The 57,671-nt window shown below is 52.4% G+C and carries 47 protein-coding genes and 1 tRNA gene (1 of these 48 running past the window's edge); 37 read left to right on the top strand and 11 right to left on the bottom strand.

All coding sequences use genetic code 11. The features are described 5' to 3' along the window. Window positions 1-544 precede the first annotated feature (544 nt). From MKZ15_RS13430 to MKZ15_RS13410, 5 genes are all read left to right on the top strand, one after another. A complete protein-coding gene (locus MKZ15_RS13430; protein WP_339816505.1) occupies window positions 545-2,002 on the top strand; it encodes an N-acetylmuramoyl-L-alanine amidase family protein in 1,458 nt (485 codons plus the stop codon). A gap of 25 nt (window positions 2,003-2,027) precedes the next feature. Continuing rightward, window positions 2,028-2,621 carry a GerMN domain-containing protein gene (locus MKZ15_RS13425; protein ID WP_155605277.1) on the top strand — a complete coding sequence of 198 codons (594 nt, stop codon included), beginning with the start codon at window positions 2,028-2,030 and terminating at the stop codon, window positions 2,619-2,621. Window positions 2,622-2,694: 73 nt separating this feature from the next. After that, on the top strand, window positions 2,695-5,421 hold the full coding sequence (locus MKZ15_RS13420; protein WP_339816504.1) for an S-layer homology domain-containing protein: 2,727 nt from the start codon (window positions 2,695-2,697) through the stop codon (window positions 5,419-5,421). A gap of 111 nt (window positions 5,422-5,532) precedes the next feature. Continuing rightward, complete coding sequence (gene nth / locus MKZ15_RS13415) at window positions 5,533-6,222, top strand: endonuclease III (RefSeq protein ID WP_339816503.1); 690 nt, start codon at window positions 5,533-5,535, stop codon at window positions 6,220-6,222. An 18-nt stretch (window positions 6,223-6,240) separates the two neighbouring features. After that, window positions 6,241-6,516, top strand: a complete 276-nt coding sequence (locus tag MKZ15_RS13410) for an NAD/NADP transhydrogenase alpha subunit (protein ID WP_155605274.1) — start codon at window positions 6,241-6,243, stop codon at window positions 6,514-6,516. Between the two features lie 122 nt (window positions 6,517-6,638). Here the strand turns inward: MKZ15_RS13410 and modB are convergent, their stop codons facing one another. After that, window positions 6,639-7,313: a molybdate ABC transporter permease subunit gene (gene modB, locus MKZ15_RS13405; protein WP_339816502.1), complete on the bottom strand. Its 675-nt coding sequence runs from the start codon at window positions 7,311-7,313 to the stop codon at window positions 6,639-6,641. 6 nt (window positions 7,314-7,319) lie between these two features. After that, window positions 7,320-8,189, bottom strand: coding sequence for a molybdate ABC transporter substrate-binding protein (modA, locus tag MKZ15_RS13400; protein WP_339816501.1), 870 nt, complete (start codon window positions 8,187-8,189; stop codon window positions 7,320-7,322). A gap of 158 nt (window positions 8,190-8,347) precedes the next feature. Between modA and MKZ15_RS13395 the strand changes: the two genes are divergently transcribed. The 11 genes from MKZ15_RS13395 to MKZ15_RS13345 all read left to right on the top strand — a co-directional run bounded on the left by MKZ15_RS13395 (window position 8,348) and on the right by MKZ15_RS13345 (window position 23,262). Beyond that, a complete protein-coding gene (locus tag MKZ15_RS13395) occupies window positions 8,348-9,337 on the top strand; it encodes a helix-turn-helix transcriptional regulator (RefSeq protein ID WP_213622875.1) in 990 nt (329 codons plus the stop codon). 171 nt (window positions 9,338-9,508) lie between these two features. Continuing rightward, entirely contained in the window at window positions 9,509-13,204 is a 3,696-nt protein-coding gene (locus MKZ15_RS13390; protein ID WP_339816500.1) for a dynamin family protein, read from the top strand. A gap of 252 nt (window positions 13,205-13,456) precedes the next feature. Further along, entirely contained in the window at window positions 13,457-15,226 is a 1,770-nt protein-coding gene (locus tag MKZ15_RS13385; RefSeq protein ID WP_155608503.1) for an ABC transporter ATP-binding protein, read from the top strand. Beyond that, window positions 15,223-17,076 carry an ABC transporter ATP-binding protein gene (locus tag MKZ15_RS13380; protein WP_155608502.1) on the top strand — a complete coding sequence of 618 codons (1,854 nt, stop codon included), beginning with the start codon at window positions 15,223-15,225 and terminating at the stop codon, window positions 17,074-17,076. Before MKZ15_RS13385 ends, MKZ15_RS13380 begins: the two co-directional genes overlap by 4 nt. A gap of 116 nt (window positions 17,077-17,192) precedes the next feature. Beyond that, entirely contained in the window at window positions 17,193-17,648 is a 456-nt protein-coding gene (locus MKZ15_RS13375; protein WP_193416050.1) for a GNAT family N-acetyltransferase, read from the top strand. A 302-nt stretch (window positions 17,649-17,950) separates the two neighbouring features. After that, on the top strand, window positions 17,951-19,165 hold the full coding sequence (locus MKZ15_RS13370; RefSeq protein ID WP_213622876.1) for a branched-chain amino acid ABC transporter substrate-binding protein: 1,215 nt from the start codon (window positions 17,951-17,953) through the stop codon (window positions 19,163-19,165). Between the two features lie 37 nt (window positions 19,166-19,202). Then, a complete protein-coding gene (locus tag MKZ15_RS13365) occupies window positions 19,203-20,186 on the top strand; it encodes a branched-chain amino acid ABC transporter permease (RefSeq protein ID WP_213622877.1) in 984 nt (327 codons plus the stop codon). 10 nt (window positions 20,187-20,196) lie between these two features. Continuing rightward, window positions 20,197-21,492, top strand: a complete 1,296-nt coding sequence (locus tag MKZ15_RS13360) for a branched-chain amino acid ABC transporter permease (RefSeq protein WP_213622878.1) — start codon at window positions 20,197-20,199, stop codon at window positions 21,490-21,492. Continuing rightward, complete coding sequence (locus tag MKZ15_RS13355; protein ID WP_213622879.1) at window positions 21,489-22,289, top strand: ABC transporter ATP-binding protein; 801 nt, start codon at window positions 21,489-21,491, stop codon at window positions 22,287-22,289. The genes MKZ15_RS13360 and MKZ15_RS13355 overlap by 4 nt, the downstream gene beginning before the upstream one ends. After that, window positions 22,286-22,990, top strand: a complete 705-nt coding sequence (locus MKZ15_RS13350) for an ABC transporter ATP-binding protein (RefSeq protein ID WP_155608498.1) — start codon at window positions 22,286-22,288, stop codon at window positions 22,988-22,990. The genes MKZ15_RS13355 and MKZ15_RS13350 overlap by 4 nt, the downstream gene beginning before the upstream one ends. A gap of 134 nt (window positions 22,991-23,124) precedes the next feature. Beyond that, window positions 23,125-23,262 carry a hypothetical protein gene (locus MKZ15_RS13345; protein WP_204801153.1) on the top strand — a complete coding sequence of 46 codons (138 nt, stop codon included), beginning with the start codon at window positions 23,125-23,127 and terminating at the stop codon, window positions 23,260-23,262. Between the two features lie 163 nt (window positions 23,263-23,425). On the opposite strand, the gene MKZ15_RS13340 is transcribed toward MKZ15_RS13345, so the two are convergent. Next, complete coding sequence (locus tag MKZ15_RS13340) at window positions 23,426-24,016, bottom strand: hypothetical protein (RefSeq protein ID WP_167521293.1); 591 nt, start codon at window positions 24,014-24,016, stop codon at window positions 23,426-23,428. Window positions 24,017-24,229: 213 nt separating this feature from the next. Here MKZ15_RS13340 and MKZ15_RS13335 point away from each other — a divergent pair, with 213 nt between their 5' ends. The 9 genes from MKZ15_RS13335 (at window position 24,230) to MKZ15_RS13295 (ending at window position 35,529) form a co-directional block, all read left to right on the top strand. Next, entirely contained in the window at window positions 24,230-25,894 is a 1,665-nt protein-coding gene (locus MKZ15_RS13335) for a response regulator (RefSeq protein WP_339816498.1), read from the top strand. Further along, window positions 25,891-27,681, top strand: coding sequence for a sensor histidine kinase (locus MKZ15_RS13330; protein WP_155608494.1), 1,791 nt, complete (start codon window positions 25,891-25,893; stop codon window positions 27,679-27,681). Before MKZ15_RS13335 ends, MKZ15_RS13330 begins: the two co-directional genes overlap by 4 nt. Beyond that, complete coding sequence (locus tag MKZ15_RS13325) at window positions 27,678-28,667, top strand: substrate-binding domain-containing protein (protein ID WP_193416056.1); 990 nt, start codon at window positions 27,678-27,680, stop codon at window positions 28,665-28,667. The genes MKZ15_RS13330 and MKZ15_RS13325 overlap by 4 nt, the downstream gene beginning before the upstream one ends. 268 nt (window positions 28,668-28,935) lie before the next feature. Next, entirely contained in the window at window positions 28,936-29,973 is a 1,038-nt protein-coding gene (locus MKZ15_RS13320; protein ID WP_155608492.1) for a galactose ABC transporter substrate-binding protein, read from the top strand. Between the two features lie 169 nt (window positions 29,974-30,142). Next, entirely contained in the window at window positions 30,143-31,648 is a 1,506-nt protein-coding gene (locus MKZ15_RS13315) for a sugar ABC transporter ATP-binding protein (RefSeq protein ID WP_193416057.1), read from the top strand. A gap of 23 nt (window positions 31,649-31,671) precedes the next feature. Beyond that, a complete protein-coding gene (gene mglC / locus MKZ15_RS13310; RefSeq protein ID WP_155608490.1) occupies window positions 31,672-32,682 on the top strand; it encodes a galactose/methyl galactoside ABC transporter permease MglC in 1,011 nt (336 codons plus the stop codon). 138 nt (window positions 32,683-32,820) lie between these two features. Next, window positions 32,821-33,357: a CAP domain-containing protein gene (locus MKZ15_RS13305; RefSeq protein WP_193416058.1), complete on the top strand. Its 537-nt coding sequence runs from the start codon at window positions 32,821-32,823 to the stop codon at window positions 33,355-33,357. Window positions 33,358-34,317: 960 nt separating this feature from the next. Further along, complete coding sequence (locus tag MKZ15_RS13300; RefSeq protein ID WP_155608488.1) at window positions 34,318-34,989, top strand: PspA/IM30 family protein; 672 nt, start codon at window positions 34,318-34,320, stop codon at window positions 34,987-34,989. Between the two features lie 33 nt (window positions 34,990-35,022). Then, window positions 35,023-35,529 (top strand): DUF4178 domain-containing protein, encoded by a 507-nt coding sequence (locus tag MKZ15_RS13295; protein ID WP_339816497.1) that lies wholly within the window; start codon window positions 35,023-35,025, stop codon window positions 35,527-35,529. A gap of 135 nt (window positions 35,530-35,664) precedes the next feature. Here MKZ15_RS13295 and MKZ15_RS13290 read toward each other — a convergent pair. Beyond that, window positions 35,665-35,737, bottom strand: a tRNA-Lys gene (locus MKZ15_RS13290). Between the two features lie 177 nt (window positions 35,738-35,914). Between MKZ15_RS13290 and MKZ15_RS13285 the strand changes: the two genes are divergently transcribed. From MKZ15_RS13285 to MKZ15_RS13255, 7 genes are all read left to right on the top strand, one after another. After that, window positions 35,915-36,718: a GDSL-type esterase/lipase family protein gene (locus tag MKZ15_RS13285; protein ID WP_339816496.1), complete on the top strand. Its 804-nt coding sequence runs from the start codon at window positions 35,915-35,917 to the stop codon at window positions 36,716-36,718. 42 nt (window positions 36,719-36,760) lie between these two features. Then, complete coding sequence (locus MKZ15_RS13280) at window positions 36,761-37,747, top strand: ABC transporter ATP-binding protein (protein WP_339816495.1); 987 nt, start codon at window positions 36,761-36,763, stop codon at window positions 37,745-37,747. Then, entirely contained in the window at window positions 37,740-38,729 is a 990-nt protein-coding gene (locus MKZ15_RS13275; RefSeq protein ID WP_213623017.1) for an ABC transporter permease, read from the top strand. The genes MKZ15_RS13280 and MKZ15_RS13275 overlap by 8 nt, the downstream gene beginning before the upstream one ends. A 74-nt stretch (window positions 38,730-38,803) precedes the next feature. Then, a complete protein-coding gene (gene parE, locus MKZ15_RS13270; protein ID WP_339816494.1) occupies window positions 38,804-40,789 on the top strand; it encodes a DNA topoisomerase IV subunit B in 1,986 nt (661 codons plus the stop codon). A 13-nt stretch (window positions 40,790-40,802) separates the two neighbouring features. Further along, window positions 40,803-43,250, top strand: a complete 2,448-nt coding sequence (parC, locus tag MKZ15_RS13265; protein WP_213622885.1) for a DNA topoisomerase IV subunit A — start codon at window positions 40,803-40,805, stop codon at window positions 43,248-43,250. A gap of 187 nt (window positions 43,251-43,437) precedes the next feature. Beyond that, window positions 43,438-43,887: a MarR family transcriptional regulator gene (locus tag MKZ15_RS13260; protein WP_155608484.1), complete on the top strand. Its 450-nt coding sequence runs from the start codon at window positions 43,438-43,440 to the stop codon at window positions 43,885-43,887. A gap of 53 nt (window positions 43,888-43,940) precedes the next feature. Continuing rightward, window positions 43,941-44,768: an NAD(P)H-binding protein gene (locus tag MKZ15_RS13255; RefSeq protein ID WP_339816493.1), complete on the top strand. Its 828-nt coding sequence runs from the start codon at window positions 43,941-43,943 to the stop codon at window positions 44,766-44,768. A gap of 11 nt (window positions 44,769-44,779) precedes the next feature. On the opposite strand, the gene MKZ15_RS13250 is transcribed toward MKZ15_RS13255, so the two are convergent. After that, entirely contained in the window at window positions 44,780-45,655 is an 876-nt protein-coding gene (locus MKZ15_RS13250; protein ID WP_213622888.1) for a LysR substrate-binding domain-containing protein, read from the bottom strand. A 156-nt stretch (window positions 45,656-45,811) separates the two neighbouring features. Between MKZ15_RS13250 and MKZ15_RS13245 the strand changes: the two genes are divergently transcribed. Continuing rightward, the gene (locus MKZ15_RS13245; protein WP_339816492.1) at window positions 45,812-46,879 is read left to right on the top strand and encodes a branched-chain amino acid aminotransferase; all 1,068 of its coding nucleotides are present in this window, start codon (window positions 45,812-45,814) and stop codon (window positions 46,877-46,879) included. 119 nt (window positions 46,880-46,998) lie between these two features. Then, complete coding sequence (locus MKZ15_RS13240) at window positions 46,999-47,409, top strand: MarR family transcriptional regulator (RefSeq protein ID WP_339816491.1); 411 nt, start codon at window positions 46,999-47,001, stop codon at window positions 47,407-47,409. Window positions 47,410-47,476: 67 nt separating this feature from the next. Here the strand turns inward: MKZ15_RS13240 and MKZ15_RS13235 are convergent, their stop codons facing one another. The 3 genes from MKZ15_RS13235 to MKZ15_RS13225 all read right to left on the bottom strand — a co-directional run bounded on the left by MKZ15_RS13235 (window position 47,477) and on the right by MKZ15_RS13225 (window position 50,094). After that, window positions 47,477-48,247, bottom strand: coding sequence for an RluA family pseudouridine synthase (locus tag MKZ15_RS13235; protein ID WP_339816490.1), 771 nt, complete (start codon window positions 48,245-48,247; stop codon window positions 47,477-47,479). Window positions 48,248-48,250: 3 nt separating this feature from the next. After that, a complete protein-coding gene (locus MKZ15_RS13230; RefSeq protein ID WP_155608478.1) occupies window positions 48,251-49,114 on the bottom strand; it encodes a class I SAM-dependent methyltransferase in 864 nt (287 codons plus the stop codon). Window positions 49,115-49,254: 140 nt separating this feature from the next. Next, window positions 49,255-50,094, bottom strand: coding sequence for a GNAT family N-acetyltransferase (locus tag MKZ15_RS13225; RefSeq protein ID WP_339816489.1), 840 nt, complete (start codon window positions 50,092-50,094; stop codon window positions 49,255-49,257). Window positions 50,095-50,242: 148 nt separating this feature from the next. Here MKZ15_RS13225 and MKZ15_RS13220 point away from each other — a divergent pair, with 148 nt between their 5' ends. Continuing rightward, on the top strand, window positions 50,243-51,019 hold the full coding sequence (locus MKZ15_RS13220) for an ABC transporter ATP-binding protein (RefSeq protein ID WP_155608476.1): 777 nt from the start codon (window positions 50,243-50,245) through the stop codon (window positions 51,017-51,019). 3 nt (window positions 51,020-51,022) lie between these two features. Here the strand turns inward: MKZ15_RS13220 and MKZ15_RS13215 are convergent, their stop codons facing one another. The 3 genes from MKZ15_RS13215 to MKZ15_RS13205 form a co-directional block, all read right to left on the bottom strand. Beyond that, on the bottom strand, window positions 51,023-52,150 hold the full coding sequence (locus MKZ15_RS13215) for an endospore germination permease (RefSeq protein WP_339816488.1): 1,128 nt from the start codon (window positions 52,148-52,150) through the stop codon (window positions 51,023-51,025). A 253-nt stretch (window positions 52,151-52,403) separates the two neighbouring features. Next, window positions 52,404-53,597 (bottom strand): Ger(x)C family spore germination protein, encoded by a 1,194-nt coding sequence (locus tag MKZ15_RS13210; RefSeq protein WP_339816487.1) that lies wholly within the window; start codon window positions 53,595-53,597, stop codon window positions 52,404-52,406. Beyond that, window positions 53,594-55,189 (bottom strand): spore germination protein, encoded by a 1,596-nt coding sequence (locus tag MKZ15_RS13205; RefSeq protein ID WP_339816486.1) that lies wholly within the window; start codon window positions 55,187-55,189, stop codon window positions 53,594-53,596. Before MKZ15_RS13205 ends, MKZ15_RS13210 begins: the two co-directional genes overlap by 4 nt. A 181-nt stretch (window positions 55,190-55,370) precedes the next feature. On the opposite strand from MKZ15_RS13205, the gene MKZ15_RS13200 reads away from it, so the two are divergent. After that, window positions 55,371-56,948, top strand: coding sequence for a spore germination protein (locus MKZ15_RS13200; RefSeq protein WP_339816485.1), 1,578 nt, complete (start codon window positions 55,371-55,373; stop codon window positions 56,946-56,948). Continuing rightward, on the top strand, window positions 56,945-57,671 hold the 5' portion of the coding sequence (locus tag MKZ15_RS13195; protein ID WP_213622895.1) for an endospore germination permease. 380 nt of this gene lie beyond the right edge of the window; 727 of the gene's 1,107 nt are visible here — the first part of the coding sequence; its start codon is at window positions 56,945-56,947; its stop codon lies beyond the right edge, outside the window. Before MKZ15_RS13200 ends, MKZ15_RS13195 begins: the two co-directional genes overlap by 4 nt.

The following is a 57,671-nucleotide window of genomic DNA, read 5'->3' as shown; positions in this document are numbered from 1 at the left end:
CTCTGGCTGCTACAGGCGGTATGGAGAGGAGCATAATCCCGTCAACTCGGTTGAACCTGAGTTAACGGGATAATGATCAAAGAGCGCGCAGCGGGAGTTTGTAACGGACCGGAGGGCCGTTATTCCGCCATTTCCCGAGGTTTTCCCAACGTAACGGACTCCAACGGCGCTATTTTGACCTTTTTGTACCTATCCGGTTTAGAATCCGGCTAATAAGGTCATCTCAGTCCGTTACATAATGAGTTAACCGAATTCATCGCAAATAACGGCCCTGGAGTCCGTTAGCCGACGAAATTAGCCCGATCGATCGAGAGTCAAGGATCTGTCGGGTTCTTTTGTGCGTGTGATCGAGGCCCACTTCCGCTTTTAGGAAAGTCAGGATTTTCGTAGGAAGCTCTGGCAAATGTTAAGCAGAAAAATGCCATTTTTTCGCAACTTTCCATGGCTTTTGGCGTCTAATATGTCGTCTGGTGATGTCGAAGCGCAATAAAGAAAACTCATCGGTCATCATGAGGCAAAAATTCTAGGATGGTAGGGGTGACGGATGAAGAAAAAAGGTTTGGCGGCGCTCGTGTTCGCCTGGATGCTGCTGATGGTGATGGCGCAGACAGGACAAGCAGCGCCTGGCAGTACGAGTATTTATCTGGATGGGAAAGCGCTCGCTTTACCCGAAAACGGACAAGTCCAAAATGTGAATGGAAATGTGATGATTCCAATTCGTGTCGTCGCGGAGGAGCTGGGTTTTGACGTCAACTATGAGAAAAAGACGAGCACGGTAACCATAAAGCAATCGGGTACAACGCTTATTCTCAACGTCAATAAAACAACCGCTTCCGTCAATGGAAGTGAAGTTAAGCTGCCTATCGCACCTAAGCTTGCCGGGGACACGACGCTCGTTCCGATGCGTTTTGTCGGAGAGCAGATGGGGCTGAAGGTGTCTTGGGACAACGCAGCTAAATCTGCTTACTTAACATCGTCAAGTTCCGGGAGCGGAAGCGGAAATGCCGGAAATGCTGGATCTGGCACCGACAGCGGTACAGGAACGGACGGACAGCAACCGGGCACGGTTGTGCCTCCGGTCGATCCCGCCGAGTTAGCGAAGGTTACGGGGATCGGGTTCAGCAACAATAGCCTGATGATTGCGGTTGATAAGAACGTGACGCCGAGCATTTTTACAATGAGCGGTCCGGAACGGTTAGTGATCGATCTTCCGCAAACGCAATTTGCTGAAACATTGGCTAATGGAGCGCCTCTTGACGTTAACAAAAGTGGAGCCATTGAAGTAACGGATTATCCCGATGTTTCCAAAGTCAGATACGCGCTGTTTAGCAGTAATCCATCGACCGTACGAATCGTACTGGATTTGAACCATAAGGTAAATTATGAATTGGTTAACGATAACGACGGATTGATCTTCGTTAACTTGAATATGGATCCTAGCCAAGGGGGAAACTCCGGCGGCGATGGGAAGAAGACGGTTGTGCTGGACGCCGGTCATGGAGGTAGCGATCCAGGGGCGATCAGCGTCACGAAGAAGAAGGAGAAGGACTTTAACCTTGCCGTGGTTCTGAAAGTGCAGAAGCTGCTGCAGAACGATCCTAACATCAACTTGGTGCTGACGCGCGAAAGCGATACTTATCCGACCTTGCCGGACCGGGTAAAAATTGCCGAAAACGTAGGTGCGGACATTTTTATATCCGTACACGCAAATTCGGGTTCCGCCTCGGCCAGCGGCGTAGAGACCTATTATACTCGGGCTGCAAGCCAGGATTTGGCTAAGGTTATGCATAAGCATCTGGTCCAAGCCTCCGGTTTGGCCGATCGCAAGGTCCGTACGCAAAGCTTGCATGTGACCCGGGAAACCACCATGCCGGCCGTGCTGCTCGAATGCGGGTACTTAAGTAACAAAAACGATGATGCGTTGCTAGCAACGGACGAATACCGCAGCAAAGTCGCCCAAGGCATCGCGGACGGCATCAAAGAATATCTCGGCCTTCAGTGATCGCCGGGCGAAGGAGGAAGTAACCATGATCAGAAAAAGTTACCTCATGGGAGTTTTGGTTCTTCTGCTCGCCTTGAGCAGCGGCTGTGGGCAAAAACCGCAATCGGCTCCTAACGCGGGAGCGGGAAACGCTGAGACAAACCAGGAGAACGTACAGGCTCCGAACACGGCTTCGCCGCAGAATACAGATTCGTCGCAAGGAGCAGGTGGGGCGAACCAGCCACAGCAGATCACGGAAAAGATCGAAACGTATTTTACCGATGATCAGATGCTGGAGTTAACCCAAGATAGCCGTGAAATCACCTATCAGGCAGAAGCTGATAAATATTTGGCGGCCCTCAAGGCGTTGCAAACCCCGAGCGATACCAAACAGTTCTCGCTGTGGGGAAAAGTCGAGTTTCATTCCGCCGATTTCAAAGACGGAACCGTAACCGTCGACTTGGCGCTGCCCGATGAAGCGCGCCTTGGTGCGGGCGGGGAGGCGCTGGCTCTCGATGCGTTAAAAAACACCTTGTTCCAATTCGATGAGGTTCAGGCGATCGATGTCCTGGTGGATGGAACTCCCGTCGATACGTTGATGGGACATGTCGAACTGACGCATCCGTTGTCAAGAAATTAAGGATTCGGGGAGGAACTCACTTGTCCGCCGTCGAATGGGTAGAGAGATCTTTTTTGTAGAAAGGAAGAATTTGATGGCATCCTATAAACGCACGTTTACACGCAGTACCCAAAGAGCAGTTTCCGCCATGCTGGTTACGGCCATGTGTTTGGGCGGAACTACGGCGGCATTTGCCGAAGAAACGACAACGGTCAACACCTCGCAAAACGTCGCTGCTGTATCTTTGTTTAGTGACGTACAGAACGGATTCTGGGCGGAGAAACATATATACAAACTGGCGTCTGAGGGCATTCTTCTCGGCGATGCCGGCAAATTCCGGCCAGGCGATAGCGTAACTCAACAGGAAGCCATTACGATGGCTGTCCGGTTCATGAACCTGGATTCTCAGTTAGGCAGCGGGTCTACCGCTCCGGCAGATCTTAAGGTCGGCAATTATTTTAAACCTTATTTGGAGCTGGCACTATCCAAGAAATTGATTGACAAAAATGAAGAGGTTGCTGTCACAAAAGAAGGCGAATCCTGGGGCGAGAAGAAAGCCTCGCGGGAATGGATTGCCAAAATTCTAGTACGTTCTCTGGGCAAAGATGCGGAAGCCAAAGCATCGGCTGCGATGTCAACCGGCTTCGCCGATCAATCGAGCATCTCCGCGAACGCGCGCGGCTATGTCAATGTTGCGGTTCAGTTGAATCTGACCAAAGGGGTGGAAGGCAACCGTTTTGATCCGCTCGGCAAAGTCACCCGCGCTCAGCTCGCTACCTTCTTCAGCCGTGGCGGCGAATACGTGAACCCGGGTTACGCTAACGTCTATGAGGGGATCGTAACCCAACTGACCGACAGCAAGCTGACTTTGTATACGAACGGTCAAATGAGAAGCTTTTCGCTGGACAACCGTTCTGTCTATTTTACGAAGGATTCCGAAGTGAGAACGACCCAAAGTGCTTTGAAGCTGTACACCAAATTGCTATTAGTAGATAAAGTGGGCTCGGCTGCTTATGTGGAAGTGACGGATGCGAACCAGCAGTTGGAGAGTGTCGAAGGAACTCTGCTTCGGGTGCTAACGAATAACCGTTTGCTTCTTTTGGTGAATAATGATTCGGTGACTTATACCTATGACGCAAATACCAGTTTCCTTGACCAAAACGGCAATGCCATCAAAGCAAGCGACCTGACGTCTGAGAGCACCGTAGTTGTACAGCGTGAAACGTTCACGGCAGAGAAGAAGCCGGTGATCGTTCAGGTGAAATCGGCGTTGGTGGATAAGACAAGCAGCGGTACGGTGTCGAAGGTGGATCTGACCGCGAAAACCGTAACGATCAAAGCCGCCAATGGGGCGGAAGAGACGTATAAATTTGATAACAATACGATTTTGCTGTACCAAAACCAAAGACTCAATACGATGGGCGAAGTGAATACAGGGGCATCCGTGACCTATACGGTGAAGGATAGTGTCTTGACATCCCTTGAAGTCACCCAGGCAACGGAACGTACGGTAACCGGTACCTTGCTGGATCTCGTAGGCGATACGCTGCTCAGCTATACGAATGCGGGAGGACGCGACGAAATTAAGCGGCTAGCGAAGAACGTTACCGTGCAAATTAACGGGATCGCGGATGCGGGCCTGGACGATCTCATTACCGACACAAAAGGCGGGGACAAAGTCGAAATGACCCTGAACCCGGATGACGAAGTCACGAAGATCGTTGTCACCGGACGGCAGTCCGAACAGCTGGCGAACGCTTCCGTCATCAACTATGATGCGAAAACGAAGGCGCTCACTGTGATGGATGCCGCGGAAAAACCGTATGTATTCGTAATCGATGACAAAACGAAATACACCTATAACACGACAACGCCAACCTTGTCCGGTCTGGAAGCATTGCTGTCCAAGGGTCGTAGAGTCGATCTGACGGTCGTTGGTTCGCGTGTGGTGAACGTGGAAGTGACGTACAAATACGAGGGCACTTACGTTTCGGCCAATACTTCGACGAAGAAGATCACGATCTTGCTGGGCAACGGAAAAACCGTGGAAATCCCTTATCAAGGAACAACGCCGTCGATCAGCATTTATGGCAAAGCAAGTGCAACGTTGGCCGATATCAAGGCTGGGGACCCAGTAACCGCGATGTTGACGGCAAACCAGGATGCCTTGCAAACCTTAGCAGTGAAGAGCTCTATTCAATTCGAAGTCGCTTCGATAAATACGGCGAACAGCCGCATTCGGGCAACGGCGAACGGGGTGACTAGCGAGTTCTATGTCGATCAGGCCGTATTGCTTGGCGAAAACGGCGGAGCGATCAAAGTCAGCGATCTGAAGGTAGGACAAACGATCAACGTTACGTTTAATGGACAAACGGCTGTCTCGCTGCAAGTCGTGAAGCTGACCTTAGGTAAGGTTCAAAGCGTCGATGGTTCGTCGTTAACGGTGAAGTCTTTTGCCGGCAACGTGGAGACCTACTCCCTGGCAAGCGGCGTGAAAGTTCAACGGGGTACCGAGATCAGCACGAGCACAACTTCGCTCACGACCAGCGATCATGTTGAAGTACGTAAGGACACGAATGGCGCGGTCGTGATCAAAGTATTAACCCCGCAGGAACGCAAGTTTTCCCGTTATGATGGGGTTGCCAAAGAAATTATCGTCTTGCGATCCAGTACGTCTGACAACAATTATCGTTTTGCCGTAACGGGAGACACCTATATTCACCAAGGCGACACGACAATATCCGTGCAATCCCTCCAGAATAATGATAAAATTGTTTTGTATTTCAACGGAGACAAGCTGGTTGAAATCGAAAAACAATAATCATTTTTCGTGAGATCAACCGTCTTGATGCGGGATGTTTCCCGGATCAAGGCGGTTTTTTCGCGGATTAATCCGAGCTGCCAGCCGGGCCTCCAGGAAAGGAGTGGAGACATGAACGCGGCTGACGTCCGCTATATTTTAGACACCATCGGTGCCATGTTTCCGGATGCGCGTTGCGAGTTGAACCACGAGAATGCCTTTGAACTTACGATTGCTGTGCTCCTGTCCGCGCAATGCACCGACGCAACCGTGAATAAAGTCACGGCCGATTTGTTTCAAAAGTATAAAACGCCCGAGGATTATGTTTCGGTTCCGTTAGAAGAGCTGGAACAGGATATCCGGAAAATCGGCTTGTTCCGCAGTAAAGCCAAGCATATTCAAAACCTGTGTCATATTTTGCTGGAGCGTTACGGCGGTGAGGTCCCGCGGGAACATGAACAATTGGTTGAGCTTCCTGGTGTGGGGCGAAAAACGGCAAACGTCGTCGTATCGAACGCCTTTGACGTTCCGGCCATTGCCGTAGATACGCATGTGGAGCGTGTCAGTAAACGACTAGGTTTGGCTGGATGGAACGACTCCGTTCTTGAAGTAGAGAAGAAACTGATGAAGCGTGTCCCGAGGGATGAATGGACATTAACCCACCATCGCTTGATCTTCTTCGGTAGGTACCACTGCAAGGCGCAGAACCCGAAATGTGAAGTCTGCCCGCTGCTTGACGTATGCCGGGAGGGCAAGAAACGTATGAAAACGCCGCAAAACAGAAAAAATAAGAAAAATGCGGCAAAAAAAGATAACCCATAGGTGAGGATGAGAGACCCCATGAGATGCATTTCTGTGTATACCGATAACTTTGAACAGTTCTCGGACGTGTTTGAGCAAGTGATCGATTTGAAGCTAGGCGAAAACGACGAGCGTGAGGTTGAAGGCTTGGTTGTCAGCGATTCCGGCGAGGTACCTGAGCATTATTTGGAACGGATGTCCGTTAAACCGGAAGTCGTTGTGATGAAGGATAAGACCAGAGGCATCACGATATTACAGCACGGCAAAGTCTTTGAAATCTTGCTTCCAACAGAAACGGCGGATGTCGTTAGTTAAATCGAGCGATGAAGTTGCTCGAAACGAAGAATAGATAAGAAATCCCCTCGGGAGGACGTGTTATGAACACGCCAGACCGCAGGGGATTTTTGTCGTTCTGCAACCAAGGAGCCTTGGCTCGTCTATTCGGTTTTAAGGCGGGAGGAGATCCATAGCAGGCCGAAGGACAACAGGATGGTGCAGCCCGTCAGGGCCCAAGCCAGCGACAGGTTTCCGCCGTCTACGGCAAAAAAGATCGCCGTTGGGATCGTTTGGGTTCGGCCGGGGATGTTGCCGGCAATCATCATCGTCGCCCCAAATTCGCCAAGCGCACGGGCGAACCCGAGAATAAACGCCGATTGCAGCGAACGGGAGGCAAGGGGCAATACAATATACACCAGCACGTGCCATTCTCCGGCTCCCTGCGAACGGGCAGCGTCCTTCAGCTCTTTATCCACAGCCTGGAAGCCGGACTTCAGCGTCTGATAGATCAGAGGGAAACTGACGACAGCTGCAGCGATCACCGCACCGAGCGGCTGGAACACGAAGCTCAGGTGCAATAGGGTTTCCGCGGCTTGCCCGATCCAACTGTTCTTGCCCAACATCACGAGCAATATAAAACCGACAACGCTAGGCGGCAGGACGAGCGGAAGAAGAAAGACGGTTTCCACCAGCGTTTTCCCGTAAAAGGAGGCGGAGGACATGCGCCATGCCATTAAAAGGCCAGTCAAAAAGGCGATGACCGTGGCAGCTATAGACACTTGCAATGATAATCCAACCGGCTCCAGGAAGGTTTCCGGAATCCCTATTGCGTTCATAGGCGATTACTCCGCTGGGGTAAACCCGTATGTGCTAAACACTTGCCGGGCGGGGTCGCTTAACAAGAAATCGTAAAGTTCTTTGGCTTCATCCGGATGAGCACTGCCCTTGAGGACACCGATCGGATATTCAATTGGGTCATGGCTTTCGGCTTCTGCGCTTAGCGCCACCTTCACCTTATCTGAAAGGGCAGCGTCGGTTTTGTAAACAAATCCGGCGTCGACGTTGCCGGTTTCCACATAGGATAAGACTTGTTTGACGTCCTTGGTCAACACTAGCTTGGATTGCAATGAATCCCAAAGTTTATGGTAATTAAGAGTCTGTTGCGCGTATTTCCCGGCCGGAACAGATTCAGGGGTGCCGATGGCGATATCGCCGAGTTTTGCTAGATCTTCCATTTTTTCAATTTGTACGGAGCCATCCTGAGGAATAACCAGCACAAGTTCATTGGTCAATAGGTTGGTTGTTAGACGGTCATCCATTAGGCCTTTTTCGATCAAAGCATTCATCTGCTTGGTCCCGGCGGACAGGAACAGATCAGCCGGGGCGCCTTGTTCGATTTGCTGTTGAAGCGTTCCGGAGGCGGCGTAGTTAAAAGTTAGCTTCACATGGCTGTGCTCGGCCTCGTATACACTCTTGAGTTCATCAAGGCTTTCGGTTAAGCTGGCAGCGGCAGAGACGAGCAGTTCGACCTGCTCAGCCGGTTCGGACTTGTCCTCAACCGATGTTGGTGAGTTGTTGGCCGCGTTGCTACCTTCGGCACTGACGGAAGGAGCCTTGTTGGGCGAAGCCGAATTGCTGCCGCATCCGGCGGATAGGAGCAGGATAAGGACGGTGAGTACGGCCAAAAAGGGCAGCTTCATCCATTTGTGCATAGGTATTCCCTCCTCGGTTATATCTAATTATAACTAGATTATACGAAACATAACGATCTGCATAGATCCATGGGGGAGTTTTCATTGAAAAAAAGGGGAATCCCCGGTAAGATGAGTCTAGTTGCAAGAACGATGGTGGAACAGATGAGGAGTAAGTTATGACTGAACCGATCTCGTATACAGCCGAAGAAATCGCCAAGCTGTTAAAGGTATCTAAGTTAACCGTATATGATTTGATCAAAAAAGGGGAGCTTCCCGCATACCGGGTCGGCAAACAGATGAGAGTGGACTCCACTGACTTGGAGGCGTATAAGCACAAAGCCAGAAGCGGGGCCGGGTCGTCCGCTGCCACCGCCATGCCGGTATTTCAGGTTCCCTATACCGTACCGACCCGACCGGATGCCGACGGCGGAGAAGTGCGGGATGGGGCAAGGACGTTGGTCATTACCGGGCAGGATCCGGGGCTCGACCTGCTGGCCAAAGCGTTGGAATCTAAAGTTCGCGCATACCGTCCGCTGCGTTCCTTTGCCAGCAGTATGGACAGCTTAGTGGCCATGTATAACGGTACGGCGGATATCGTCAGCACGCATCTGTACGATGGAGACACCGGGGAGTACAATTTGCCGTATATCCGCAAGCTGTTCATTTCCCTCCCTTATTTGGTATTGAATTTTGCGACGCGCCGGGCAGGTTTTTACGTCAAGCAAGGTAATCCGCTTAGGATCCAATCCTGGGAGGATTTAGCGCGGCCCGGGATTAAGCTGATTAACCGGGAGAAGGGTTCGGGAGCCCGGGTATTGCTGGATGAACAGCTGCGCAAGCATGGAATCGCTCCTGCGACCGTCACCGGCTACGCCCAGGAGGAATCTTCGCATATGGGGCTTGGGGGGCGGATTGCCCTTGGCCAGGCGGACGTTGGCGTCGGCAGCGAACGTCCGGCTCGGATCGCCGGACTTGATTTCATTCCGCTGACCCTTGAACGCGTCGACCTTGTTGTGCTGAATAAGCCGGAGAACCGCGAGTGGATCGCCAAGCTCCGCGAAGCGCTGGGTTCGACCGAGCTGCACGAGGTACTGTCGTCATTAGGGGATTACGATTTGTCGCTCACCGGACAGGTGCTGGCGGATCGAGAGGCTGGCTTATATTAGTTAATGCTGTAGTATAGACGGAACCGCCTCCTTGGGAGGCGGTTTTTTGGTATGAAGCGTTACGCGGACGAACATCCGCAAGCGAGCGTTTCCAAGCGAACAGGGAAATGTTAAAATATGAATAATTAAAATGAAACTTGATTTCGCAGCGTGGAAAACGGAGGAACTAGGATGGATGGAACGATGACGGATACGGAGCTATCATTGCGCGAGCGGCTGCATCGATTGCGAGACTTGGTGGACGGGGAAGGTGACCTAACCGCGGCGGCTGAACTGCGAGAGGTTGGCGACAAGCTGGGCCGGAGGGAGCTGGTCACGGCGTTTTGCGGCCATTTCTCGGCGGGGAAGTCGAGTTTAATTAACGCTTTATGCGGAAAAGTGGTTATGCCGGCTAGCCCGCTTCCCACCAGCGCCAATGTGGTACTCATTCGGGAAGGGGAGCCGCGTGCACTATTGACGCCGGCCGATTTGGCCAAAGCTAAGGTAGAAGTGCCGGTGGAGGAGGTAGCGGCGTATTGCCGCAACGGCGAAGAATACACTCGCGTAGAGCTCTGGGACCAGATTGAGCTACCACCTCACGGCGGTGTGTTGCTAGATACGCCTGGAGTCGACTCCAATGACGCCGGCCATGCGATGGCCACGCATTCTGCTCTGCACCTGGCGGATGTAGTGTTCTATGTGATGGATTATAACCACGTTTCTTCGGAGACCAATTTAAGCTTTGCCAAATCGCTAAGCGATTACGGTAAACCGGTATACATGGTCGTGAATCAAATCGATAAGCATCGGGAAGAGGAGCTCCCCTTCGAGGAGTATCAACAATCGGTCAGCCAGGCGTTCCGGGCATGGAATATCGCGGCGAAGGGAATTTTCTATATTTCATTAAAGAGGGAAGATGCTCCCGGGAATATGCTGCCGCAGTTGAAGGAAGCGATCCGCGCCTTGTTTGAGCGGGGAGGCGGTTTGCTGGAATACGGGGCTTACGCTTCGGCGGCTCAGTCGGTTGAAGGTTATTTAGCGCGCGTGGCTGAGTCGGAGCAATCTCGGCGTGAGCAGCTAGAAGAAGAGGCTGGCGGCGAAACGGACGTAACGGCAATGGGGGAAGAACTGCGTAGACTCGAGATCGTTGATCCTTCTGGGGAGAAAGCTTGGGAGCCGCGGAAACAGGAGTGGCTGCAACGTATCGGCAGCCTGCTGGATACCGCACAGTTGATGACACCGCAGTTGCGGGAGCTTGCGGGTCGCTATTTGGAAGGCCAGGCGCCGGGCTTTAAAGCGAAGGGCTGGTTCGCTGGCGGAAAGACGGAAGCGGAGAAGTTGAAGCGCCAAAGCGAATTTCTGCAGGCGCTTGGGGAGCAAGTCGAAGCACAGCTGGATTGGCATGTGCGCCAGGAGCTGCGGGGGATCGGCCAGGAGTTGGAGCTTTGGGGCGAAGCCTGGGAGCAGCAGTTGGACGAGCGGATGCCGAAACCGGCAGAGGCTTGGATCACGGAGCCGCTTCCGGGCGGAGCGATGTTGTCCGGCGAGTCGACGCTGATCTACGCCGCGGCGGTTGGCGCCAGCATCGCCGCGCGCTACCGCCGCGCGGCCGTGGACGTCATCGACGCGCTGCTCGCCGCGCCGTCGCCGCGCCGCGCCGCCGAAGCTACGGCGGCGCTCACCCGGCGCGCCGAGCTGGCGGCGCGCCTTCCCGCGGCCCGCGCCCTGGCGCAGCTGGACGCGGCCGCCGCAGCGCGCGCGGTGCGCTGTGCCGCGCTGCTGGGCGCGCCCGTGCCCCTCACCCCCGGCCTGTTGCCGGAGGTGAGGGCAGGGGTGGCCGCGCCGCGCGCGGCGGGCCGCGGCGCGGATGCGCCTGCGGCGCCTGTGGCGGCGAGCATCGCTGCCGCCGCTCCGCCGCCGCAGGCGCAAGCCGCCGGGGGCGGTGCCCCGGCGGCAACGGCGCCCGCGCCAGCGGCCACGGCCGCCCCGGCGCGCGGGCGCGCGCTTGCCGCCGCCGCACGCCTGACGGCCGCGGCGGAGCGGCTGGCTCCCCACCCGGCCTTCGGCACCGGGGTGCGGGAGCTGACCCGGCGCGCCGCCGAGCTGCGCGGCGGCGTCTTCACGGTGGCGCTGTTCGGGGCGTTCAGCGCCGGAAAATCGTCCTTCGCCAGCGCTTTGCTAGGCGAAGCCGTGTTGCCCGTATCGCCGCATCCGACCACCGCGGCGATCATCCGCGTGATGGCGCCCGCTGGAGGCCAGCGCCATAACACGGCCGCTGTCAAATTCAAGAGCGCCGAGGCGATCCGCGAAGACCTGGCCTATTCCTTCCAAGCTCTAGGTTTGGGAACTTGGTCGGAGACGGCCTGGCTAGAGGCGGTTCGGCGCTTGAAACCTGAAGACATTCCGGCGGCCGGTCGCGCTCACTACAGCTTCCTGAAAGCTGCGGCCGCCGGATGGACAGAGTCAGCCGGACGATTCGGCCAAGTGGAGGTCGTGGAGGCGGAGATGTTCCGCAGCTACGCCGCAAACGAGAAGAAGGCTTGCTTCGTGGCCGAAATCGACTTTTACTACAGTTGTTCATTAACCGAACAAGGAATCGTGCTGGTGGACACCCCAGGGGCGGATTCCATCCATGCCCGTCATACGGGAGTGACTTTCCAATATATGAAGGACTCCGATGCGATTATCTTCGTGACCTACTACAATCACGCGTTTTCGCGAGCCGACAAGCAGCTGTTAAGCCAGTTGGGACGGATGAAAGGCAGCTTTGCCCTGGATAAAATGTTCTTCGTTGTTAACGCCGCCGATCTTGCGGCTTCGGACGATGAACTCACCGCCGTCGTGGAGCATGTACGGGAGGGTCTCCGCACGGCAGGGATCCAGCAACCTAACGTGTTTGCCGTATCCAGTATGCGAGCCATGGCCGCAGTTCAGGGGAACGTTGCGAACGACCCGGGCTTCACCCTCTTCCGACAGCGGTTCTCCGCTTTTCTGGAACAGGATCTGGGGAATCTGGCCGTATCTTCCGCTGCTGCAATGGTGAAGCAGATGCACGAACGGTTATTCAAATGGACGGAAGCCGCCGGGCACAACGCAGAAAATGCAGAGCAGCGGCTCACCGCCTTACGTGGACGCCGAGATGCCTTCGAACAGGCGGTCGCCGAGTTTGTTCAGGTCGATATCGGCAGGGAGTGGGCCCAGGAGAATTCCGAGTTGCTGTTCCACGTCGTGCAGCGCGTTCGGCTGCAGGCGTTGGAGCTGTTCGCCGAATTTTTCCACCCTTCGCTGCTGCAGGAGCACAACGGTCCGCTGAAACGTAACTTTACCGTCGCCATGCGCGGTTGGTTGGATCAAATTTCGGGTGAATTGGAGCGCGAACTGCTTGCCACGACCCTGCGCCTGGAGCGAAAAGCAGAGGCGTTGCTCCGCCGCGAAGCGGAAGCTTGGTGCCGTCGGCATGAGGCGGCGCTGGAAATGCCGCTTAGCTATACGGAGGGCGAAACGAGCTGGAATACGCCGACGATACCCGAAGGTTTGCTCGACGGCGGAACGTTGGAACCAGAGACGTATTGGCCCATCTTCAAAAATCCGAAAACATTTTTTGAAGGAGGCGGCCGCTTGCAGTTGCGGGCTAAGCTCGAAGATCCACTGCTTGCCAAGTTGAAGAAGATCGTTGAGGGGATGGAGACGAACTTCCGGGAGCATTACGAACAAGAAATCGCATTACGGAAGGCACAAACCGCCGAAACGTTCCGCGGCCTGTGGTCGGAATGGGAGCAAAGCATTCAAGGTTCCAAAGCTTCGCCGGAGGAGTTGTCGCATTGGAAAAGCATCCTTGCTCAAATCGGGCGGGATGTGGAGGAAATGGAAGCTTTTTATGAAAGATAAGCCGGTTTAACCGGCGATAGAGGCCTAATATTCCAAATTTAAGGGATATTAGGCTTTTCTTCGCTTTGCCGCGGGAAAATCCGAATGATAAACTGCAAAGAGCTATAGCCATGAAAGCGCATGCTTCCAGGCTGTGACAGGTTTCGCGGCGTTCAGACAGATCCCTCTGTTATTTCATCCAAGACGTCCGGAATCGTTGGTTTATGACGGTTGATCAAGTTAATTCCAACTAACGGGTGTAGGAGGAGTGACATGGAGGTTCTCAGGCAACTTCGGGGATATTACCAGGCAAAGTTGAATTACTTGGTGTTGTCGATTTTATGTTTGGCGGCAGCTACCGGACTGGGCTTAGTTTATCCAATGCTGCTGCGCAAGCTGATCGACGATGTGATTCGGCCGGGAAATTACGGGGAAGTGGTGTGGATTGCCGCCATGGCGGTTTCCGTCGTGGCCGTCAAGGCGCTGCTGCAGTTCCTGCACGGATTCTTCGGCGGAAGATTGGGGAATTATCTCGCTTACCGACTACGTAACGCCTGCTACGAAAAACTACAATTTCTATCGTTCCGCTATTACGACACAGCGAAAACCGGGGATTTAATGTCCCGATTAACGGGGGATTTGGAAGCGATCCGCAACTTCGTCGGGTTTGGCTTCGCCCAGTTGCTTAATCTCGTCCTGATGGTGACCTTCGGATCGGCGGTAATGTTGTCCATTCACTGGCAGTTGACCTTACTGACGATGATCACGATTCCATTCTTAGCCGGTGTGGCGCTCAAATTCGAGTCGAAAATTCATCCGGCATTCCAGGAAATGCGCCAGGCACTCAGTTCCTTGACGACTGCAGTACAGGAGAACGTAACCGGGGTGCGCACCGTCAAATCGTTCGCCCGGGAGCCGCATGAGGTGGAGAAGTTCTCGCATCGGAACGAGCGATATAAGGATAACCAGATCTTTGCGGCTACCTTGTGGAGCAAATTCTTTCCGGTGATGGAGTTGCTGGCTTCGATTAGCGTTGCGGTTCTTCTGGCGGCCGGCGGCACATTGGTGATCAAGGAGCAGCTGACGCTCGGCGATTTAGTCGCCTTCTTTAGTTTGATCTGGTTTATCATCGGCCCGATGTGGGGCCTAGGCTTCCATATTAACAACTATACGCAATCGAAGGCATCCGGGGAACGAGTGCTGGAAATTTTGAATCAACCGATTGACGTCAAGGACGAAGCGCGGGCCGTAGAGCTCGATCCGGAGCAGGTTCGCGGCGATGTCCAGTTCGATCGGGTCACCTTCGCATACGGAAACAAAATGCCGGCTGTCGTCGACATCGAGTTTCATGCCTCACCTGGTTCGGTCATCGGCTTTCTCGGCGGCACCGGGTCCGGCAAATCAACGATCATCCAGCTGTTGATGCGTGCTTATGACGTCAACAAAGGCCATATCCGCCTGGACGGCAAAGACATTCGAGAGATCAACGTGCGCAGCTTGCGAAGCCAAATCGCCACCGTGTTCCAAGAGACATTTCTATTCTCATCGACCATTAAAGGGAATATCGCGTACGGCATGAACAATGTATCCATGGAGCAAATCATTCGCGTTGCCCAATTGGCGAAGGCGCACGATTTTATCATGGAGCTGCCGGACGGGTACGATACCGTAGTGGGTGAGCGAGGACTCGGATTGTCGGGCGGGCAGAAGCAACGGATCGCGATCGCCCGCGCTTTGCTCAAAAATCCGAAAATCCTCATTTTAGACGATGCCACCAGCGCGGTGGACATGGAGACCGAGCAGGAGATCCAATCGGGCTTTCAAGAAGTCATGCGGGGGCGAACGACATTTATCATCGCACACCGAATCTCTTCTCTGCGCCACGCGGACGAAATTCTCGTCTTGAATGAAGGAAGGGTTGTGCAACGCGGCAAACATGAGCAACTGATTGAGGTTCCCGGTCCGTACCGGGATGTGTACCGAATCCAATACGCGGACCATCTGGATGGAGCGGCCCGGCGTGAACGGGAAGGTGACGTATGAATACGCAAACGGTAACCGGGCGGAAGCCTCAAGGGAAAGAATCAGCCCGCGGAAAAATCGAGGAACGCTTCGTTTACCAGGATGACGAGGTGATTGACAAGGCTTTTGATTGGCAGCAATTCCGCCGGCTTTTTGCCTATATGATCCCTTACGCCAAACAGATGTTGCCTTTGATTGTCCTGATGACGGTGCTAGGTACAGTAACGAAGCTGGCCGTGCCCTATTTGACGAGTCTAGCCATCGACCGGGCGATCGCGCCGGAGAACGGCCAAACCAGCTTAACGTTGCTGTACGGCATCACCGTCGCCGTCCTCATCCTATACCTGATTCAGTGGGTTTCCGGCGTATACCGGATTAAATACACGAACATTATTGGACAGAAGGTCATTTATGACCTGCGCGCCGATTTGTTTAAGCATATCCAGAAGCTTTCCTTCAACTTCTTCGACAAGCGTCCGGCCGGCTCGGTGCTAGTGCGGGTGACCAATGACGTTAATTCCCTGCAGGAGTTGTTCACCAACGGGGTCGTTAACCTGATGATCGACTGCGTGCAGTTGGCCGGGATTGTCGTGATTTTATTGCTGATCAATTGGAAACTGGGACTTGCGGTGATGATCACCGTGCCGATCATGTTCCTGATCTCCACCAAACTGCGGCAAAAAATCCGGATGGCCTGGCAGGAAGTTCGCATGAAGAACTCGCGGATCAACTCCCATTTGAATGAATCGATTCAAGGGATTCGCGTCACCCAAGCCTACACCCAAGAACGGGAGAACATGCGTTACTTCGATTCGATGAACCTGAGCAGCAAGAAGTCGTGGGACAAAGCGTCGGCCATGAACCAGGGTTTTGGTCCTTTAATCGAAATTACCGGGGGCATCGGCACGTTCGTGCTGTTTATGTTGGGCGTTTACCTCATTCAGACCGGAGAACTGACGATTGGCCTGCTGGTGGCGTTTAGCAACTATGTGGGGAACTTCTGGGATCCGATCAATCGCCTGGGACAAATGTACAACCAACTGCTGGTGGCGATGGCTTCCTCTGAACGGATCTTCGAATTTATCGACGAGGAGCCGAATATCGCGGATCAGCCAGGAGCTAAGCCGCTCCCGGCGATTACGGGAGGGATTCGCTTTAATCAGGTCGTGTTTGAATATGAAAAAGGGCGCCCAGCCTTGAAAGGCATCGACTTGGACGTTCGTCCCGGCCAATCGATCGCGCTTGTCGGCCATACGGGTTCGGGAAAAAGCACGATCATCAACCTGCTCAGCCGTTTCTACGACCCGAGCCGCGGTTCGGTGGTGATCGACGGTCATGATATTCGCGAGGTCACCGTCCAGAGCCTTCGCAGCCAAATCGGAGTTGTACTGCAGGATACGTTTATTTTCTCAGGAACGATTCGGGACAATATTCGTTTCGGTCGCTTGGACGCGACGGATGAGGAAGTAGAGGCTGCGGCCAGAGCGGTGGACGCCCATGATTTTATCATGAAGCTACCGTCCGGCTACAATACGGAGGTGGAGGAACGCGGCAACGTGCTCTCGATGGGGCAACGTCAGCTATTGTCATTTGCCCGTGCGCTGCTGGCGAATCCGCGGATTCTGATCCTCGACGAGGCGACAGCAAGCATTGATACGGAGACCGAGCTGAAGATCCAGGACGCGTTAAAGGTGCTCCTCAAGGGGAGGACGTCTTTTATCGTCGCCCATAGGCTATCTACCATCCGCAATGCCGACAAGATCATCGTCTTGGACCATGGTCAGATTAAAGAATCAGGTACGCACAGGGAACTGATGGAACAAAAGGGAATCTATTACGGCTTGGTCGAAGCCCAATTTCGGTTTTTGTAACTTTTTATCGAAAAATATGTGCATTTTTAATTAGAACTATTGCAATCTTGGACATAAAACCGGAAAATAGAATTGGATTAGGAATCGGCAAATTTATTGAAGGTGGTTTGGTCCAATTGAGTATTGAGGCGTTAGCTCCGGCTCTGGTCATTCGCAACGGTTGTTGCGACGATGTTCAACACATGCTTCCTTTAATGCGTCAGTTGCGTTATCCGATGACGGCAAGTGTGTTGAAGGAACGTCTAGCAATGCTGGAAGGTCAGTTACTGCTAGGCAATCTGGTTGCGGAACTCGACGGTGTGGTCGTAGGGACAGCTTTTCTCAAGCAGCATCAGACGCATGATATGATTAAACCGGTCACCCGGATTACAGCTTTGGTCGTTGAAGAGAAACACCGTGGTACAGGGATCGGGAGACGGTTGATCATGGAGGCGGAGAAGTGGGCCATCGAACGTGGTAGCACGGATCTGGTTCTTTCTACAGCCCGAGAGAATCATCTGTCCGCGAAAATGTTTTATGAGCATTGCGGCTTCAGCTGCACCGGTTACCGGATGAATAAGCCGTTAAGCTAAACCTAAATATAACTTAAATCAGTAGACAAACTGCGATTCAGGCTCCGTCCTTTTTTAGGACGGGGCTTTTTTGTGCTTGCGTGGGAGAATGAGAAGGGAATGTAAAATATTTTAACATTTCTTTTTTTGTATTGGGTAGGATACCGTAGTTTTTTGTAGTCAATAGGTTAAATTCATTCTCAAATGTCACGAATACTAACATATATGAAGCGGATGATATCTATTGTGTTATGTATTATGACATATAGTTAACAGTGATCGGGGTTCAACCCTAGGAAAATGTCCATTTTAGGAGGATGCGTATGAAGGGCAAAAAAAGCTATGTTTGGCTTATCAGCACTTTTCTAATCATGGGGTTACTCTCGGCATGCAATTCGTCCGGCAACACTTCGAAACCTGCGGATGGCAATGCCGCCGCATCCGGAGGCGAACTGACGGTCATCAAGATTGCTTCGCAATCCCCGTTATCCGGGGGCTCGGCGATTCAAGGGGAATCGATTAAGCTCGGAGGGCAGATGGCGCTGGAGGAGCGTCAAGCGGAATTTAAGGAATTGGGATTTGACTTGCAATTCGTGCCTTACGACGATCAAGGCGATTCAAAGAAAGGTGTCGCCAACTCCGAACTGATCGGCGCCGACCAAGCGGTATTGGCGGTACTGGGACATCTAAACTCGGGGGTATCGATTCCAAGCTCGGTCGTATACGAGAAATACGGGATTCCGATGGTCTCCCCGGCCAGCACGGCAACCGACTTCACCGACCGGAAGCTGAAAGCGGCCAACCGGATCGTTGCCCGCGACGATTTCCAGGGACCGGCGGGCGCCGAATATGCCGTGAAAACCGTGGGAGCGAAAAATATATTCGTCATCCAGGATAAAACGGCTTATGGGCAGGGGCTGGCCGACGCTTTCCGCAGCGCAGCCGAAGAGCTGGGGGCGACCATCGCCGGTTACGAGGGCATTACGGTTGGGGAGAAGGATTTTAACGGCGTACTGAACCAGGTGCTCAGCAAGAAGCCGGATTTTATTTTCTTCGGCGGGATGTATGCGGAGGCGGGACTGATCGTCAAACAGGCGCGCGAGAAAGGCATCACGGTGCCGATCATGGGCGGAGACGCGCTGGATTCCTCGGGCATGGTCGACATCGCCGGCGACAAGCTGACGGAAGTTGCCTACAGCTCCGTGTCTACGGACGTCACGAAATCCAACAAGGAATGGGCGGATAAGTATAAAGCCAAGTTCGGCAAATCCGTCGAGAACTACTCCGCTTATGCCTATGATTCGATGAATGTCATCTTAAACGCGGTGGAAAAAGCGATCGAGGGCAATGGCGGCAAGCTTCCGACTCGCGAACAGGTCCGTGATGCGGTCCGAGCTACGACCGACTTCGAGGGCATCGCCACGAAAGTCAGCTTTGACGACAAAGGCGATAATGAATACGCCAAGGTTTTCATTTATAAATTCGATTCGCCAACCTACCCTGGCACGATGGTTTCGGAGATCGAACAGCCGAAGTAATGAACTCTCGGCAATAACGCAGAAGGGATAAGGACTTATGGATATGATCCTGCAAACCCTCCCTCAAGTATTGGTGGACGGATTAACTTTGGGTGCCGTCTACGCGGTGGTGGCCATCGGTTACACGATGGTCTACGGCATTCTCGAATTCATTAATTTCGCGCATGGAGAAATATTTATGACCGGCGCGTTCGTAGGCACCGCAGCCTTGCTGACGATGAACTCGGCAGGTTGGCTGACCGGGCTGCCTGCCGGACTCGCCTACTTCCTCATCCTGGCGACGGCGATGCTGTCAACCGGGATGCTGGGGATCGGGATCGAGCGGGTGGCCTATCGGCCGCTCCGCCGAGCTCCGAAGCTGATCTCGCTGATCTCGGCGATCGGAGTGTCCTTCCTGCTGCAGGATATCGTACGGTTTATCGCGGATATCCGTACCGGGAATTTTATCGTTACCGGCATCTCGTTGTACGGCGATAACCTGAAGCTCGGTGCTTCATCCTTATGGAGCGGGTTTGACGACGCATTTCTTAAGACGAATACGATCATCGTTGTGACGGTGGCTGTCGTACTCATGGTGGGTCTCGACTTTTTCGTGAACCGCACCAAATGGGGAACCGCCATGCGGGCCGTAGCCCAGGATCGGGAAACGGCGTCGTTGATGTCGATTAACGTGAATAAAGTGATTGCTTTGACTTTCTTTATTGGGTCGGCGCTAGGCGGCGGGACCGGCGTCCTGTTCGCCCAGCAGTATGGAACCATCGACCCGTATATCGGGTTTATCTTAGGGATGAAAGCCTTCACCGCTGCGGTCCTCGGCGGCATTGGCAATATCCGGGGCGCCATGTTCGGCGGGTTGTTTATCGGCGTATTGGAGATGTTCTCCTCAGCCAACCTGTCGGCCATAACGGGGGGCGTGTTAGGCGGGGAATATAAAGACGTCGTCGCTTTTCTGATCCTAATCGCGGTGCTGATTTTCAAGCCGGAAGGCTTATTCGGCAAGGCCGTGAAAGAGAAGGTGTAGGTGATCTGCCATGAATCAACTGAAGCTCTGGTTGGGGCGAAGCCCATTCGCACAAGCTTTGTTATTAACGTTGTTTATCTTGGTCGCGGCAGCTGGCGTGTATTTCTCGGATAAGTCGGTCATCTCCTTTCTGCTCTTACTTGGCTCCTTGCTACTCTTGTATTTAACGACCTTCCGAACCTCGATCAAATGGGGGATCGGAGCGGTGCTGCTGCTTGCGGTGATCCCGTTTGCTACTTCGGGTGGTCCGGCCCATCAGTCGTACATGGAGGTAGCCACGCAGTGCGGCATTTACATCGCCATGGCGCTAGGTCTTAACATCGTGGTCGGATTCGCTGGACTGCTTGACCTCGGTTTCGTTGCCTTCTTTGCGGTAGGGGCTTATACGTACGCCATCTTTGCCACACCGCAGGCGAACGAATTTATCTCCGGTCACTGGTTTCCGCTACCTGGGGGCGCGTTTTGGATCTTTATCGTGCTTGGCGGGTTTATGGCTGCATTGTTCGGGCTCTTACTCGGTTTGCCGGTACTTCGGGTCAAGGGCGACTATTTGGCCATCGTCACGTTGGGGTTCGGAGAAATCATCCGCATCATCTTTAACAATCTGGATAAACCGGTGAACATCACGAACGGGGCGATGGGGTTGTCTTCGATTCGGCCTCCGAGCTTGTTTGGCCTCTCCTTCACGTTTCCGAACCAGTTTTATTTCATCGTTATTTTTATTCTGGCAATCGTCATTTTTAGCGTCAAACGCTTGGAGTATTCCCGGCTTGGACGGGCATGGAAGGCGATACGGGAGAACGAGATCGCCGCGCAATCGATGGGTATCCCGCTCATTCGAACCAAATTGACCGCTTTTGCCATCGGTGCTTCATTTTCAGGCATGATGGGGGTGGTTTTTGCCGCGAAGCAAACGTTTATCGATCCGACCAGCTTTACATTGCTCGAATCGATTACGATTCTGGTCATGGTGCTGCTTGGCGGGATGGGCAGCGTACCCGGCGTCATTCTCGGCGCGGCTTTGGTGACGATCCTGAATCTGCAGGTGCTCACCGAGCTTACCAATTGGCTAAATCAGTTGACTCTGCAGGGAATCATTCATATCCCTAATTCGATCTCGCCTTCCAAAATGCAGCGACTCATCTTTGGCGCGATCCTGGTGCTCGTTGCTATCTTCAGGCCAAATGGCCTGATCACAGCCAAGAACAAGAGGGTGGATGCCGAGCGGCTAAAGGAGCAACGTTTGGGCAAAGCATTATCCGTCTTGCCGCCGGCGAAACAACAAAGAAGAGGTGTAGGTCAATGACGATTCTGAAGGTCAATAAGCTGGTCAAACGCTTCGGCGGATTAACGGCGGTTGGAGGCGTTGACTTTGCGTTCCCGCGCGGCAAGATTTCCGCCGTGATCGGTCCTAACGGGGCCGGGAAAACGACGTTTTTTAACATGATTACCGGCATTTATACTCCGGACGAAGGTGCGATTGAACTGGATGGAACGTCCATCGTTGGCGTCAAACCCCATCAGATCGTGAGCCTGGGAATTGCCCGGACGTTCCAGAACATTCGCCTGTTCGGCAGCATGACCGTGCTGGAAAACGTCATGGTGGGCATGCACATCCATCTGAAGACGGGGATCATCGGCACACTGCTCTCGCTGCCGACTGCCCGACATGAGGAAGAGTTGGTGCATCGAGAGGCATACCGTTTATTGGAGTTCGTCGGTTTGCAAGCGTTGTTGAACGAACAAGCGTCCAACCTGCCTTACGGCGCTCAGCGGCGGCTCGAGATCGCCCGGGCGCTGGCGGCGAAGCCTAAGGTGCTGCTGCTGGACGAACCGGCAGCCGGGATGAATCCGCGCGAGACGACTGAATTGATCGGCCTGATTCGGCGAATTCAGAAGGAAACCGGAATGACCATCATCCTGATCGAGCATGACATGAAGCTCGTGATGGAGTTATCCGAGCACATTCTTGTCCTGGATTACGGGACGAAAATTGCAGAAGGCGGACCTGACCATATCCGTGCACATCCGAAAGTGATTGAAGCGTACCTGGGCAAAAGCGCTGTCCAAGGAGAAGCGGTTCGGCTTGAGGTGATTTCATGAGTTTGCTGGAGCTGCGAGAGGTACACGCTTATTACGGAGCGATTGAAGCGCTTAAAGGCGTTACCCTGACGGTGGAGGCTGGGGAGATCGTGTCGCTGATCGGTTCGAATGGGGCCGGGAAGTCCACTACGCTTAAGGCGATTTGCGGACAGGTGAACATGACCGGCACCATCCGCTTCAACGACACCGAAATGTCAAACTTACCTCCGCACCGGGCGGCGTTGGAAGGGATCGCGCATGTGCCGGAAGGACGACGGATCTTCCCGCGGTTGACGGTGAAGGAAAATTTGGAGATGGGTGCTTTTTCGGTGAGCGACAAAAAGAAGATTAAGCAGCGGATGGAGAGGGTGTTCGACCATTTTCCGCGGCTGCGGGAACGGTTGGCGCAAACGGGCGGAACGATGAGCGGCGGGGAGCAGCAAATGCTGGCCATCGGTCGGGCGATGATGATGCAGCCGAAAATACTGCTACTGGACGAACCCTCGATGGGGCTCGCGCCGATTATCGTTGAGCAAATTTTCGAAATTATTCAACAGCTGAACCGTGAGGGGATGACCGTGCTGCTTGTGGAGCAAAATGCCTATCAAGCCTTGCAAATTGCCCACCGCGGCTACGTGATGCAAACCGGTGAAATCTTGATGGAAGACGCGGCTGATTTGCTGCTCGCCAACGAGCAGGTCAAGGAAGCTTATTTAGCTTAGCGGAAGCATCCTTAAAGGGACTCCAATCGCAGGATAGGCCTAGGCCTATCCTTTTATATGGGATAATATACAGATATGACCATTCATCATGACGCCGGCAAACCGTTCAATTATTTGCGGATGAAATGGAGAAGGTGGGTAAAACCGTAAAGCTTGTGGTGTACCCGAATGGTCAGCATGGATTAGAGGATAAGTACATCGAGCAGAGAAATCAAGAAATCGTGCAGTGGCTGCAGCAATATGGTGCGCCAAAACCTTTTATCGTTGAATAATTGTCCGACTCAAAACAATTTAGCGCCACAAAATCACCTTATCCGCCTGAAAATCACGACCAACAGCAGAATAGGGTGATTTTAAAATAGCGCTATTCCCACCAAATAAGGTGAAAACATAGCGCTATTTGGTCATGCTCAATCCGACAGTGGTTAATCAAAATTAATTCGCCGCATAATACCGGCTTTGCTCATACGCCACTGCGGACCGACGTGAATAGCAGTATAACTCGCGGTAGGTTTCAAGGCGTCCGCGGAATTCGAGTTGGAGCTGCGAGCAACCGCAGAGATCGGACGGGGTAGTTAATCCTGCGGATTTATCCAGCAGTTTGACCCCGGCTTCTTGAAACACCCGGCTGACGAACTGAGAGCAGAAGTAGGAGTTCTCTCCGCCAAGCTCCATGTTTAAGATCACGCCCAACAGGCCTATGAAGTTATATTTATACAGTTCACCGTTGTCCTCAAAGGTTTTTACGAAATTTCTCATGCGCATGTAGTTCTCCGCACTAACCTTGCAGCTATACACGGCGCAGGTCGCCTTTTCGAATACCCCGCAGTGAATGTCCTCCTTGACGAAGCCGCCGAAGATCGGAATCACGGGGTGTTTGCGCCCGAAGCTATACACTTCTCGCAGCTCAGGATCAAAGGCGACGGAGGCATGATTGTAAGGAGCGCGGGTATATAATCCGATCGCTTTAGCGACCAACGTCTTCGGATTGCTTAATAGAATATAGATTTTCATCTCATTGTTCATAAATTCGACCACCATTTAGAGTTGATGATAGTTCTTTAGGATAATATCATGGTACTTGTTTTATGGGAATCCCAAAACGGACCGAAGACGGAAAACAAACTGGACTAAGGTCTTGGATCCTTCCATCAGCTCCGAATGATCCGCAATTTACTTTTGCGGACCGATACGATAAAATCGGGGGGAAATCAGGGTATAGAAGAGGATGGTCCATCGATGTATAAGTTGATATTGGCCGATGACGAAGAGGACGTACGGGAGGGCTTGCTGAGTCTGATCGACTGGGAAAGTCTCGGTTATACCGTCATGGAGACGGCAGAGAACGGCAAGGAAGCGGCCGAGCTGGTGGAGAAGCATGCGCCGGACGTTGTGGTAACAGATATACAAATGCCGTTCATGAACGGCTTGCAGCTTTCCGAGTGGATTCGTGAACAATACCCGGCCACGAAGATCATTATTTTGACCGGATACGAGGAGTTCGAATATGCGCAGAAAGCCATTCGACTGGGCATCGACGAATATGTGTTGAAACCGTTTTCGGCGAGAGAATTGGCCGAGATTTTAACGAAGGTGAAAATGCAGATAGATGAAGAGGTGGCCGCGAAGGAAAACGTGCAGCTACTGACGGAGCATTACCGTAAAAATCTGCCAATCCTGCAGAGCCTGTTTTTGTCTTCCCTGGTGTCTCGCCGGTTGCAGGAAACAGAGATCCATGAGAAATGCGAGCATTATGACCTGGATCTGAGCGGCGAACGTTATCAAGTCTCCGTGATCGGAATCGATTCTACGGCGGTCCGTCGGGAATCATCTGGGAGCGGCGAACCCGGGAATCGGCAGGCGTCGGTCTCCTTGAAGGATACAAACGATACGCAGTTACAGCTGTTTGCCGTATATAACATTGCCGAGGAGATGGTCCGGCTTCATTCCGGAGACCGGGCATTTATCCATCATGATGAGGTTGTGGTGCTCAGCATAGCAGAGCCTAGCATGGAGGATCAACTCGCAGACCGAACACTACAGTTATTGGAAGAAATCCGTTTTAGCGTGGAGCGTTTCCTTAAACTAACGGTGACGATTGGCGCCGGCTCTGAGGTGGAGCAACTGAGTGAACTCGCCGGCTCTTATGAAGAGGCCGTCAAAGCGCTGGATTACCGCGTGATTCTCGGTGGCAATAAAGTGATCTGGATCGAGGACGTGGAATCACGGCAGTACGTTCCGTTATCTATGGACGAGCTAAGGGAGAAAGAGTTGGTCCGCTGCCTGAAGGTTGGCAGCGACCAAGAGTTGACTGACTTATTGGAGGAACTGTTCTCGGCTTTAGCTGATAGTAAGGCGTCTTATCAGGATTTTCAGGTGTATTTGCTGGAAATGTTGACCTCGGTGATCAAGGTCGCCAAGGACGTACACGTTGACCTCGACAAATTATTTGGTGAGGGAGCCGGATTTCTAGGTCAGTTCATCAAGTTCTCGCATGCGGAAGAAGCTAAGACCTGGTTCCTGGATGTCTGTATGAAGCTGAAGCATTCCATCGCCTCCGATCGGCAATCGAGCTACAACAAGTTGGTAGATGAAGCGAAGGATTACATCATGACGCATTACGGGGACAATGACATCTCCATCGCCAGAGTATGCCAGCATCTGCATATCAGTACCGGATACTTCAGCAACATTTTCAAGAAGGAGACGAAAACGACCTTCGTCAATTATTTGATGGGCGTGCGGATGGATGCGGCACAGGACCTGCTGGCTACAACTGACTTGAAAGCATTTGAAATCGCCGAACGCGTTGGGTTTGCCGATCCCAACTATTTCAGTTTTTGCTTCCGTAAGAAATACGGCATTTCTCCGAAAGAATATCGCACTGGAGCCAGAAGCTCATGAGATTGTGGCGTTCCGTCAAACGAATGGCTCAAGGTTTCCATGTGCGCAACATTCAAGTACTGATATCCTTGTCATCGATTGCCGTTACGGTACTTGCGGTCGTATTGGTCAGCACCTTGCTGTTCAACCGCTTCTCCCAAGCCGCGGAAGAGAATGCCTATTTAAGCTTAGAGCAAATCATTGAACAGGTTCATTCCAACCTGGAGCTATATGTTAGCGGAATGCAGGATATTTTTGACCTTGTGGAGCAAAAAATTGCCGTAGTCCCCGATCTGCCCACCAACGATCAACTGGGGGAGCAACTGGAGACCGTGCTCAGTACGCGCGAGGATCTGGTTTCGATGGCGTTGTTTACGGAGGATGGGAAGCTGGTGCGTAACATGCCGTCCATTCCGATGCGGCAAAATACACGGCTGCAGGAGCAGTTATGGTTCGAATCCGCAATGGAAAATCCGGGGGAACTGCAATTTACCCCGCCTCACATTCAGAACTTGTTTAAGTGGCAGTATCGCTGGGTCGTCTCGATGAGCAAAACCGTGACCTACCGGGACCAAGGGAAGCTGAAGCAAGGCGTGCTGGTCATTGACATCAACTTCCGTACCATTGATGAGCTTAGCGGTCGAATCAGCTTGGGCAAAAAAGGTTACGTGTACATTATCGACGAGGTAGGGAATATCGTCTACCATCCACAGCAACAGCTGATTTATGCAGGATTGAAGTACGAAAATCTGGAGCCGGTGCTGAATTATGCATACGGTCGTTATTTCGACGAGTCAGACGGGGAGCAGCGAATCATTACGATTCAGACGGTCAAACCGGCCGAGTGGAAAATCGTCGGGGTGGCCTACGCAGACGAGTTCTTGACGACAAAAAGGGAGGTCGGCGATTTCCTGTCCTGGTTCTTGCCCCTCGTAATCGCGATCATCCTGGTCATCAGCATTTATGTATCGGCCCGGATCTCCCAGCCGATTCGCAAGCTGGAGCGCTCCGTTCAAATGGTGGAACGCGGGGACTTCGGGACGAATGTCTATGTTAGCGGCGCTTATGAAGTCGAACAGCTGTCTAAGCGGTTCAATCTAATGCTGCGCCGGATTCGTGAGTTGATGGATCAAATCATCCAGGAACAGGAAGCCAAACGCAAAAGCGAGCTTGACGTGCTGCAGTCGCAGATCAATCCTCATTTCCTCTATAACACGTTGAACTCGGTCACAAGGCTGGCTGAGCTCGGACGAAACGAAGAGGTTGTTACGACGATAACGTCGCTGTCGCGGTTTTTCCGGATCAGCTTAAGCAAGGGGAACCACGTCATTAGCGTGCAGGACGAGTTGGAGCATGTGCGCCATTATTTGATCATCCAAACGATCCGGTTCAAGAACAAGTTTCGCTATGAGATTAGCGCAGATGAAGACGCATTGAAGTGCTCAACCTTAAAGCTGATCTTGCAACCGCTCGTCGAGAACGCGATCCATCACGGGATCGAAAAATCGGCCGAAGAGGGATTCATTCGGGTGGAGGCCCGTTTGGAAGGCGATAAGCTCGTCTTTCGTATCCGCGATAACGGAATCGGGATGTCTCCGGAAACGGTCGAGAAGCTCATTAGCGGGGCTATCCGAAGTGAAAGTGGGTCGGGCGTCGGTGTTCGTAACGTACAGGAGCGAATTACGCTCTATTATGGCGCGAGCTATGGACTTCATTTTGATAGCGAACCGGAAGAAGGGACAACGGTGACGATTACGATCCCGGCCGTGCGGCCGGAAAGTTCGGAAGAAGGCGGGAGGGAGTCATGAAGCGATTGCCGAAGTACGTGAATCTGGCTTGCCTGCTGTTATCCTCCATCCTGCTGATCGTTTTGCTGTCCTCCTGCGGCCGCTCCGGTGGAGGGGGAGACAACAAGCAGGTTATCGACGTGGACATGATCGTCAAGATGGATCGCGGCGATTACTGGAAGACAACCAAGCTGGGGGCGGAGGTTGCGGCCAAAGAGTATAACGTGCGGTTGAATTTCCTGGCGCCGGAGAACGAAAACGACGTCGAAGGGCAAATCCAGCTGATGGAGGGGGCGATTAAGCGGCGTCCCGATGCCATCATTTTGGCGGCTTCCGACTATGAAGCGTTGGGGCAGGTGACAGACCGAACATCCTATTACGACATTCCGGTCATTTCGATGGATTCGGAAGTGGCCTCGACCAAGGTGAAGACCTTCGTCGGTACCAATAACTACGAAGCCGGCCAGAAAGCCGCCGAACGGTTGGTTGAACTGACCGGACCGGAAAGTGAAATCGGAATCATGAATTTCGTCCAGGGCGCTCGAAACGCGAACCAACGGGAGGAAGGATTCCTGGACTACATCGCCCGGTTTCCCGGCGTGCATGTCGTCGATATTCAATACTGCGGTTCGGACGAGAAACTCGCTTATAACCTGACGGCCGATATGCTGAAGCGGTTCCCGGATCTGGACGGCATCGTGTCGCTCAGTGCCGAATCTTCGATTGGCGCAGGTCGGGCCGTCGATGAGCTCGGCTACGGCGGAAAAGTGAAAATGATCGCTTTTGATAATCCGCCGGAAATGCTTGAGCTGCTTCAGGAGGAGAAGGTGCAGGCGATGGTTGTACAGAACCCGTTTAACAATGGTTACATGGCCGTAGCCGCTGCCGTCCAGGCTGCCCGAGGCGAGAAGCTGCAGGATCGGATTCCAACGGATACGAAGCTGATCGACCTGAACAATATGCTATGGCCGGAAAACCAGAAACTGCTGTTCCCGTTCGTGAAGTAAAGACAGCGGTTGACCGAGCCTTTCTTTCTCTAGTTGAAGTTCAAACGAGCAAACAGCAAGTGGGATCCGGATCGTCCGGACGGCTTGCTGTTTTGCCGTTTTGCTAACGTACCGAAGAAACGAACTATAAATTCTCAAAGGGACATCATCAGAATTTTGATAGAAACATCTTAGAATTTTGGATTCGCATTCCGTCGAAAACCATGCATAATGAAAACGTATCCAAGAGGATAACTCACAGAAATACATTTTTCAGGAGGTCAAAGATATGAAGAAGTTGACGACAGTCATGCTGGCCGCAGCAATGCTCGGTGCGACAATGGTAGGTTGCTCCAACGGCGGCGACAAAGAGAGCAGCGGAGGAAATGGAGGATCCACTCCAAGCGTAGGCGTGGCCATTTACAAATTTGACGATACGTTCATGACGGGCGTTCGGAACTCCATCGAGAAGAACGCGGACGGGATTGCAAAAGTGGATGTCGTAGACAGCCAAAACTCCCAACCGACCCAAAACGATAAAATCGACTTGTTCTTGACGAAGAAAACAAACGCGCTGATCGTTAACCCGGTTGACCGTACGGCGGCAGGCGTAATTATCGACAAAGCCCAAGCCAAAGATACGCCGGTTGTGTTCCTGAACCGCGAACCTTTGCCGGAAGATATGAAGAAATGGGATAAAGTTTACTACGTTGGTGCGAAAGCCGAAGAATCCGGTACGTTATCCGGACAAATCGTAGTTGACTACTGGAAAGCAAATCCGGAAGCGGACAAAAACGGCGACGGCGTATTGCAATACGTGATGCTGAAAGGCGAACCTGGACACCAAGATGCTGAGCTGCGTACGCAATATTCGATCCAAGCGATTGAAGAAGCTGGCATCAAAGTTGAAAAAGTAGCCGAAGACACCGCAATGTGGGACCGCGTAAAAGGCCAAGAGAAAATGGCGGCCTTCCTGGCTGCAAACGGCGACAAAATCGAAGCCGTGCTTGCAAACAATGATGACATGGCTCTCGGCGCAATCGAAGCTTTGAAAGCGGCCGGATACTTCACAGGCGACAAATACATGCCGGTTGTAGGGGTTGACGCTACGGCACCAGCACTTCAAGCGCTGGAACAAGGCACGATGCTGGGTACGGTATTGAATGACGCTGAAAACCAAGGGAAAGCAGCAGTTACTTTGGCTTCCTTGCTGGCAAAAGGCGAAGCGATCAGCAAAGACAGCGTTGGTTTCGAAATTACCGACAACCAATATGTTTGGATCCCTTACCAAAAAGTAACGAAGGATAACGCTGCTGACTTTAAATAAGAGCACGGCTAGCAGGTAATCAGCAGGACTTCTCAACATTCGCAAAGACTAAATGGGAGGTTCGATGCCGAAGGGTACGGACCTCCCGGTTTTTTCGCAGGGATAGGAATACCGGAGGAAATCATGCTGTGCCTCTAAAGCGAAAGAAATGATCAGGGGGCGAAAAACAATGTCTGAATTCATGCTCGAAATGAAGGGCATCACCAAGGAGTTTCCCGGCGTCAAAGCGCTGGATGGCGTAACGCTGCAGGTTAGACCTGGTACCGTTCATGCGCTGATGGGTGAAAACGGGGCCGGTAAATCAACGCTGATGAAATGCCTGTTCGGAATTTATAAGCCGGACGATGGCGAAATTGTGCTGAATGGTCAGAAAGCGGAAATTAACAATTCCAGCGATGCGCTGAAGCTCGGGGTTTCGATGATTCACCAGGAGCTGCATCCGGTACCTTTCCGCAATGTCATGGAAAATATATGGCTCGGACGTTTCCCTATGCAAGGATGGGGTCCTCTCCGCTTCGTTGACCATAAGAAGATGTACAAGGACACGGAAGAGCTGTTTAAACAGTTAGATATCGATTTAGACCCGGAAACGATTGTCGGTAAGCTGTCCGTTTCGAAGATCCAGTCGATCGAGATCGCCAAAGCGGTATCCTTCAACTCGCAGATTATCGTCATGGACGAACCAACCTCCTCTTTGACAAGCGTAGAGGTCGAGCATCTGTTCCGGATCATCAATGATTTGAAGAAACGCGGCGTGTCGATTATTTATATCTCGCACAAAATGGAGGAAATCCTGCGGATCTCCGACGATGTCACCATCATGCGCGACGGCAAGAAGATTGGCACGTGGCCGGCAGCGGAAATGACCACGGACCTCATTATCTCCAAGATGGTCGGCCGCGATTTAACGCAGCGGTTTCCAGACCGCCACAATGTGCCGAACGGCGTCATTTTAAAGGTGGATAAGCTGACGTCCAGCAACCCGAAATCGTTTAAGGATGTATCGTTTGAGCTGCGTAAAGGGGAAATCCTTGGCGTGGGCGGACTGGTCGGGGCACAGCGCACGGAATTGATCGAAGCGCTGTTCGGCCTCCGGGAAATTCAGTCGGGGACGATCTCGATCGGGGGCAAAGAGGTCAAGATTCGCAGTGCCGGCGAAGCCAAGAAGCACGGGTTAGCCCTACTCACGGAGGAACGCCGCACGACCGGTATTTTCCCGGTATTGTCCGTTCACGAAAATGGGGCGATCGCGAATATGTCCCGTTACGTGACGTCGTTCGGGCTCTTGAATGATCGCAAGAAAAAAGCCGAAGTCAACCAAATGGTTGAGAAGCTACGGACCAAAACGCCGTCCCCGAAGACGTTGATCATGAACCTTTCGGGCGGGAATCAGCAAAAGGTACTGCTTGCGCGCTGGCTTTTGACTGAGCCGGATATTCTGCTCTTAGACGAACCCACACGCGGGATTGACGTTGGGGCAAAATACGAGATTTACTCCATTATTGCGGATTTGGCACAGCAAGGCAAAAGCATCATCATGATTTCATCCGAGATGCCTGAACTGCTTGGGATGTCCGACCGTGTTATGGTTATGTCCGAAGGCCGTCTTACAGGGATTGTGGATGGAGACAAGGCTACGGAAGAAGAAATTATGCGTTTGGCTGCCCAGCACTAAGGTTAGAGAAGGAGGAGAAAATCATGAATACAAAGAAATTACAAAGTTTTGTTAGTGAAAATGCCATTTATATCGTTTTGGCTGTGCTATTAGTCGGCATCGCTGTCTATGAGCCTAGCTTTATTGGCTTGAATACGCTTCGCGATATTTTGATCCAGTCGTCGACACGGGTGATCATCGCCCTCGGCGTGGCCTTTATTCTCATCACGGGCGGTACTGACTTGTCCGCTGGCCGGATGGTTGGTTTGACGGCGGTCGTGTCTGCTTCCATGCTGCAAGAAGTAGATTATGCGCGTCGTTTCTTCCCCAATTTGCCGGAGCTTCCGATGTTTATTCCGGTTCTGATCGCTATTGCAGTGGGCCTGCTCTTTGGTCTGATTAACGGGGTAATCGTTGCTAAATTCAAAGTTCCGCCGTTTATCGCTACTTTGGGTACCATGGTTGCCATTTACGGAATCAACTCGCTGTACTTCGATACCGATCCTAACCAATCCCAGCCTATCGGCGGCCTGCGCGGCGATTTTACGAATCTGCTGGGTTCGGGGAGCATTGGGAAAGGTGATTTCTCCATTCCTTACATTGTCATTATCGCCATCGTCGTCTGCGCCATTGTTTGGGTGATGTTTAACAAAACACGTCTCGGTAAAAACATGTACGCGATTGGCGGCAATGAGCAAGCGGCTAAGGTGTCCGGGATCAACGTATCTAAAAACCTGATCCTCATTTATTCTATCGCAGGCGCTTTGTATGGCTTGGCAGGTGTGATGGAAGCCGCTAGAACCGGCGGCGCAACGAACAACTACGGGAACATGTACGAGCTTGACGCGATCGCAGCCTGCGTCGTCGGCGGCGTTTCCACTACAGGGGGTATCGGTACGGTTCCGGGCATCATGGCCGGGGTGCTGATCTTTACGGTTATCAACTACGGCTTGACCTTCGTTGGTGTAGGTCCTTACTGGCAACAAATCATCAAAGGTGCGATTATCGTTGCTGCCGTAGCATTCGATATGCGTAAATACGCAAGCAAGAAATAAGAAAAGGAATGGCAGGGGGAAGGGCGGCTCATGAGTCGCTCTTTTTCCATTTTTTAAGCAAGCAGAGGCCATCGAAATATGTTAAAATGTGACAAGAAACGGCAAAACGGGGCAAACGGCTGGGAGGAGCTATCCATCATGAAGAAATGGAGTACAAAAATCGGGATGTCCGGGCTGCTGGTTGCGGCTTTGGCATTGGCTTTGACGACGGCGCAAGGAGGCGGATTGGGAACGGACACTGCGCATGCAGCTGCTGTATCTGGAGTTAAGTCGAAGTCGCTAGCAGCAGTCTATGCGCAAATCCAGACGCAAAACGCGTCCAAGGTGGTCGCGCTCGTGAACAAGGAGCGAAAGGACGCCGGGTTAAAACCGCTGATGGTGCATACCAACTTAACGAAGATGGCCAAGACCAAAGCCATCGACATGTTCAAAACCGGGTATTTTAGCCATACGTCACCGAACTACGGCTCCCCCTTCGATATGATGGACTCATCCAACATCACGTATCTCTATGCCGGCGAGAACATCGGCAAAGGCCAGCGTTCCGCCGAGGAAGTGGTCAAGGATTGGATGGACAGCCCTGGCCATAAGGCGAATATCCTCAATCCCAAATACAAGCTGATCGGCGTCGGGTATTATAATGGGTATTGGGTGCAGGAGTTTATCGGGAAATGAGAGCTCGCGTCTTCATGCGAGCATGAAAATATAGAGGAGCCTGGCGTGTAGCCGGGCTCTTTGTTGTAGTTTAGCGGAGTCAGCGGAAGCGAATAACAAGCACGGGCCGCTCTTGTCCGCCGCTTGTCCAACGATGAGATAGAAGGAAGACAAGCGGCTCCCCAATGCGGACGTAAACTCCCTTAGGTTCGTTATTCGCTTTCCTTGGAGCTGAGGAGGCAACTCGCGATTCATCCGCGAGCTTAGGGGCAGATAGAGAGCCATGGCGAATCTGGGCAATGATTCGTCGGGCTCTTTGTTCTAGTTAGTGGAAGTGCGCGATTAGAGGGTGTGCTGATTTTTATCGGACCTGAGAGACGTTATTTGGCTAGAAGCACAAGGCTAAGAACTCTAACGGACCGAGAAGACCTTATTTGCTCCCAATTGGCCGTAGTAGCCTCATTTTGAGGCGAATAACGGCTTCTGGGTCCGTTAAACTGGGAAATAACCGGGAAATGTTTAAATAACGCCTCTACGGTCCGTTAGCGCAAGAGAGCGGAGTCGCGTACGGCGATGGCAAAGACCAGGGTAGAGTAATTGAGTAATAGCCCGGTGAATTAACGATAAGATTCACCGGGCCTCCTACTCCCCCCCTTCACAGATTGGGGGGATTTGAAAGGAGATAAAGAGCGCAAAAGGCCAGAGGGTGAAATGATTCTGAAGAAACTAAAAGCTTTCTGAAAGAAAGCTACTTCGGAAGGAGAGGCTGTGGTCGCCTTTGTGAGAGGATTTCTGCCGTGTTGGAATTTACGATATCAAAGAAATCCGCGAGCGACAGCGATCGTAAGAACATTTCACATGGGGGCCTTTCGGGCTCTTTTTTTAGAAGCTTCCCCAAATCGAGATTTTTATTGAAACCTCCTGAATTCTGCAGCGTAAACATATGCATAATCTGATATTTCAATCGGGAGGAATAAACAAATGTCTATGTTTAAGAGATTACGCGATTTGACGATGTCCAATATCAACGCTTTGATCGACAAAGCGGAAGATCCGATTAAGTTGACCGACCAATATATCCGCGATATGCAAGAAGATCTTGAAGACGCAGAGAAGGCGGTTGCCGCTCAGATTGCCATTGAGAAGAAGTTCAAGGGACTGTACGAAGAACAGGAAGCTTTGGTCGAACGTCGCACACAACAGGCGCACCAAGCGGCCCAAGCGCAAAACGTTGATCTGGCTCGCCGCGCTTTGGAAGAGAAGAAAGCGGCTGAAACGAAAATGGCGGAATACAAGACCAGCTATGACCAGAATAAAGCAGCGGCCGACAATCTTCGGGGTAAGCTTGAGGAAATGCGCAAGCAACTGACGGAGATGAGGAACAAACGCGAAACGCTCGTAGCCCGCTACAATGCGGCGAAAGCGCAGAACGAAATCAACAAGACGATGTCCGGGTTTAATGCGGATTCCGCATCAAGCGGTCTGAAACGTATGGAAGAGAAAATGCTGCAGATGGAAGCCCAAGCTGAAGCAAGCAATGAACTTAGCTCCAAGGGCAAGTCTCTGGACGAAGAATTTGAAGGCTTGAACAAGGACGCTGCAGTGGAAGCGGAATTGGCCGAGTTGATGAAGCAATACGAGGATAAAAAATAGGCGAATCGAACCTAAAGTGAGGCTAGACCGAACATGAGCGTATGGAAAAGAATCGGTAACCTGTTTGCCAAACCGGCACCGCCGATGACAGAGAAGAGCATGCTTGCACTAGCTCCCGGTGACATCTGCGAGGTATCGCTCGTCTCCTACGAAGTGACCGGACGAGTGGGCAATCGCGGCCGTAATGCCGTCGTACTGACGCTACAGGACGGCAGTCGCATCAGTTATCTGCTGGTGGAGGAGCGCGAGACGCTGCAGTATCAGTGGTATCAACCGATTGACGGAAGGTTGGACGATCCAACCGAAGTACCGTCTCAAATGGAGCTGGACGGAACGGAGTATTTTTTGGATGAGGAGTACGGGGGTTACGTGTCCGTGGTTGGCAAAACGCCGTTTCTGCAAGGCGGAGAGCAGCACGTGTGGCAATACCAGTCCGACGACGGCAAGCTGCTGCGTATCGAGTGGCAAAATGGACGGTTTATGTTGTACGAAGGCGTCAAGGTGATTTCAGCCGACGTCAAAGTCATCCGTGCCAACTAATACAGTGTCGGTGGCTGGACCATGACGAGAAGCGCGAGAACGGGGCGACAACCTCGATTCTCGTGCTTTTTTGGCTTCGAAGTGGACAAAAAATAACATCCCCCAAGCTGCCGATGCAGTGGAGGATGCTATAAATGGGTTATGCAGGGGTCGAACCTGCGACCTGCCGATTAAGAGTCGGCTGCTCTACCAGCTAAGCTAATAACCCGCAATGTGAAGTTTTTTCGGAACATGAAATATTATAACTCTGTGACTTACAAAAAGCTAGTCCTTTTTTCGAGAAAATTTGCATCTCTTCACAAGAAGTTTTATGTTATTTACATAAGTTGGAGAGTTTATTGAAGTGAGTGTTAGATGGGACTTAGAACGAACAGGAGGAAGTGGCATGAACAGAACGTCCCGAATCTGGAGATGGGCAGGAATTTCCTCCGCCCTGTCGACCTTGCTGCTGCTGGCTGGCTTCGTTTACGCAGTGTCGGATATTGCGAATCCTTCGGCAGTAGCCGGCAAGCAGGCGGTATCCCCTTCCCGAACGGAACAGGCCGCAAAGGCCGGCGCTTTCGATGTGACCGCTATCGGGGATTCCCTGGCCAAAGGGACCGGGGACGATACGGGGAGCGGATTTGCACGGCGGACGGTTGACTTATTGAATAAAGAAGGCGCAACCTCTAAATTGGTCAACAACCTCGGGATCAATGGGTTAACAACGGAGGAACTCTTGCCGATGCTGGAGGATCCGGGCGTGAAATATGCTTTGCAGCAGGCGGGGATCATCCTGTTGTCCATTGGAGGCAATGATTTGTTCAACGGCACGGAAGAATTGACCTCCGGCGAACAGGTGCCCACCGAAGCCGAAATCGATGCGGCTATCGATAAGAGTTCGGCTGATTTTGGGCAAATCGTCGCGCATATTAAAAAAATCAATGTGCAGGCACTGCTTGTCTACGTTTCTTTATATAACCCATTCAGCGACCTGGAAGGGATGCGGGAAATCGGTAATGATGCGGTGGCTCGGTGGAATGCGATGGCGATGAATGCGCTCGGCCAATATGAAGGTACGTTAGTGGTGCCTACCTATGATTTGTTTATGCAAAACTCGTCCCGCTATCTGTCGAGCGATCATTTTCACCCAAACGGGGACGGCTACCAAGCAATAGCTGAACGAATGGTGCAGGGCATTAAGCGCTAATAAAGGACTTGTTCTGGAGTAAAAATGAAGGAGTGGACGGCGATGGGGATACGGCAGCCGATGAATGCCGAACAACGCCAACCTGTATTGAAGGTACAGGGGCTCAAGAAGAAAATCGGCCGAAAGTGGATCGTACACGAAGTGAATTTCGAGGTGTATGCCGGGGAGATTTTCGGGTTCCTGGGACCTAACGGGGCCGGTAAAACGACGACGATCCGCATGCTCGTTGACCTGATTCGCCCAACGGCCGGTCAAGTGAACATTTGTGGATACGATGTGCAGCGGGAACCGGAGCTGGCGTTGCGTTGCGTGGGATCGATCGTAGAGAATCCCGAGGTTTACAGCTATTTGACCGGACGGGAGAACCTCGAGCATTTTGCCCGGATGATCCCGGGCATCGATGCAAATCGGATTGAGGAAGTCGTTCATATGGTGGGGCTGACGGGCCGAATTGACGATAAGGTTAAAACCTATTCGTTAGGGATGAGACAGCGGCTGGGGATCGCTCAGGCGTTGTTAGGACGACCGAAGCTGCTAATCCTTGACGAACCAACGAATGGTCTCGATCCCAAGGGCATTAAAGAGATGCGCGGGTTTATCCGCCGGTTGGCAGAGGAAGGCATGGCCGTATTCGTATCGAGCCATCAACTTAGCGAAATTCAGCTGTTATGCGACCGAGTGGCAATTATCGGGCGTGGACGCATATTGGCCGTCGGCCAAGTTGACGAACTGATTCAAGCGAACATGAGTTATGTGATATGGGAACTGGAACCCCGGGAGCCCGGAGAGCGGCTGCTTCGTTCGGCATCCGGGGTCAGCGTGGTGAGCGAAGCTGGAAACGTGCTGGACGATACGATCATGGCGGGGATCCAGGGCCAAGCGATTGTAACCCAAATGCAACCGGAATTAATCGCTGACCTCGTGGGTCGCCTGGTGCGGGAGGGGGTCCGGGTGGAAGCCGTCCAGAAAGTCAGTCCGACACTTGAACAGCTGTTCCTGGAGATGACGGAAGGTGAAAGCATTGAATAACATTTTGCCTTTAGTAAAAAATGAAACGATCAAGATGATCAAGAAGAAACGCTTTTATGTCATCTTGCTTGTTCTAATCGTGCTGGTGCCGATGTTTGCTTACGCCCAGCTGCGGCAGGCCGAGGACAAACGGGAGAAGTTCGGTACCGACTGGCGCCGGGAGGTTCAGCAAGCGATCACGGACAACCAAAATTCGCTGGGCAGCGACCGGGTACCGGAAGAATGGAAGAAATACCGCCAAATTTATATTCAGCAGATGAAATATTATTTGGAACATGACGTGAATCCGAAGGAGCCGGGCGGCGTTTCGTTTACTCGGGAGTTCTTAGATAACGCGGCCACGTTGTTCATTCCGCTGTTAATCATGGGTGTGGGCTCGGATATCGTGTCTTCGGAGCGGACGGGGGGAACCGTCAAAATGCTGCTTACGCGGCCGATTAGACGGTGGAAAATCCTGTTGAGCAAGCTGTTGACCTTGCTGATGTTCGTGTCCTTAATCATCTTATCAACCTGTTTGATTTGTTATTTGATATCGGGTTTATTTTTCGGTTACCGCGGATGGACGATGCCGGTATTTACCGGGTTCCAGCTCAGAGGGGCGGAAGTGGATATCTCGGGCGTGCACGCAGTGCCGCAATGGCAGTATATCTTCATGCAGGCCGGACTGATTTGGTTTGTCAGCGTTGTGGTCGCCGCACTGGCTTTCATGGTGTCCGTGCTCGTGCGCAGCACGTCGGCAAGCATTGTCATCATGATGGCGACGCTGATCGCCGGCAATATTTTGACGAATATGGCTTCCTCCTGGACGAGCGCCAAATACCTGTTCATGGTGAACTTGGGTTTAACGAATTATTTAGCAGGTACTCCGGCGCCAATCGAGGGGATGACGCTGGGCTTTTCGCTGGCTGTGCTGGCGGTTTGGGGGGCTTGCTCGCTAATCGTTTCATTCCTTGTCTTTACGAAACAAGATATTTTGAATTAAAATGGACAAAGGCACCAAAACATCTGTTCGTTTACATACAGAGGTTTACTACAAGAAATAAAGGGGGAGCATGAATGGCCGAACAAATCGATTTGTTCGAGGACGTACCCGGCACAAGTTCCGGAAGCTCGTCTTCGGGTTACGACGCGGACGACATTCAAGTGCTCGAGGGGCTTGTCGCGGTACGCAAACGGCCAGGGATGTATATTGGCAGTACGAGCTCGTCGGGACTTCATCATCTGGTTTGGGAGATCGTAGATAATGCCGTCGACGAGCATCTGGCAAAGTACTGCTCCAAAATCGACATTACGCTGAATAAGGACGGATCGGTCACCGTAATCGACAACGGCCGGGGAATTCCAATCGGGATGCACAAAACCGGCATTCCGACGCCGCAGGTCGTATTTACGATTCTGCACGCAGGCGGTAAATTCGGTGGATCGGGTTACAAGAAATCAGGCGGTTTGCACGGCGTTGGCGCCTCGGTGACCAATGCACTGTCCGAGTGGCTGGAGGTTCACATCTACCTGAACGGGAAAATCCATCGGATGCGCTTCGAATATTGGGTCGACGACAAAGGTATTGAACACGTCGGCGAACCGGTCACTGGACTTGAGGTCATCGGCAATACGAATAAGACCGGAACGAAGGTCACGTTTAAACCGGATATTCGCGTGTTTTCCGGTGGTATCGGATTAAACTATGATACGCTCGCGGAACGTTTACAGGAGATCGCTTTTCTGAATTCGGGCCTGAAGGTGACCTTGAAGGACGAGCGGACCGACCGTTTCGACGAGTTTTTTTACGAGGGCGGAGCCAGTCAGTTCGTTCAGTTTCTCAATGATGGGAAGGACGTACTGCATGACGTCGTCCATTTCTATGCGGAGCGGGAAGATATCGAGGTGGAGGTTGCGCTGCAGTACAATGCAGGCTATACCGAAACCCTAGTCTCCTTCGTTAACTCCATTCCAACTCGCGGCGGGGGAACGCATGAAACCGGATTCAAGACGGCATATACCCGGGTGATGAACGAGTATGCCCGGAAGAACGGCATCCTCAAGGAGAAGGAGAAGAACCTCGAAGGCAATGATTTGCGCGAAGGGATGATGGCTGTCATCAGCGTCAAGATGTCCGAGGTCGAGTTTGTGGGACAAACGAAGGACCAGCTGGGGAGTGCGTCCGCGCGCAGCGCCGTGGAATCGGTCGTTGGGGATAAGATGGCGGTGTTTCTGGAAGAGAACCCGCAGGTCGCCCAAACGTTGATTAAGAAGGCGGTACAAGCCTCTAAAGCGCGGGAGGCCGCCCGCAAAGCCCGCGACGAAATGCGCACGGGCAAGAAACGGAGCGAAAGCTCAAACCTCGGCGGTAAGCTGACGCCGGCACAATCGAAGGATTTCTCGCGAACCGAGCTATTTATCGTGGAAGGCGATTCTGCCGGAGGTTCGGCGAAGCAGGGGCGCGATTCGAAGATCCAGGCGATTCTGCCGCTGAAGGGTAAGCCGATGAATCCGGAGAAAGCGAAGCTCGCCGATATTCTGAAGAACGACGAGTACCGGGCCATCATTTCGGCGATCGGTGCTGGCATCGGGCCGGAATTCGCCGTTGAGGACAGCAATTTTTCCAAAATTATCATTATGACCGACGCGGATACGGACGGCGCGCACATCCAGGTGCTGCTGCTGACGTTCTTCTACCGTTACATGAAGCCATTGATTGATGCGGGACGGGTTTATATCGCTCAGCCACCTTTGTACAAGATCACCCGTCGATCCGGCAAGCTGGAAACGGTGAGATATGCCTGGAGTGACGAGCAACTGCAGAACTACCTGAAGGAATTCGGTAAGAATTTCGAGCTGCAGCGCTACAAAGGTTTAGGGGAAATGAATCCCGAGCAGCTGTGGGAAACGACGATGAATCCGGAAACGCGGACCATGCTGCAGGTGCAGATCGAAGACGCCGCCAAAGCCGAACGCCGCGTGTCTACGCTGATGGGGGACAAGGTCGATCCGCGCAAGCGCTGGATCGTGGAAAACGTGGATTTCACGGAGTTTGAGGAATAGAAGGTGAATTGATGTGAGCATGCTGGAAAACTTTTTGCCGGCGTTTCTGGAAGAGGTTGTAGGTGACCGCTTTGGCCGGTATTCCAAATACATTATTCAAGACCGGGCGATTCCCGATATTCGCGACGGGTTGAAGCCGGTGCAACGGCGGATTTTGTACGCGATGTACGATTCCGGCAATACGCCGGACAAGCCGTACCGGAAGTCGGCCAAAACCGTCGGGGACGTCATGGGGAACTATCATCCGCACGGGGACTCTTCGATTTACGAGGGTATGGTGCGGATGGCGCAACCGTGGAAGATGGGTCATACGCTGGTCGACGGCCACGGCAACTGGGGCTCGCAGGACGATGACCCGGCGGCAGCAATGCGGTATACCGAAGCTCGCCTGTCGGCGATCGCGATGGAGCTGCTGCGCGACATTGAGAAACGAACCGTACCGTTCAAAGACAACTTCGACAACACAGCGAAGGAGCCTGTGGTGCTGCCGGCACGATTTCCGAACCTGCTGGTCAATGGCGCCAGCGGGATCTCGGCCGGATTTGCGACGGAAATTCCGCCGCATAATCTGCGCGAGGTGATCGATGCTTGTATCGCTTTGATGGAGAAACCCGAAATGACGTTGGAGGAAATTCGCTTGTTCGTCAAAGGACCGGATTTTCCAACGGGCGGGATCATCATGGGCGAGGAAGGCATTCAGGAAGCTTATCAGTCCGGCAAAGGCCGAATTTATCTGCGGTCGAAGACGGAGATCGAGACGCTCCGCGGCGGGAAACAGCAGATCGTGATCACCGAAATTCCGTATCAGGTGGTTAAATCCCGTTTGGTTACGGCCATGGAAAACATCCGTCTGGAGAAAAAGGTGGACGGAATCGCCGAGGTCCGCGACGAAAGCGGCCGGAACGGCCTGCGTATCGTTGTTGAGCTGAAGAAGGATGCGGATGCCCAGGGGATTTTAGCGTATTTGCTAAAGAAAACCGATCTTCAAGTCACGTACAACTTCAATATGGTGGCGATCGTCAACAAAGCGCCGCGCTTATTGGGCCTCAAAGCGATGCTCGAAGCCTACATTGCCCATCAACGTGAAGTTGTCACGTACCGGACGCAATATGAGCTGGAGAAGCTGGAGGACCGCGCTCACGTATTGGAGGGCCTAGTTAAAGCGCTCAACATCTTGGATGAGGTCATCGCGGCGATCAAAGCCTCCAAGAACCGCCAGGATGCGCAAAACAACCTGCAATGGATGTTTGGTTTCACCGAACGCCAAGCGGATGCCATCTTGACGTTGCAGCTGTATCGGTTGACGAATCTCGAAATCACGACGCTGCAAAAAGAGATGGAGGACATCCAGAAGAAAATCACGGTTCTGCGCGGCATACTGGAAAGCGATAAGAAACTGATTGCTTTGATCAAAAAAGAGCTGATCGAAATCCGCGACAAATACGGAATTGACCGCCGCTCGCACATTCAAGACGAGGTTGAGGAGCTTAAAGTGAACCTCGAGGTTCTCGTTGCCCAGGAGGATGTGCTGGTCACGATCTCGCATGAAGGGTACATCAAACGCACCAGCATGCTGTCCTTTACTAGATCCGGCGGGGAGCGGGATGGCTCAGGGGTCAAAGAAGGCGACTACATCAAGCATCTGCTGGAGCTGGATACGCTGCAGAACCTGCTGATCTTTACGCAGCGGGGACAGTATTTCCTCTTGCCGGTGCACCAGATTCCGGAGTTCAAGTGGAAGGACAACGGAACGGCGATCGTCAACGTGATCCCGCTCGCCAAAGAGGACCGGATTATCAGCGTTATTCCGGTGAAAAGCTTCGACGAGAATCCGGAGCTTAGTCTGGTGTTCGTCACGAAGAACGGTCAGGTGAAGCGGACGGAATTGAAGGAGTACGAGACGAAGCGTTCCGGAGCCATCGCCGCTTGCAAGGTCGGCGACGGCGACGTGGTGCTGAGCGTCACAGTCAGCCGAAGCAATCAAGAGATCCTGATGCTGACGAAACAGGGAATGGCGATCCGGTTTGCTGAAAGCGAAGTGAACCCAATGGGTCGCGTGTCCGCAGGGGTACGCGGGATCAACCTGAAGGAAGACGACGAGGTTGTCGCCGCACTCTGGGTCGAAGGGGAAGAAGGCGAAGTTCTCGTCGTGTCGGATCTGGCTTACGGCAAACGCAGCCTGCTGCTGGATTACCCGCTCCAAAGCCGAGGCGGCAAAGGCGTACAGTCCTTTGAGTTTAAGGAAGGCAAACGCGTCAAGCCGAACGGCAGCCGTCTGATCGGCGGGATTCGCTGCAAAGAGCCGGTGCTCTTGCAGGCGGTTACGAAAGATGGAAAAATGCACGCATTCAGCTCGGAAGAGGCTCCGTTAGCCGATCGGAAATCGATCGGAAAAGCGCTGATGCATCTCGAGAAGAACGACGGAGTCACCGAGCTTCTGCTCAAAAGCAAATCAGAATAAGTAGAAGTCCCGCGAAAGGCGCGTAAGCGATTTGGCGGGACTTTTTTCTAGTGTTTGGAGAGCAACATAACCAGAGCTGGCTACAAAAGAAGACTTAAAATTAATGATCCCCTTGATTTATGGGGGAGTTCTTGATTATATTAGTTAAGTGCTTAATTAAACAGCTTGAGATTGAGGAGTGCGTTTAATGGAAGAATTGCAGGATTACGTAATACAACAAACGTTGCCTATGCAGGTATTCTTCACTCTTGTGGAAGCGACCGCGAAGCTGGTAGAGGTATCGGAAAAATACTGGCACTCCATCGGACAGAATGGTGCCAGAGTCCGCATCCTGGTCGAAATCATGAAGGAGGGAGGGCAACTGCTTCCTTCCTTGCTCGCTCAAAAGATCGGTGTCACGAAAGCAAACATCAGCCTTTTGCTCACCCCTTTAGAAAAGGATGGATTGATTCGCCGGACCAGCCATCCGACCGATGGTCGCAAGTCAGTTATTTCGATCACGATCGAAGGCCAGTCGTTTCTGCTGAATCATTTGCCAGGCAACCGCAGTACTGTCACTGAGAAGCTAAAGGTGCTTACGGATGACGAACTGAAACAACTCGCAGGTTTGCTAAATAAGTTGAAAAACCAAGTGTAATTCATAATGAGCGTATAGTTAAGTTCTTAATTAAATGTACAGGGAGGTTTATTATGTCAATTGCCATTACCGGAGCGTCCGGGAAGTTAGGAAAACTGATCTTAAAGTATTTGCGTCAGCAGGCGACAAACGAGCCCATAATCGCTTGCGTGCGCAAGCCGGAAGGCGCAACTGACTATGAGGAGTTGGGCGTTGAGGTGCGCTATTGCGATTATGATGTACCCGGAAGCCTGACCCCTGCATTTACCGGCGTGGATAAGCTGCTACTGATCTCTGGCTCGGACATCGATGATATTGTTCGCCTTTGCCAGCATACCCAAGTTGTCGAGGCAGCCAAACGGGCAGGGGTAAAACATCTATCCTATACGGGCTTTGCGTTTCCCGGAACCGTTCAAGTTCCACCCGTGCCTCTGCATTTGGCTACAGAGCAAGCTATTATAACTTCGGGGATTCCATATACCTTCTTCAGGAATGCTCTTTATGCCGACCTAACGTCCCAGTTCGGGCTCGACTCGGCCATCCGAACGGGAGAACTGACCACATTCCCAGGAGAATGGCGCTTTAATACCGTTACACGTGAGGATTTAGCAAAGGCCATCTCTTCCGTTTTAGGCTCTCGCCCGGCCCCGCACCATGTAAATCGGATTTACGAGCTAACGGCCCCTAGGTTCTGGACTTTTCAGAATTTGGCGGAAGCTTTGTCTGAGATATCGGGTAAAAACGTCGTTCATCGCGAAGATCCGCAGATCCAGAGCTGGATTTATGGGTATTTAAGCAAACTGAATACGACTTCCACCACAGAGGATTTAGAGACGTTGATCGGCGGCCCCGCAACCTCCCTTAAAGAAAGCATTCTACCGCTTATTGAATGGAAAAAATGAGATATGCTATCCTATTCCGTCAAATGCCGGATAAACGCCTGAAGCGTAGGGTCCATAAACGTACTGCTGCGGTACACCAACCCGACATTTTTACGTGGAACGGGCTCCGCCAGCGGGACAACGGTGATCTCACCGCGGCGGTTCGCTCCAGCCAGCGTCTGGGCATAGGAGGCAGGGAGCACGGTTCCCCCGACATGGTGAAGAACCATCTGTACCTGCGATTCCATCGTCGATAGTTCCATGACGGGCCGAATCTCGATGCCTTGTTCGGCGCAGGCCGTATCGAGCAATTGCCGAACGTAAAACTTCGGAGGAAATAAGACGAGCGGCAGCCGAGCCAACTGTTCCAGTGTGACCTCAGGCAATTCTGCGTAGGCGTGCAGGCTGGAGACAGCGAATACTAACTCTTCGTCATAGAGTGGACGGCTGATGATTTGCTCGTCCTGAAGCGGCAGGAACACGACGCCGAGATCCAGCTGGTTGGCGAGCAGTCCGGCTCGCGTTTCCTCGGTAGCCAACTCGAGCACTGTCAACGCAATGCCAGGATGCTGGCGGTGGAAAGAGATCAGCTTGCTTTCCAGCAAGTGATTGCCGGAGCAGCCGATGCGGAGCTGGCCCCGCTGCACGCCGCTTATCTGGCCGATCTCCAGCTTGGCCTGCTCCACTTCATAGACGACCCGGCGGGCATGCTCCAGGAGGATGGAACCCGCTTGGGTTAGGTAGTTTTTTTTGCCGATGCGGCTGATCAGCGCAGTTCCGAGCTCTTGCTCCAGCAAGCGAATCTGGTGGCTAAGTGTGGGCTGGGTAATTCCGAGTCTTTCTGCGGCTTTGGTGAAATGCAAATCCTCACCGACCGCAATGAAATATTCCAGCAAGCGATGCTCCATTCCGGATCCCCTCCGTATCTTTTCATAGATATTGTCAATGATTATAATCGAAACTATGTTATTGATCAATGAACTTAGAATCGGTATAGTGAGAGACAGGGAATCAATTGATTCGTACGATTCGTAAAACCGATATTGGAAAAGAGGAACTGAACCATGGAAAAATGGCCAATCACGTTAACTAGCACCAAAAAAATGAAGCCTGAAGCCGATCGTTTGGGCTTTGGAAAGTATTTTACCGATCATATGCTGCTGATGGATTACACGGCAGGTCAGGGATGGCATGATCCGCGTATCGTTCCTTATGGTCCGATCTCGCTGGATCCATCGGCGATGGTGTTCCATTACGGGCAAGAGGTTTTTGAAGGGATGAAGGCGTACCGGACGCCGCAGGGAGAACTTGTGCTGTTCCGTCCCGACATGAATTTACGTCGGTTGAACCAGTCGTGCGCTCGCATCGGCATTCCTCAGGTCGATCCGGAGGAAGTGCTTGAGGGGATTAACCGCCTCCTCTTACTGGAGGAGGCGTGGATGCCGGAAGGTGAAGGCAATTCCATGTACATCCGTCCCTTTATCATCGCTACCGAGGCGGGGCTTGGTGTGCGGGCGGCCCAAGAGTACCGTTTGATTGTCATATTATCGCCGGTTGGGGCGTATTACCCGGAAGGCATTCACCCGGTCCGCATTTATGTAGAGGATCGTTATGTTCGGGCAGTGCGCGGCGGTACAGGGGAGGCGAAAACCTCCGGGAATTATGCGGCGGGGATCAAGGCACAGGAAGACGTCAAATCGCTTGGCTTCTCCCAGGTGCTTTGGCTCGATGGAATCGAGAAACGGTATATCGAAGAAGTTGGCAGCATGAACGTGTTCTTTAAGATTGACGGAGAAGTCATCACCCCTGAGCTCAATGGGAGCATTCTGGCCGGCGTGACGCGCGATTCGGTTATCCGTTTGCTTCGCGAATGGGGCGTACCGGTTACGGAACGTCGGATTTCCGTGGCAGAGCTGTTCGAGGCCCATCAGGAAGGTCGGCTCGAGGAAGCGTTCGGAACCGGCACCGCAGCGGTTATCTCCCCGATTGGCAGCATGAAATGGGAAGAGCGCGATATTGAAATTGCCGGCGGAGAAACCGGGGCGTTGTCTGCCAAGCTTTACGACACGCTGACAGGAATTCAACGCGGAGAACGTGAAGATTTGTTCGGCTGGCGGTATTCCGTTCAATAAATCTTCAGGGTCATCTCCTACCAGCCATCAATCACTGGATTATTGCGCAAAGCGAGCAGGAATTTGCAAAGGAAGCAGCGAATGATTTAAGTGGTGATGTAAGGCAAGGAGGGATAAGATTGCATACCGCTGAATTTGCCAGATTGCTTGATCTCATCGTGAAGGATTATCAGGCCCACATGGAAGAGGAGCTGGCTCCAACGCTGACGACTTCGCAATTAACCGTTCTGGAGCTGCTGGAGCAGCAGGGCAATCTGAAGCCGTCCGATTTGATCCCGTTTCTCTCCACAACGCCGGCCGCAGTGACGATGCTGCTTGACCGGATGGAGCGGGGGGATTTGATCCGCCGCGATCGGGACGAAAACGACCGCCGCAACGTATGGGTGTCGATTACTGATAAAGGACAAACGGAAGTACAACGGGGCATCGCGGTTCGCAACGCATATTTAAGCGGGGTATTGGACCGAATCTCCACCCATAATCAACAACTGTTGGTTTTTTTGCTGGGCAAAATCTCCGGAACGAAATAAGAAGCGGTGTCAAAAAAAAGGGGCGGGACGCTAGGGGGTTGAAATCAACCCTAGGCATCCCGCCTTTTTACAATTCCATTCCGTTCTCCCCGGCTTGCAGCAAGGCTGCGAGGCGGGTATACATTCTATCCTCCCATAAATTCCAGGGATACGAGTGTGGCGGGAGGGAGACCAGATCAACCGGCTCCTTGGTTACGGGGTGCGGAAAACCGACATACAGTGACCATAGGGCGATTTGTTGACCCGGTTTGTTCACTGCCGCACCATATTTCTGGTCGCCGTAGAGGGGACAACCGATGCGGTTCATTTGCACACGAATCTGGTGCGGGCGTCCGGTATGCAGCTCCACTTGTACGAGGCTCAACCCTTCTGACGTAGAACTACCGAGCACCCGGTAATCCAACCGGGCCTCCTTAGCGCCCGGCGTCCCGGCGGGGACGACAGCCACCATGTTGGTGCGTTCATCCTTGAGCAGCGTATCGTTCAATCGGCCTTGTGGCTGCGGTGTTGTTCCGTGCACAACGGCGACATACGTTTTGCTGAACCGGCGGCTGCGCACCGTCTCGGCCAACCGCGAAGCGGCTTTCGACGTCTTGGCGAAGATCATCGCCCCGCCGACAGGGCGGTCCAATCGGTGCACGAGTCCAAGATACACGTTGCCGGGCTTGCCGTATCGCTCCTTGATATCCGCCTTCAACAGATTCAGCAGATCGGGGTCGCCGCTGGCATCCTCTTGGGTCGGGATGTTCACCGGCTTCTCAATGCCGAGCAGGTGGTTATCCTCATAAAGGATCGCCATCGCCGGCTGTCCCGAGGTCCGCTTGGCTCCGGAATCCATACGTTATTCCTCCCAGCGTCCGAGAATACCGCAAGGAAGGTGAAGCCCCGAACGGGTGATCGGCAGTCCCAATTCGCCAGCGGAGATCCGTCCGCCGTACCGCTTCTTAACCGTCATCGATAGCATGTTGTTCAGTACGGTCGGAGAAATGCCGGTCGTATAGGAGTTAATCAGGAAAAAGAGCGGCTTGTCCGACAGAATGGACAAACAAGACTCCACAAACGGGTAGAGGCTTGTTTCCAGCTTCCACATCTCCCCGCCAGGGCCGCGCCCGTATGAAGGAGGGTCCATGATGATGGCGTCGTAGCGGTTGCCGCGCCGCTGCTCCCGCTGCACGAATTTGAACACGTCGTCCGTGATGAAGCGCACGGGGCGGTCCGCCAACCCGGAGAGCGCCAGGTTCTCTTTGGCCCACTGGACCATTCCCTTAGCGGCGTCGACGTGGACGACGGAAGCGCCGGCTGAAGCCGCGGCCACGGTTGCGCCGCCGGTATAAGCGAACAGGTTCAGCACCTGGATCGGACGTCCGGCACCGGCGATCTTGTCCATCATCCAGCGCCAGTTGGCCGCTTGTTCCGGAAACAATCCCGTATGCTTGAAATTCGTCGGGTGAATATAAAATTTCAGCCGGTCATAAGAAATCGTCCAGCGATCGGGGATTTGCTTCTTCATTTCCCACTGCCCGCCACCGGAGGAGCTACGGTGGTAATGACCGTGCACTTCGCGCCAATTGCGATCCTCATCGGCAATCGGCCAGATGATCTGCGGGTCGGGGCGGCGCAAAATGACGTCCCCCCAGCGCTCGAGTTTCTCCCCGTTTCCGGTATCCATGATTTCATAATCCTGCCAATCATTTGCTACGTACATGCGTTGATCCTTCCTTCCGCCGCTCATGCGGCCTGCCGTTCAGGCATATCCATTAGTTCTGTTGATTCGGTAGTTATTGTACCTTATTTTTCTATTTGCATGCCACCTTCTTGGCTGCGATCTGCATCGTATCTCACGAGTTATCGCAAATAGGCATAATAATCCTGAGATCGGCAGACCCGAAACCCGGCTTGTTCGTACAGTTTCATGGCTTGGGGATTGTTTAGTGCCACTTCAAGCCATATCTCGTGATCGCCGGCTCTTTCGCGATCAATGACCTGACGCAGGGCGGAGCTGCCGATGCCTTGTCCCCGGCGCGATGAAGATACAACAAACCCGTAAATCCATGCTTCTCTATTACGGCGGGAAACGCGGATTTTGCCGACTGATTCCCCCTTATGTACAATCAATTCATTCTGCTCGATTTCATGCTTGTTCAATGTCTCATAAAACAGCCGTGTTTCCTCTGCGGTCAGCCCGAACCCTTCCTGGTCAAGGCGAGCAAGCAGCGGTCGATCCGCATCCAGGGCTTGACGGAGAGTGACGTGAACGTCACGTGGGGGCTGGCTCGCTAAAACTGCCTCCAAGCCGTATTTCATTTGGTATTCGCTGAAGTCGAAACGGCAAGGGTAATCCGCTAAGAATTTCTTGGCTGTTTCTGAGTTGCCGGGAGCATTCAGCAATATCGTCGAATACGAAACCACGGTATCGGAATTTAGTCCGCGACGCAGTAATGAGGTGAATAGACCTTGTCCGCGATATTTCGGATGAACCATGCCGCAGACCTCCAGCGTGTTTCCGAACGGATAAAGACCCAAGAAGGCGACCAACTGGCCGTCTCGGAACTCCACCAGCTCTGCTGCGCTGTCTTCCGAACGAGAGTGGAGCGTATCCCAATTCAGCTTCAGGGCAATCCCATCGTGCTCCTCAACAAGGTGTTGGAGAGTTTCGACGTTGGCCCAAGTCCATGTCGGTTTCAAGATGCCTCACTTCCTTTCACTAGTATTCTAGTCGATCGGAAGAGAATTGGCACTAGAAATCATACAGCGTCCGCCTGCGCTTGACAAACCGCGGAGACAGGCGTAGCTTGAGATTACTGCAAACCTACTTATTTTCGGAGGTACTCGAATGAACATCATTGAGATGAACCAGGTAACTTGGTTCCGGGAAGGGAAAGCGGTTTTGAACGGCATTGATTGGACGGTACGGGAAGGAGAGCACTGGGCCATGCTCGGATTAAACGGCTCCGGCAAAACAACTCTCCTTAACATGCTTAGTGGATATCTCTGGCCGACGTCCGGCGAAATTCGCGTGCTGGGAAACCGGTTTGGCGAAGTGGATTTGCGGGAGCTGCGTAAAACGATCGGGTGGGTTAGTTCTTCGATGCAGTCCAAGCTGCACGGGGAGCAAAAGGCCGAAGATCTTGTGGTGAGCGGCAAGTTCGCTTCGATCGGACTTTACGAGAAACCAAAGCCTGAGGATTATGACCGGGCCGATGCCTTGATGAATCAACTGCGATGCAGCCATCTGCATGGCCGCACCTATCAGACCTGCTCCCAAGGCGAGCAGCAAAAGCTGTTGATCGCCCGGGCATTGATGGCATCGCCAAAATTGCTTATTTTAGATGAGGCGACGAACGGGTTGGATTTCATCTCCAGGGAAGGGCTGCTTGCCAGCATCGCAAACCTGGCTGCCGAGCCCGATACGCCGCATATGTTGTATGTGACGCACCATACTGAGGAAATATTGCCGATATTCAGCCATACACTGCTGCTTCGCCGAGGTGAGGTATACGCGCAAGGGAAAACAGCCGAAGTCCTGAACGAAACGGGGTTGTCCGACTTTTTTGAGACTCCGGTTGCCTTGCGTTGGAACCAGGAAAGGGCTTGGCTGTCGACGAAATAAGTCTTAACCCGCTGAACTTTTCTCGGCGGGTTTCTTTGCTTTTGACCCCGAAGATGGGGAACGAACGGTACTCATCAACCAGTAAATCGCTGGGATCAGAAATTCGGCAAAATACATGAGCGGTGCGCAATCCCAGGATAGGAATAGAAAAATTTCCTGCGGGTTTCGGGCGATAGCCAAGGAGAACACGGAAACAAAGGCTACCACCGGCAGGGTGAAAGGCTTATGATCCTTGACGCCAGTCAGCTGGGAGAGGCAAATGACCGCCGTAAATACAATAAATGAGATTTTTACAAAGATGCTAGTTAACCATAAGATGATAAGAATCGGGTCCATCGTTTCGATAAACGAGCCGACGCGAATGAAACGAACGAGTTCCATGTCAGGGTACAGCAGGTTGGCTCCCAGGTTTGGCCCAAACGTCAACAGTACCGGGATGAGGTGCAACAGGATAAACAGCAACGAGATCCCGGTTGCCCAAAAGAGAGAGTGATACACCATTTTAGGCGCTTTTAAATAAGGAAACAACAGAAACAGAAAAGCCATTTCTCCAAAAATGGCTAACGTTTCATAGACACTGGACCACATCTCATTCACCGATAAATGAGTGATTAAGGCGGTGAACATATCCGTTTCCATCTCCTGAAACCCGATAAACGGAATCAAGAAGAAGGCGACCGCAAAGATGAGAAAGAATCCCTCGGCCGTCCGAAAGATCGTCGAGATGCCGCAGCGTACGGCGTAGGTGACACATACTCCGAAAATGGCCGCAATCGCCCAGCTCGGTGTACCGATTAAATACTCCGATACTAAAAAATCGCTGAGTTCTCTTAGATCCAAAGCGGCAAGAAAGAGATGGGTCAACAGAAGATAGAGGATGAAAATGAAATGAAGGGGGCGCCCTACCAATTTGCTCCCGTATCGTACGAGGAACTCGTCGGGACGGGAAGAGCCGACCTTGTATGCCGGGTAGGTTAACAACAGGCCAAGCAGTCCGCCTACTAGAACCGCGACAGGGGTGGAATATTTACTCCCCCCGATTAGCATCCCCGTATAAAAGGCGATAACCGTGGTGAATATCTGCAAGCTGTAAAGCGCGAAAATCTGGTTGGATGTAATATTTTTGAGCATGCGATCCGCCTCCTAGTAACCAGAATCATCATGATCCACCTAACATCGTTTCACGTAAATAATGAAACCAGCTAGGTAAATTCCATTGGTCTTTCAGTTTAAATAAGACTTCCGCGGTAACAAAAAAACAGAGTGAGATGAGCAGTACCTTGATTCGAGTTTTGACTTTGACCCCTTCTTTTATCTGCATGAGCCAGTCCGCCAGCATAATCAGCGTAAACAGGATCCCTATCCAGAACACGCTTATCCCTCGCTATCTATTGGTTTCATGAACGACCGAACGGTAAACGCCGCCCGAACGGTTCAGCTTAATGTCCACGCTCACTTCAATGGGGAGCTCCTTGGCATATATATTTTTCCATTGGTCTCGAACCGAATGCCAAACTTTAGGATACCTCCAGTCCAGGTACTGGCTCATGATAAAAGCGTCGGAATGGGCTTGGCGGGTTTTGGCCAACACATCAAGAAACTGTTCTTCCACTGTTTTATTGAGGATTTCCTCCAGTTTCAGAAGGACTTCCGGATTTTTTAGATCAATGTGAGAAAGAGAGGATTCTACAAAAGCTTTGGCGCTGCTCTTGACCCGAAAAGAGATGTTCTCTCCATGCACGACCGGATCGATACTCGTCTTGACATCCTCGATGAAAAAACTGATCTCTTTATCATCGGTGGGGGAGGAGATGGTTGTGGACGTATTCTTGAGCTGAGAACTAATCCAAAGCGCGATCCGGTGTTCATGGGGGGACAGCTCGATCTTCGACATCCTTCCACCGCTGAATATCGCTGCACCCCCCGATCCCATCCAGCGATTCTTCTTGGGGTCCTCTTGCGCCACTCCCGGGAGTTCCCCGAAATTTAGCAGCGGGATCAGGATATCTCCGCCTTGGTACAAAGCAATTTTGTAGTCTTTGATCGTGGTGTCCAGCGTATAGTGATGGTTTACGTATTTACGCAGGATATCACTTAAAATTCGTTCAAATACCATCGGTGAACGCGTAATTTCTTTGACGTCGCCGGGCGTTATGAACAGGCTGGCGCTGAGCCGGAAGGAGGGCTGGCGAAAGACGAATTCGACGACTTTATCCAAGCCTTTCTCCGCTTGTCTTCGGCCAACCACGATGATTCTGGTTTGACCGAAGGAGATGTTCCGCGGTAGGTCGACTTGTAGCATATTTAAAGCCTGGCTCAGATTATCCGCACGTTTGGTCACAAAGCTGAACGGATCGCCCTGAGGTTGACCTGTCCCGCCGGCTTGCCCTGGGATCATCCGGTTGGGCAGCGGAACTCCGATGGTCAGCTCCGTCTGTCCATCTTCCGTCAGGTCGATCAAGACGGTGTTCACAAATGCACGATTATTCAACTCTTCAGCAGACCAGCAGCCGCTAACTCCGATGAAGAGCAGGAAGACCAGCATTGCCTTGATGATCGTACGATGGTTTCTCGTCACTCCAGATCACCTCTCTCCTTGACCCAAGCACGAGGATTCTTGGTTTGGCGGACTTTGTTGTTCGTGAGTTGAACAGGACGCTTCTGCATCTTCCACCAGGGGGCTCGAAGGAACGTATCGCCTAAATCCTCGATCACGAGCGGTGCAATTGGGGACATATATGGAACCCCAAAGGACCGCAAATTCACCAGATGAATGTAAATCAGGATCATTCCGCAGGTCACACCGTACAATCCGAACATCGAGGCTAAAATCATGATCGGGAAACGCAGCAACCGAAAGGCCAGACCCAAATCAAAATGGGGGATGATAAATGAGGCGATTCCCGTTAATGAGACGATGATGACCATCGCCGCCGAGACGATCCCCGCCTGTACGGCAGCGGTGCCGATGATCAAAGCTCCGATAATGGATACGGCTTGTCCAATCGATTTCGGGATTCGGATCGAGGCTTCTCTAAGCGCTTCGAAAGCCAGTTCCATGGCAAAAGCCTCCCATAACGCCGGAAACGGGACGATTTCTCGGGATGCAGCGATCGTAATGAGCAGCTGCGACGGAATCATCTCCGGATGAAAGGTTGTGACGGCGATATAAATGGACGGAAGCGTTAAGGAAGCAAACACAAAAAAATAACGGATCCAGCGAATCCAGTTCGCTGCGACATATCGCTGGTAATAGTCCTCAGCCGATTGCAGCAGCATCGGCAGCGTCACCGGGGCAAGCAACACAATCGGTGAACCATCCACGAGGATGGCAATTCTCCCTTCCAGCAATGCCGCGCTGACGACGTCAGGGCGTTCCGTATACTGGAGTTGCGGAAAAGGCGAGTAGGGATTATCTTCGATAATTTCTTCCAAGTAGGCAGAGCCAAGCACGCTATCCATGTCGATGTAGGATAGTCGCCGCTGCATTTCTTTCAGCAATTCCGGCTTGCAAACATCTTCGACGTAAGCTAGAACGATACTGGTTCGCGTTTCCCGGCCTTTGTTGATCGCCGGGGTCTTAAATTTTTTCGATTTGATCCGACGGCGAAGCATCGTGAGGTTCTTCTCCAGATCTTCGATAAAAGCTTCTCTTGAACCTCGGATGACTGATTCATTAGGGGCTTCATCGATTCCGCGCGTCGGATAAGCCGAGATGGAGAACGTCAGCATGCGCGTGTCACCGTCGATCATCAGCAACGCACCGGCGTTTAGCACGGCTTGAATCGCTTGATTCAGATCATTGATGACCGTAGCTTGGGATACGCTTAACGCCTCGTCTTCGAACAGAAATTGATAGATGTCCTTCTCTTCCAATTGCGCGGATTCCCGCTGCAAACTCCGCACGATAAATTGCTGCGCCGTTTCCTGCGCAATCATGCCTCGTACGTATACCAAGACACAACGCTGACCGGAGCTGATCGTAAATTCACGGTAGATCACGTCCGAGCTGTCCTTAAGCTCCTGCTTGATCCAATCCAGACGGGTGGACAAACTTCTGTCTTTATGAGATCCGGATGAATCCGTGTGACTTGGGGGATTCGCTGGGGTTTTACCGGGCTCTCCCCCTCCGGAGAGTTTCCGGCGTTGCAGTTTTCTGATGAAAGGCATGGAACCTCCTCCTTCCTGGGCCGATTATTCCCAGTTAAGATGTACGATGCGAAGGAAATTTATTCTTTTGTCCGACTTGGGGGAGGTCTATGAAAAAACGAAAAGGGATTATTTTCGGAGCAAGTTGGTAATAAAGGGTAACGACATCAGAGATGATCTGACTTATTGGGGATGATGTGTTATGCCAAGATTTATGTTCCGAAATCAACACAAACGAAGCCCCGTCCTAAAGAGTGGAGCAGCGCAAGGCGATGCGCTCGCTTCGTCAGCCTTCGGCGGCAGCGTTCATGAGTCGATTGCCAAGATCGTCCGTATCCTAGATGCTCCTGACGACTTGGTTACCCGATTTGTCAGCGGCGGGGAGGGGATCCCGCAATGTGGGATTCTTTGCATCGCCGGATTGTCGGATTTAAATATGATCAACGAACAGATCGTAACTTCGTTGCAGCAGGCGTTTACCGCCATAGGACATGCCGAGAAGATGTCCGGACAGGATCTGTTTGATTTATTAAACAAACAATTTTTATCGGTTCAAAAATATAAAACAACCCCATCGCTCGACGACGTTCTGGTATCTGTGTTATCGGGAGATACCGCGTTGTTTATCGATGGCTTTAATCAAGTTTTGCTCATCAGCAGTAAGAAATGGACGGGACGGAGCGTGGAGGAGCCGCAAACGGAAGCGTTGGTCCGCGGCCCGCGCGAAGGTTTTAACGAAAGCATAGAAACGAATGTCATTCTTTTGCGCCGAGCGATTCGCGACCCGAAACTGCGATTTGACACCTACCGGGTCGGGGAAAGGGGAAAAAAAGAGCTCATTATTGCCTATATCGATAATATCGCGCATCCAGCCCTTGTCCAAGAGGTCAAGCGGAGAGTGGAGACGATCGATATAGACGATGCCCCGGAGAGCGGGACGATCGAGCAGATGATCCAGGACAGCTTCTTGTCTCCGTTCCCTCTCATTTTGCACACGGAGCGCCCCGATAAAGTCGCCTCTGCGATTTTGCAGGGCAAGGTCGTTATTATGCTTGACGGAACGCCGTTCGCGCTGATTATGCCAACCACGTTTGTCTCGCTGATCCAATCGCCCGAGGATTATTATGAGCGTTGGTTAATCGGGTCTTTGATTCGAATCTTGCGATATATGGCGGTCGCCATTTCTTTGACGTTTCCGTCGCTATATATCGCGCTCGTTTCGTTTCATCAGGGCATGATTCCTTCCAAGCTTGCTTTTTCGATTGCGGCTGCCCGGGAAGGAGTCCCGTTTCCTGCTGTAGTTGAGGCCTTTCTTATGGAGTTAACACTGGAACTACTGCGTGAAGCCGGGGTTCGCCTGCCGAAGCCAATCGGGCAAACGATTGGGATCGTTGGGGGGCTGGTTATCGGCGAGGCCGCCGTCCAGGCTGGAATCGTCAGTCCAATCATGGTGATCGTGGTGGCCGTGACGGCGGTCGCTTCATTCGCTATTCCGTCTTATAGCGCGGGAATCGCCTTTCGCATCCTGCGATTTCTTACGATGATTGCGGCTTCCGTATTTGGTCTTTACGGGATCATTCTAGCCATGATTATGATCTGCATTCACTTATCGAGGCTGCAAAGTTTTGGGATTCCTTATTTAACGCCACTGTCTCCCGGATTTTATCACGATTGGCGAGACATGATCATTCGGGCTCCTTATACAATGCTGACGAAACGGCCGAAATTTATGCAAACCAAAGACGATTCCAGGATGGGGAATGGGGAGGGTGGTCCGTGAAATCATTCGAATACGGGGATCGAGAAGTTGGAACCTATGAAGTATTTGCTTCAGTCGCAAATATGGTCATTGGTTTTGGCGTGCTTACGCTGCCTCGTTCGATCGTAGAAACGACGCGTTCAGTCGACGGCTGGATATCGATTCTCATCGGTGGTTTAGGCGCACTGGTGTTCACATGGATGGTTGCCAAACTAGTATCCCGATTTCCGAAAAGAAACCTCCATGACATCGCCAACGCGGTCATCGGGAAGCCGCTGGCCTTTCTTTTTACGTTGATGTTTGCCGCTTATATGCTGACTTTTGTAGCCTATGAGACCCGGGGGGTGGCCAGCATTTCCCGGATTTACCTGTTTGACCGGACACCCATCGAAGTCATTTGCCTGGTCTTCCTGCTGGTACTCATTTATGGCGTAGCGGGGCCCAGTGTGACGTTGTTTCGCTTAAACACTTTATTTTTGCCGATTGTGATTTTCCTGCTGTTCGTCTTGTTTATCATGAACATTAGTTTTTTTGAAGTCAAAAAGCTGATGCCGTTTTTTGTTACCAATTGGCGGGATGTGGTTGCCGCTTCCAAAGAGTCGGCCTTTTCATTTATCGGGTTTGAGATCTTGTTATTCTACAATGCAGTGATCAATCAGCCGAAAAAAATCGTCAAAGCCTCGACATGGGGAATGCTGATTCCGCTTGTGTTGTATTTACTCGTGTTCTTCTTCACCGTTGGGG

Origin of the sequence: Paenibacillus sp. FSL R7-0216 (assembly GCF_037969915.1) — a bacterium.
Lineage (GTDB): Bacteria > Bacillota > Bacilli > Paenibacillales > Paenibacillaceae > Fontibacillus > Fontibacillus rhizolycopersici.
This window is presented reverse-complemented; position numbering and strand designations above follow the sequence as displayed.

Coding starts and splice junctions, on each gene's coding strand:
- MKZ15_RS13350 (WP_155608498.1), top strand. CDS start 22,286: ATGAGTTTGCTGGAGCTGCGAGAGGTACACGCTTATTACGGAGCGATT.
- MKZ15_RS13420 (WP_339816504.1), top strand. CDS start 2,695: ATGGCATCCTATAAACGCACGTTTACACGCAGTACCCAAAGAGCAGTT.
- MKZ15_RS13330 (WP_155608494.1), top strand. CDS start 25,891: ATGAGATTGTGGCGTTCCGTCAAACGAATGGCTCAAGGTTTCCATGTG.
- MKZ15_RS13215 (WP_339816488.1), bottom strand. CDS start 52,150: ATGCTCAAAAATATTACATCCAACCAGATTTTCGCGCTTTACAGCTTG.
- MKZ15_RS13285 (WP_339816496.1), top strand. CDS start 35,915: ATGAACAGAACGTCCCGAATCTGGAGATGGGCAGGAATTTCCTCCGCC.
- MKZ15_RS13390 (WP_339816500.1), top strand. CDS start 9,509: ATGGATGGAACGATGACGGATACGGAGCTATCATTGCGCGAGCGGCTG.
- MKZ15_RS13425 (WP_155605277.1), top strand. CDS start 2,028: ATGATCAGAAAAAGTTACCTCATGGGAGTTTTGGTTCTTCTGCTCGCC.
- MKZ15_RS13370 (WP_213622876.1), top strand. CDS start 17,951: ATGAAGGGCAAAAAAAGCTATGTTTGGCTTATCAGCACTTTTCTAATC.
- MKZ15_RS13340 (WP_167521293.1), bottom strand. CDS start 24,016: ATGAACAATGAGATGAAAATCTATATTCTATTAAGCAATCCGAAGACG.
- mglC (WP_155608490.1), top strand. CDS start 31,672: ATGAATACAAAGAAATTACAAAGTTTTGTTAGTGAAAATGCCATTTAT.
- MKZ15_RS13300 (WP_155608488.1), top strand. CDS start 34,318: ATGTCTATGTTTAAGAGATTACGCGATTTGACGATGTCCAATATCAAC.
- modB (WP_339816502.1), bottom strand. CDS start 7,313: ATGAACGCAATAGGGATTCCGGAAACCTTCCTGGAGCCGGTTGGATTA.
- modA (WP_339816501.1), bottom strand. CDS start 8,189: ATGCACAAATGGATGAAGCTGCCCTTTTTGGCCGTACTCACCGTCCTT.
- MKZ15_RS13355 (WP_213622879.1), top strand. CDS start 21,489: ATGACGATTCTGAAGGTCAATAAGCTGGTCAAACGCTTCGGCGGATTA.
- MKZ15_RS13395 (WP_213622875.1), top strand. CDS start 8,348: ATGACTGAACCGATCTCGTATACAGCCGAAGAAATCGCCAAGCTGTTA.
- MKZ15_RS13325 (WP_193416056.1), top strand. CDS start 27,678: ATGAAGCGATTGCCGAAGTACGTGAATCTGGCTTGCCTGCTGTTATCC.
- MKZ15_RS13200 (WP_339816485.1), top strand. CDS start 55,371: ATGCCAAGATTTATGTTCCGAAATCAACACAAACGAAGCCCCGTCCTA.
- MKZ15_RS13220 (WP_155608476.1), top strand. CDS start 50,243: ATGAACATCATTGAGATGAACCAGGTAACTTGGTTCCGGGAAGGGAAA.
- MKZ15_RS13205 (WP_339816486.1), bottom strand. CDS start 55,189: ATGCCTTTCATCAGAAAACTGCAACGCCGGAAACTCTCCGGAGGGGGA.
- MKZ15_RS13335 (WP_339816498.1), top strand. CDS start 24,230: ATGTATAAGTTGATATTGGCCGATGACGAAGAGGACGTACGGGAGGGC.
- MKZ15_RS13260 (WP_155608484.1), top strand. CDS start 43,438: ATGGAAGAATTGCAGGATTACGTAATACAACAAACGTTGCCTATGCAG.
- MKZ15_RS13360 (WP_213622878.1), top strand. CDS start 20,197: ATGAATCAACTGAAGCTCTGGTTGGGGCGAAGCCCATTCGCACAAGCT.
- parE (WP_339816494.1), top strand. CDS start 38,804: ATGGCCGAACAAATCGATTTGTTCGAGGACGTACCCGGCACAAGTTCC.
- MKZ15_RS13320 (WP_155608492.1), top strand. CDS start 28,936: ATGAAGAAGTTGACGACAGTCATGCTGGCCGCAGCAATGCTCGGTGCG.
- MKZ15_RS13280 (WP_339816495.1), top strand. CDS start 36,761: ATGGGGATACGGCAGCCGATGAATGCCGAACAACGCCAACCTGTATTG.
- MKZ15_RS13385 (WP_155608503.1), top strand. CDS start 13,457: ATGGAGGTTCTCAGGCAACTTCGGGGATATTACCAGGCAAAGTTGAAT.
- MKZ15_RS13235 (WP_339816490.1), bottom strand. CDS start 48,247: ATGGATTCCGGAGCCAAGCGGACCTCGGGACAGCCGGCGATGGCGATC.
- MKZ15_RS13305 (WP_193416058.1), top strand. CDS start 32,821: ATGAAGAAATGGAGTACAAAAATCGGGATGTCCGGGCTGCTGGTTGCG.
- MKZ15_RS13315 (WP_193416057.1), top strand. CDS start 30,143: ATGTCTGAATTCATGCTCGAAATGAAGGGCATCACCAAGGAGTTTCCC.
- MKZ15_RS13250 (WP_213622888.1), bottom strand. CDS start 45,655: ATGGAGCATCGCTTGCTGGAATATTTCATTGCGGTCGGTGAGGATTTG.
- MKZ15_RS13295 (WP_339816497.1), top strand. CDS start 35,023: ATGAGCGTATGGAAAAGAATCGGTAACCTGTTTGCCAAACCGGCACCG.
- MKZ15_RS13430 (WP_339816505.1), top strand. CDS start 545: ATGAAGAAAAAAGGTTTGGCGGCGCTCGTGTTCGCCTGGATGCTGCTG.
- MKZ15_RS13245 (WP_339816492.1), top strand. CDS start 45,812: ATGGAAAAATGGCCAATCACGTTAACTAGCACCAAAAAAATGAAGCCT.
- MKZ15_RS13255 (WP_339816493.1), top strand. CDS start 43,941: ATGTCAATTGCCATTACCGGAGCGTCCGGGAAGTTAGGAAAACTGATC.
- MKZ15_RS13410 (WP_155605274.1), top strand. CDS start 6,241: ATGAGATGCATTTCTGTGTATACCGATAACTTTGAACAGTTCTCGGAC.
- MKZ15_RS13380 (WP_155608502.1), top strand. CDS start 15,223: ATGAATACGCAAACGGTAACCGGGCGGAAGCCTCAAGGGAAAGAATCA.
- MKZ15_RS13230 (WP_155608478.1), bottom strand. CDS start 49,114: ATGTACGTAGCAAATGATTGGCAGGATTATGAAATCATGGATACCGGA.
- nth (WP_339816503.1), top strand. CDS start 5,533: ATGAACGCGGCTGACGTCCGCTATATTTTAGACACCATCGGTGCCATG.
- MKZ15_RS13365 (WP_213622877.1), top strand. CDS start 19,203: ATGGATATGATCCTGCAAACCCTCCCTCAAGTATTGGTGGACGGATTA.